At 70.9% G+C, this 57,161-nt stretch carries 50 protein-coding genes, 1 tRNA gene, 1 other RNA gene and 1 pseudogene (2 of these 53 cut by a window edge); 40 read left to right on the forward strand and 13 right to left on the reverse strand.

The genetic code is table 11. From position 1 onward, the window contains the following. The 3 genes from ACZ4O3_RS27665 to ACZ4O3_RS27675 form a co-directional block, all read left to right on the forward strand. Positions 1–561: the 3' end of a serine/threonine-protein kinase gene (locus ACZ4O3_RS27665; RefSeq protein WP_467724782.1), read on the forward strand. The gene continues 666 nt to the left of window position 1, outside the view; 561 of the gene's 1,227 nt are visible here — the last part of the coding sequence; its start codon lies beyond the left edge, outside the window; it ends in the stop codon at positions 559–561. Positions 562–753: 192 nt separating this feature from the next. Further along, entirely contained in the window at positions 754–1,860 is a 1,107-nt protein-coding gene (gene prfB / locus ACZ4O3_RS27670; RefSeq protein WP_467724783.1) for a peptide chain release factor 2, read from the forward strand. Between the two features lie 326 nt (positions 1,861–2,186). Beyond that, positions 2,187–2,810, forward strand: coding sequence for a hypothetical protein (locus ACZ4O3_RS27675; protein WP_467724784.1), 624 nt, complete (start codon positions 2,187–2,189; stop codon positions 2,808–2,810). A 139-nt stretch (positions 2,811–2,949) separates the two neighbouring features. On the opposite strand, the gene ACZ4O3_RS27680 is transcribed toward ACZ4O3_RS27675, so the two are convergent. Then, positions 2,950–3,141 carry a hypothetical protein gene (locus ACZ4O3_RS27680; protein ID WP_362722508.1) on the reverse strand — a complete coding sequence of 64 codons (192 nt, stop codon included), beginning with the start codon at positions 3,139–3,141 and terminating at the stop codon, positions 2,950–2,952. A 247-nt stretch (positions 3,142–3,388) separates the two neighbouring features. On the opposite strand from ACZ4O3_RS27680, the gene ftsE reads away from it, so the two are divergent. From ftsE to ssrA, 5 genes are all read left to right on the forward strand, one after another. Continuing rightward, the gene (gene ftsE / locus ACZ4O3_RS27685; RefSeq protein WP_351322897.1) at positions 3,389–4,078 is read left to right on the forward strand and encodes a cell division ATP-binding protein FtsE; all 690 of its coding nucleotides are present in this window, start codon (positions 3,389–3,391) and stop codon (positions 4,076–4,078) included. Positions 4,079–4,125: 47 nt separating this feature from the next. After that, positions 4,126–5,043: a permease-like cell division protein FtsX gene (gene ftsX / locus ACZ4O3_RS27690; protein ID WP_362722505.1), complete on the forward strand. Its 918-nt coding sequence runs from the start codon at positions 4,126–4,128 to the stop codon at positions 5,041–5,043. A gap of 68 nt (positions 5,044–5,111) precedes the next feature. Further along, positions 5,112–6,281 carry a S41 family peptidase gene (locus ACZ4O3_RS27695; protein WP_467724785.1) on the forward strand — a complete coding sequence of 390 codons (1,170 nt, stop codon included), beginning with the start codon at positions 5,112–5,114 and terminating at the stop codon, positions 6,279–6,281. Between the two features lie 63 nt (positions 6,282–6,344). Continuing rightward, entirely contained in the window at positions 6,345–6,887 is a 543-nt protein-coding gene (gene smpB / locus ACZ4O3_RS27700; RefSeq protein ID WP_362722516.1) for an SsrA-binding protein SmpB, read from the forward strand. A gap of 111 nt (positions 6,888–6,998) precedes the next feature. Then, positions 6,999–7,385, forward strand: a transfer-messenger RNA (tmRNA) gene (gene ssrA / locus ACZ4O3_RS27705). A 78-nt stretch (positions 7,386–7,463) separates the two neighbouring features. On the opposite strand, the gene ACZ4O3_RS27710 is transcribed toward ssrA, so the two are convergent. The 6 genes from ACZ4O3_RS27710 to ACZ4O3_RS27735 all read right to left on the reverse strand — a co-directional run bounded on the left by ACZ4O3_RS27710 (position 7,464) and on the right by ACZ4O3_RS27735 (position 15,182). Next, entirely contained in the window at positions 7,464–8,474 is a 1,011-nt protein-coding gene (locus ACZ4O3_RS27710; protein WP_362722499.1) for a LacI family DNA-binding transcriptional regulator, read from the reverse strand. Then, positions 8,474–10,726 (reverse strand): alpha-xylosidase, encoded by a 2,253-nt coding sequence (gene yicI / locus ACZ4O3_RS27715; RefSeq protein WP_467724787.1) that lies wholly within the window; start codon positions 10,724–10,726, stop codon positions 8,474–8,476. The genes ACZ4O3_RS27710 and yicI overlap by 1 nt, the downstream gene beginning before the upstream one ends. An 11-nt stretch (positions 10,727–10,737) precedes the next feature. Beyond that, a complete protein-coding gene (locus tag ACZ4O3_RS27720; RefSeq protein WP_467724789.1) occupies positions 10,738–11,559 on the reverse strand; it encodes a carbohydrate ABC transporter permease in 822 nt (273 codons plus the stop codon). Beyond that, positions 11,560–12,453 (reverse strand): carbohydrate ABC transporter permease, encoded by an 894-nt coding sequence (locus ACZ4O3_RS27725; protein ID WP_467724791.1) that lies wholly within the window; start codon positions 12,451–12,453, stop codon positions 11,560–11,562. Further along, positions 12,450–13,736: an ABC transporter substrate-binding protein gene (locus ACZ4O3_RS27730; protein ID WP_362719677.1), complete on the reverse strand. Its 1,287-nt coding sequence runs from the start codon at positions 13,734–13,736 to the stop codon at positions 12,450–12,452. The genes ACZ4O3_RS27725 and ACZ4O3_RS27730 overlap by 4 nt, the downstream gene beginning before the upstream one ends. 111 nt (positions 13,737–13,847) lie before the next feature. After that, a complete protein-coding gene (locus tag ACZ4O3_RS27735; protein WP_467724793.1) occupies positions 13,848–15,182 on the reverse strand; it encodes an MFS transporter in 1,335 nt (444 codons plus the stop codon). An 84-nt stretch (positions 15,183–15,266) separates the two neighbouring features. Between ACZ4O3_RS27735 and ACZ4O3_RS27740 the strand changes: the two genes are divergently transcribed. The 10 genes from ACZ4O3_RS27740 (at position 15,267) to ACZ4O3_RS27785 (ending at position 25,766) form a co-directional block, all read left to right on the forward strand. Beyond that, on the forward strand, positions 15,267–16,238 hold the full coding sequence (locus tag ACZ4O3_RS27740) for a LysR family transcriptional regulator (RefSeq protein WP_467724795.1): 972 nt from the start codon (positions 15,267–15,269) through the stop codon (positions 16,236–16,238). A gap of 201 nt (positions 16,239–16,439) precedes the next feature. Further along, positions 16,440–17,360: a hypothetical protein gene (locus tag ACZ4O3_RS27745; RefSeq protein ID WP_467724796.1), complete on the forward strand. Its 921-nt coding sequence runs from the start codon at positions 16,440–16,442 to the stop codon at positions 17,358–17,360. Continuing rightward, positions 17,360–19,609, forward strand: a complete 2,250-nt coding sequence (locus ACZ4O3_RS27750) for a bifunctional polysaccharide deacetylase/glycosyltransferase family 2 protein (protein ID WP_467724797.1) — start codon at positions 17,360–17,362, stop codon at positions 19,607–19,609. The genes ACZ4O3_RS27745 and ACZ4O3_RS27750 overlap by 1 nt, the downstream gene beginning before the upstream one ends. Further along, positions 19,606–20,796, forward strand: coding sequence for an acyltransferase family protein (locus ACZ4O3_RS27755; RefSeq protein ID WP_467724799.1), 1,191 nt, complete (start codon positions 19,606–19,608; stop codon positions 20,794–20,796). Before ACZ4O3_RS27750 ends, ACZ4O3_RS27755 begins: the two co-directional genes overlap by 4 nt. Before the next feature lie 351 nt (positions 20,797–21,147). Then, positions 21,148–21,810: a hypothetical protein gene (locus ACZ4O3_RS27760; RefSeq protein ID WP_467724801.1), complete on the forward strand. Its 663-nt coding sequence runs from the start codon at positions 21,148–21,150 to the stop codon at positions 21,808–21,810. Further along, positions 21,798–22,838: a hypothetical protein gene (locus tag ACZ4O3_RS27765; protein ID WP_467724802.1), complete on the forward strand. Its 1,041-nt coding sequence runs from the start codon at positions 21,798–21,800 to the stop codon at positions 22,836–22,838. Before ACZ4O3_RS27760 ends, ACZ4O3_RS27765 begins: the two co-directional genes overlap by 13 nt. Positions 22,839–22,853: 15 nt before the next feature. Beyond that, positions 22,854–23,486, forward strand: coding sequence for a hypothetical protein (locus ACZ4O3_RS27770; RefSeq protein WP_362718091.1), 633 nt, complete (start codon positions 22,854–22,856; stop codon positions 23,484–23,486). Further along, positions 23,483–23,785 carry a hypothetical protein gene (locus ACZ4O3_RS27775; RefSeq protein ID WP_362718097.1) on the forward strand — a complete coding sequence of 101 codons (303 nt, stop codon included), beginning with the start codon at positions 23,483–23,485 and terminating at the stop codon, positions 23,783–23,785. The genes ACZ4O3_RS27770 and ACZ4O3_RS27775 overlap by 4 nt, the downstream gene beginning before the upstream one ends. Further along, positions 23,782–25,173: a hypothetical protein gene (locus ACZ4O3_RS27780; RefSeq protein WP_467724804.1), complete on the forward strand. Its 1,392-nt coding sequence runs from the start codon at positions 23,782–23,784 to the stop codon at positions 25,171–25,173. Before ACZ4O3_RS27775 ends, ACZ4O3_RS27780 begins: the two co-directional genes overlap by 4 nt. Positions 25,174–25,178: 5 nt before the next feature. Further along, positions 25,179–25,766 (forward strand): hypothetical protein, encoded by a 588-nt coding sequence (locus ACZ4O3_RS27785; protein ID WP_467724806.1) that lies wholly within the window; start codon positions 25,179–25,181, stop codon positions 25,764–25,766. Here the strand turns inward: ACZ4O3_RS27785 and ACZ4O3_RS27790 are convergent. Then, a complete protein-coding gene (locus tag ACZ4O3_RS27790) occupies positions 25,749–26,222 on the reverse strand; it encodes a hypothetical protein (protein WP_362718106.1) in 474 nt (157 codons plus the stop codon). The genes ACZ4O3_RS27785 and ACZ4O3_RS27790 overlap by 18 nt on opposite strands. Before the next feature lie 310 nt (positions 26,223–26,532). Between ACZ4O3_RS27790 and ACZ4O3_RS27795 the strand changes: the two genes are divergently transcribed. From ACZ4O3_RS27795 to ACZ4O3_RS27830, 8 genes are all read left to right on the forward strand, one after another. Beyond that, on the forward strand, positions 26,533–27,900 hold the full coding sequence (locus ACZ4O3_RS27795) for a nitrate/nitrite transporter (RefSeq protein ID WP_362718109.1): 1,368 nt from the start codon (positions 26,533–26,535) through the stop codon (positions 27,898–27,900). Between the two features lie 88 nt (positions 27,901–27,988). Continuing rightward, positions 27,989–29,149, forward strand: a complete 1,161-nt coding sequence (locus tag ACZ4O3_RS27800) for a uroporphyrinogen-III synthase (RefSeq protein ID WP_362718112.1) — start codon at positions 27,989–27,991, stop codon at positions 29,147–29,149. 467 nt (positions 29,150–29,616) lie between these two features. Further along, a complete protein-coding gene (locus ACZ4O3_RS27805; protein ID WP_467724808.1) occupies positions 29,617–30,216 on the forward strand; it encodes a CGNR zinc finger domain-containing protein in 600 nt (199 codons plus the stop codon). 547 nt (positions 30,217–30,763) lie between these two features. Then, positions 30,764–31,285 (forward strand): sigma-70 family RNA polymerase sigma factor, encoded by a 522-nt coding sequence (locus tag ACZ4O3_RS27810; RefSeq protein ID WP_010039908.1) that lies wholly within the window; start codon positions 30,764–30,766, stop codon positions 31,283–31,285. A gap of 59 nt (positions 31,286–31,344) precedes the next feature. Continuing rightward, positions 31,345–32,106 (forward strand): anti-sigma factor family protein, encoded by a 762-nt coding sequence (locus ACZ4O3_RS27815; RefSeq protein WP_362728018.1) that lies wholly within the window; start codon positions 31,345–31,347, stop codon positions 32,104–32,106. A 60-nt stretch (positions 32,107–32,166) separates the two neighbouring features. Continuing rightward, a complete protein-coding gene (locus ACZ4O3_RS27820; RefSeq protein ID WP_467724810.1) occupies positions 32,167–34,506 on the forward strand; it encodes a HelD family protein in 2,340 nt (779 codons plus the stop codon). 325 nt (positions 34,507–34,831) lie between these two features. After that, positions 34,832–36,235, forward strand: a complete 1,404-nt coding sequence (locus ACZ4O3_RS27825; RefSeq protein WP_362721803.1) for an NAD-dependent malic enzyme — start codon at positions 34,832–34,834, stop codon at positions 36,233–36,235. Positions 36,236–36,532: 297 nt separating this feature from the next. Continuing rightward, positions 36,533–36,814: an HU family DNA-binding protein gene (locus ACZ4O3_RS27830; RefSeq protein WP_189268239.1), complete on the forward strand. Its 282-nt coding sequence runs from the start codon at positions 36,533–36,535 to the stop codon at positions 36,812–36,814. Positions 36,815–36,925: 111 nt separating this feature from the next. On the opposite strand, the gene murA is transcribed toward ACZ4O3_RS27830, so the two are convergent. Next, positions 36,926–38,272, reverse strand: a complete 1,347-nt coding sequence (murA, locus tag ACZ4O3_RS27835) for a UDP-N-acetylglucosamine 1-carboxyvinyltransferase (protein WP_362721806.1) — start codon at positions 38,270–38,272, stop codon at positions 36,926–36,928. Positions 38,273–38,522: 250 nt separating this feature from the next. Here murA and ACZ4O3_RS27840 point away from each other — a divergent pair, with 250 nt between their 5' ends. The 11 genes from ACZ4O3_RS27840 to ACZ4O3_RS27890 all read left to right on the forward strand — a co-directional run bounded on the left by ACZ4O3_RS27840 (position 38,523) and on the right by ACZ4O3_RS27890 (position 51,411). After that, complete coding sequence (locus ACZ4O3_RS27840; protein ID WP_351701322.1) at positions 38,523–39,095, forward strand: YqgE/AlgH family protein; 573 nt, start codon at positions 38,523–38,525, stop codon at positions 39,093–39,095. 51 nt (positions 39,096–39,146) lie between these two features. Next, positions 39,147–39,428 (forward strand): DUF3039 domain-containing protein, encoded by a 282-nt coding sequence (locus tag ACZ4O3_RS27845; RefSeq protein ID WP_351701319.1) that lies wholly within the window; start codon positions 39,147–39,149, stop codon positions 39,426–39,428. 247 nt (positions 39,429–39,675) lie between these two features. After that, on the forward strand, positions 39,676–40,965 hold the full coding sequence (locus ACZ4O3_RS27850; RefSeq protein ID WP_362721813.1) for an extracellular solute-binding protein: 1,290 nt from the start codon (positions 39,676–39,678) through the stop codon (positions 40,963–40,965). After that, on the forward strand, positions 40,962–41,912 hold the full coding sequence (locus ACZ4O3_RS27855; protein ID WP_362721816.1) for a carbohydrate ABC transporter permease: 951 nt from the start codon (positions 40,962–40,964) through the stop codon (positions 41,910–41,912). Before ACZ4O3_RS27850 ends, ACZ4O3_RS27855 begins: the two co-directional genes overlap by 4 nt. Positions 41,913–41,917: 5 nt before the next feature. Further along, positions 41,918–42,763, forward strand: coding sequence for a carbohydrate ABC transporter permease (locus tag ACZ4O3_RS27860; protein ID WP_467724813.1), 846 nt, complete (start codon positions 41,918–41,920; stop codon positions 42,761–42,763). Between the two features lies 1 nt (position 42,764). Next, positions 42,765–44,414, forward strand: a complete 1,650-nt coding sequence (locus tag ACZ4O3_RS27865) for a beta-N-acetylhexosaminidase (protein WP_467724815.1) — start codon at positions 42,765–42,767, stop codon at positions 44,412–44,414. A 261-nt stretch (positions 44,415–44,675) separates the two neighbouring features. Then, positions 44,676–45,569 carry an FAD binding domain-containing protein gene (locus tag ACZ4O3_RS27870; RefSeq protein WP_467724816.1) on the forward strand — a complete coding sequence of 298 codons (894 nt, stop codon included), beginning with the start codon at positions 44,676–44,678 and terminating at the stop codon, positions 45,567–45,569. Next, positions 45,566–47,287 carry a (2Fe-2S)-binding protein gene (locus ACZ4O3_RS27875; protein ID WP_467724818.1) on the forward strand — a complete coding sequence of 574 codons (1,722 nt, stop codon included), beginning with the start codon at positions 45,566–45,568 and terminating at the stop codon, positions 47,285–47,287. The genes ACZ4O3_RS27870 and ACZ4O3_RS27875 overlap by 4 nt, the downstream gene beginning before the upstream one ends. Further along, a complete protein-coding gene (locus tag ACZ4O3_RS27880; protein WP_467724820.1) occupies positions 47,284–49,596 on the forward strand; it encodes a xanthine dehydrogenase family protein molybdopterin-binding subunit in 2,313 nt (770 codons plus the stop codon). The genes ACZ4O3_RS27875 and ACZ4O3_RS27880 overlap by 4 nt, the downstream gene beginning before the upstream one ends. Positions 49,597–49,598: 2 nt before the next feature. Further along, positions 49,599–50,060 carry an AAA family ATPase gene (locus ACZ4O3_RS27885; protein WP_467724942.1) on the forward strand — a complete coding sequence of 154 codons (462 nt, stop codon included), beginning with the start codon at positions 49,599–49,601 and terminating at the stop codon, positions 50,058–50,060. 172 nt (positions 50,061–50,232) lie between these two features. Next, on the forward strand, positions 50,233–51,411 hold the full coding sequence (locus ACZ4O3_RS27890) for an SUKH-4 family immunity protein (RefSeq protein WP_467724821.1): 1,179 nt from the start codon (positions 50,233–50,235) through the stop codon (positions 51,409–51,411). A gap of 28 nt (positions 51,412–51,439) precedes the next feature. Here the strand turns inward: ACZ4O3_RS27890 and ACZ4O3_RS27895 are convergent, their stop codons facing one another. Genes ACZ4O3_RS27895 through ACZ4O3_RS27905 form a run of 3 tightly spaced genes read right to left on the reverse strand, consistent with a single transcriptional unit; the run spans position 51,440 to position 54,137 of the window. After that, positions 51,440–52,141 (reverse strand): response regulator, encoded by a 702-nt coding sequence (locus ACZ4O3_RS27895; RefSeq protein WP_384988762.1) that lies wholly within the window; start codon positions 52,139–52,141, stop codon positions 51,440–51,442. Then, positions 52,138–53,304: a sensor histidine kinase gene (locus ACZ4O3_RS27900; protein ID WP_467724823.1), complete on the reverse strand. Its 1,167-nt coding sequence runs from the start codon at positions 53,302–53,304 to the stop codon at positions 52,138–52,140. Before ACZ4O3_RS27900 ends, ACZ4O3_RS27895 begins: the two co-directional genes overlap by 4 nt. Next, the gene (locus ACZ4O3_RS27905) at positions 53,301–54,137 is read right to left on the reverse strand and encodes a lysostaphin resistance A-like protein (protein WP_467724825.1); all 837 of its coding nucleotides are present in this window, start codon (positions 54,135–54,137) and stop codon (positions 53,301–53,303) included. Before ACZ4O3_RS27905 ends, ACZ4O3_RS27900 begins: the two co-directional genes overlap by 4 nt. A 312-nt stretch (positions 54,138–54,449) precedes the next feature. Between ACZ4O3_RS27905 and ACZ4O3_RS27910 the strand changes: the two are divergent. Then, positions 54,450–54,824 (forward strand): annotated as a pseudogene (locus tag ACZ4O3_RS27910) (SDR family NAD(P)-dependent oxidoreductase); the annotation flags it as partial. A 68-nt stretch (positions 54,825–54,892) separates the two neighbouring features. Here the strand turns inward: ACZ4O3_RS27910 and ACZ4O3_RS27915 are convergent. After that, positions 54,893–54,967: transfer RNA gene (locus ACZ4O3_RS27915), tRNA-Cys, on the reverse strand. A 202-nt stretch (positions 54,968–55,169) separates the two neighbouring features. Between ACZ4O3_RS27915 and ACZ4O3_RS27920 the strand changes: the two genes are divergently transcribed. Further along, positions 55,170–56,609: an MFS transporter gene (locus tag ACZ4O3_RS27920; protein ID WP_467724827.1), complete on the forward strand. Its 1,440-nt coding sequence runs from the start codon at positions 55,170–55,172 to the stop codon at positions 56,607–56,609. 119 nt (positions 56,610–56,728) lie between these two features. Further along, positions 56,729–57,161, forward strand: the 5' end (the start) of a protein-coding gene (locus tag ACZ4O3_RS27925) for a DEAD/DEAH box helicase (protein WP_362719708.1). 1,358 nt of this gene lie beyond the right edge of the window; the window shows 433 of its 1,791 coding nt (coding positions 1–433); its start codon is at positions 56,729–56,731; the stop codon falls past the right edge of the window.

Here is a 57,161-nt window from a genome sequence, read left to right on the forward strand (position 1 = left end):
CTGCGCCGGCACGTGACCGAGACCGTCGTGCCCCTCCCCGGCATCCCCGAGGAGCTCTGGCAGCTGCTCGTGCAGTGCCTGGCCAAGGCGCCCGCCTCCCGGCTGCGCGCCTCCGAGCTGGCCGCCCGGCTGCGGGAGCAGCTGCCGACGCTGGCGGGGATGCCGCCGCTGGACGTCGACGAGCCGGACACGGAGGCGTCGGAGGAGGCGGCCGAGGAGACCGCCGCCCCGGCCGCCGAGGAGCAGCGGGTACGGCGCCGGGGAGCCGTCTCCCTGGTGCCGGGCGCCAAGCCGGACTCCAACCGGGACACGCACACGTCGATGCGGGTGCCCGGGCCGGACGAGCTGGCGGGCGGCGCACGGGGCACCGCCAGGGCCCCGAGGGCGTCCGGGGCGCCGAGGCCCGGCTCGGCCCGGCACAAGGCGGCGGCCCGGCGGCGCCGGGTGACGCTGGGCGTGGCCGGGGTCGTACTGGCGGCCGCGGTGGGCGCCGGCACCTGGCTCGCCACCTCCGGCGACGACTCCCCGCCCCAGGACACCCACAGCACGTCGACCCCGTGACCGTCCCGGGACCTCCGGGCGCGCGTGGCAGGGGCGCGGGCCGGAGTACTCCGGGCGCCCGTCGGGGGCGCCCGGTTCCGTGTGGCAGGCATCGTTTTCGTCCGCTCCTCGCCTCGCCGGGGTCGGGCGGGGCGAGGCAGGGCGGCGGTGGGCGGGCGCTGTGTGCCTGGCGGAGCCGTTACGCTGGGAGGCGTGGCAGTCGTCGATGTATCCGAAGAGCTCAAGTCCCTCTCCTCGACCATGGAGTCGATCGAGGCCGTTCTGGACCTCGACAAGCTGAGGGCAGACATCGCCGTGCTCGAGGAGCAGGCGGCCGCGCCGTCCCTGTGGGACAACCCGGACGAGGCGCAGAAGATCACCAGCAAGCTCTCCCACCTCCAGGCCGAGGTCAGGAAGGCGGAGGCGCTGCGCGGGCGGATCGACGATCTCGCGGTGCTCTTCGAGATGGCCGAGGAGGAGGACGACCCGGACACCCGTGCCGAGGCCGACTCCGAGCTCGCCGCCGTCCGGAAGGCGCTCGACGAGATGGAGGTGCGGACGCTGCTCAGCGGGGAGTACGACTCCCGCGAGGCGCTCGTGAACATCCGTGCGGAAGCGGGTGGCGTCGACGCCGCGGACTTCGCCGAGAAGCTGCAGCGGATGTACCTGCGCTGGGCGGAGCAGAAGGGCTACAAGACCGAGGTCTACGAGACGTCGTACGCGGAAGAGGCCGGCATCAAGTCGACCACCTTCGCCGTGCAGGTGCCGTACGCCTACGGGACGCTCTCGGTCGAGCAGGGCACCCACCGCCTGGTGCGGATCTCGCCCTACGACAACCAGGGGCGCCGCCAGACCTCCTTCGCGGGCGTGGAAGTCCTCCCCGTCGTCGAGACGACCGACCACATCGAGATCGACGAGTCCGAGCTGCGGGTGGACGTGTACCGGTCCTCCGGGCCCGGCGGGCAGGGCGTCAACACCACCGACTCCGCGGTACGCCTCACGCACATCCCCACCGGCATCGTCGTCTCCTGCCAGAACGAGCGGTCGCAGATCCAGAACAAGGCGACCGCGATGAACGTCCTCCAGGCCAAGCTTCTGGAGCGGCGCAGGCAGGAGGAACAGGCCAGGATGGACGCCCTCAAGGGCGACGGCGGCAACTCCTGGGGCAACCAGATGCGTTCGTACGTCCTGCACCCGTACCAGATGGTCAAGGACCTGCGTACGGAGTTCGAGGTCGGCAACCCCGAGGCCGTCTTCAACGGCGAGATCGACGGCTTCCTGGAGGCCGGAATTCGCTGGCGCAAGCAGCAGGAGAAGTAACTTTGTCGACTTGCCCATGGTGAGTCGGCCGATTCGGCAACTGCCGCCCCAGGGGCGGCAGTTGCCGTGTATCCGGGCCGTGCCAGGGGTGTCGCCAAGATTTACATCACACTCACAGGCTTCAACTCCCCGCATTCGGCGCGCAACTGGACATCGCGCCCGCAACGGCCTTGACGTTGCTTTGAAAAATGGGAAGGGTGAAGCGTGGCATGCGTATCTCTGGGGCGCATGAGAACCGGGGGGCTTGCGCATCCGCAGCTACCTCCGTAGAGCACACAGCCCCAGCGCGGCCGACCTGACATTCAGCTACTGGGGGTAGCAACCAGATGACCAAGAAGACACGGATCCGGGTCGCGCGGATAGCCGCCTGCGCCGTGATCGCCGCCGGCGCCTCGCTGACCGCGGCCGGCGCGGCCTCCGCCCTCTCCATCGGCGTCGAGGCCAACCAGGACGGCGTTACCGCCACCGTCAACACCGCCGACGACCCGACCGAGATCCCGACCGGCCCGGCCACCAGCGAGCCGCCCACGAGTGAGCCGCCCACGAGCGAGCCGCCCACCAGCGAGCCGCCCGTGAGCGAGCCGCCGTCCGAGTCCTCCGAGCCCTCGGACGAGCCCACCCAGCCCACCGACGAGCCCACCGAGCCGACGGAGGAGCCGAGCGACAACCCGACCGACGGCAGCGGCACGGGCAGCAACGGCGGCGGCAACAACACCGGCACCGACGGCAACTCCGGCACCTCCGCTCAGGAGGAGGGCTCCTCCTCCCTGACCGACACCGGTTCGGACACCACGAACACCCAGGCCCAGGGTGGCGGCGACCAGCTCGCCGAGACCGGTGCCGCGCAGACCGGCTTCCTGATCGCCGGTGCCGCCACGATGATCGCCGGCGGTATCGGCTTCCGCATCCTGCCGCGCCTCATGGGCGGCCGCGGCGGCGCCGCGGCCTGACGGTAGCCGGGCGCTCACGGAGCGCCCGTCACGTAGGGCGAAGGGCCCGGAGCGGTTGCTCCGGGCCCTTCGATCGCTTGTCGTGCGCTTCCGCGGGGCGCTGTGGTGCGCCTTGCCGCGCGCGGCGTCGTGATGTCCGCTACGCGGTCTGGTGCGCGAGCAGTGCCACCGCGGCGATCAGCACCGCCAGCAGTCCGATCAGCGCCATCGGGTTCAGTCCGCCCAGGAAGTTCTCCTGCTGCAGGCGCTGGCGGTTGGCGCGGCACACGGGGCACCGGCCTTCGCTCACGGGCGCCGCGCAGTTCGCGCACACCAACCGGTCGTACGTCATGCGCTCGCCCTCCTTGCACCGGCCATTACCTACACAACGCTCAGCGGAACTAGAACGTTCCCCCTCCACTGTGCCAGGTTCCTCCGGAAAGGGCGCGGCCGTCCGCGGACCTCGCCCCGGCGTTCCGGAAAGATTGCCCCGGAACAAAACCGCACAAGCCTCACCCAACCGTGACCGGAGCCTGCGCTTCCTCACCCGACTCGCGTATGGTCACGCTCATCTACCCCCGGCGACCCGTGGTGCATCCGTGATCCGATTCGACAACGTCTCCAAGGTCTACCCCAAGCAGACCCGCCCCGCACTCAGGGAAGTGTCCCTGGAAGTGGAGAAGGGCGAGTTCGTGTTCCTCGTGGGGTCCTCCGGCTCCGGAAAGTCCACCTTCCTGCGGCTGATCCTCCGCGAGGAGCGATGCAGCCACGGCCAGGTGCACGTGCTGGGCAAGGACCTCGCCCGTCTCTCCAACTGGAAGGTGCCGCAGATGCGCCGCCAGCTCGGGACGGTCTTCCAGGACTTCCGCCTGCTGCCCAACAAGACGGTCGCCGAGAACGTGGCCTTCGCCCAGGAGGTGATCGGCAAGTCCAAGGGCGAGATCCGCAAGTCCGTGCCCCAGGTGCTCGACCTCGTCGGGCTCGGCGGCAAGGAGGACCGGATGCCCGGCGAGCTGTCCGGTGGTGAGCAGCAGCGCGTGGCCATCGCGCGCGCCTTCGTGAACCGTCCCAAGCTGCTGATCGCGGACGAGCCCACGGGTAACCTCGACCCGCAGACCTCGGTCGGCATCATGAAGCTGCTCGACCGCATCAACCGCACCGGCACCACCGTGGTGATGGCCACCCACGACCAGAACATCGTGGACCAGATGCGCAAGCGCGTCATCGAGCTGGAGAAGGGCCTCCTCGTCCGCGACCAGGCCCGCGGCGTCTACGGCTACCAGCACTGACCGCCCCCGACCCCGCAGACGTCCACGGAAAGGCATAACCCGACGCCATGCGCGCCCAGTTCGTACTGTCGGAGATCGGTGTCGGTCTCCGCCGCAATCTGACGATGACCTTCGCGGTCGTCGTCTCGGTCGCCCTGTCCCTGGCGCTCTTCGGTGGCTCGCTCCTGATGAGCGACCAGGTCAACACCATGAAGGGCTACTGGTACGACAAGGTCAACGTCTCGATCTTCCTCTGCAACAAGAGCGACGCCGAGTCCGACCCCAACTGCGCCAAGGGCGCGGTCACCGACGACCAGAGGAAGCAGATCCAGGCGGACCTCGGCAAGATGTCGGTGGTCGAGAAGGTCACCTACGAGTCGCAGGACCAGGCGTACAAGCACTACAAGGAGCAGTTCGGCGACTCTCCGCTGGCGGACTCCCTCACGCCGGACCAGATGCAGGAGTCGTACCGGATCAAGTTGAAGGACCCGCAGAAGTACCAGGTGGTCGCGACGGCGTTCGACGGCCGTGACGGCGTCCAGTCCGTCCAGGACCAGAAGGGCATCCTGGACAACCTCTTCGGCCTGCTCAACGGCATGAACTGGGCGGCCCGCATGGTCATGGCCCTGATGCTGGTGGTCGCCCTGATGCTGATCGTCAACACGGTGCGCGTCTCCGCGTTCAGCCGTAGGCGCGAGACCGGCATCATGCGCCTGGTCGGCGCCTCCGGCTTCTACATCCAGGCCCCGTTCATCGCGGAGGCCGCCGTCGCCGGCCTGATCGGCGGCACGGTCGCCTGCGGATTCCTGGTGGTCGCCCGCTACTTCATCATCGACCACGGCCTGGCCCTCTCCCAGAAGCTGAATCTGATCAACTTCATCGGCTGGGACGCGGTGTTGACCAAGCTCCCGCTCATCCTCGCAACAAGCCTTCTGATGCCCGCGCTTGCGGCGTTCTTCGCGTTGCGCAAGTACCTGAAGGTGTGACGCATGCCAAGAGGGTCGTACGGGCAAGCGTCCGTGCGGCCCTCTCGGCTTGTCCTAGACTCACCGGCATGTCAGGCCGAGAGCTGTTCTGCCAGCCCCGCCGGGTTCGCCGGGTGGCGGCTCTGACGTTGGTGTTCGCAGGGCTGCTGGTGACCGGGGCGGCCACCGGGGCGTTTCCCGATCCGGGCCAGGCCGAGCGGAAGACGCCGGGCGGAACCGCTCGCCCGGCCGCCGGCCACGACGATGTCGCGAAGGCCGCCGCCGAGGCGATGGCCGACGGCAAGTCGCCCATGGAGGCGGCGGAGCGGGCCGTGAGCCGCAGCGGGGACCGGTGGGCCGCGGTCTACTCCGAGGGTGAGTACCAGGAGTTCGAGGAAGCGCTCGACGGGCAGTACACCGGCGTCGGGCTGTGGGCCCGGCGGGAGCGGGACGGCCGGATCGAGGTGACCAAGGTGCAGGCCGGGTCGCCCGCCGCCACCGCCGGCATCAGGAAGGGCGACCGGCTGCGCAGGATCGACGGGTCGGACGTCGACGGGCGGCCCGTCACCGACGTCGTCTCGTTACTGCGCGGCGACGCCACCGACGCCCGCGTCGGTACGGCCGTCACGCTCGGCCTGGAACGCGGCACGCACGCGTGGACCGAGACCCTGCGCCGGGCACTGCTGTCCACCGACTCGGTGACCGTCCGCAAGCTGTCCGCCGGGATCACCGTCATCAGGATCTCCGCCTTCACCAAGGGCTCCGGGGAACTCGTCCGGGAGGCCGTCCGGCAGGCTCCCGCCGGCGCCGGGATCGTCCTCGACCTGCGCGGCAACTCCGGCGGCCTGGTCAGCGAGGCCGTCACCGCCGCCTCCGCCTTCCTCGACGGCGGCCTGGTCGCCACCTACGACGTGGACGGCTCGCAGCGCGCCCTGCACGCCGACGCCGGCGGCGACACCGCGAGACCCCTGGTCGCACTGGTCGACGGCGGCACGATGAGCGCGGCCGAGATGCTCACGGGCGCCCTCCAGGACCGCGGCCGCGCGGTCGTCCTCGGCTCCCGCACCTTCGGCAAGGGCTCCGTCCAGATGCCCACCCGGCTCCCCGACGGCTCGGTCGCCGAACTCACCGTCGGCCACTACCGGACCCCCTGCGGCCACACCGTCGACGGCCGGGGCATCACCCCCGACCTGGAGGTGTCCAGCGGGGCGCTGGAGCGGGCTGAGACGGTCCTCAGCGGCCTCGGCGACCCGTCGTAGCCAAATCCGCTTCCCTCGCACCCCCTCCGTGGTGCGAAAATGGAGAGCACTATGGCCAAGGGAATGTACGTACCGAAAGAGTCCCAGCAGAAGCAGCAGGGGACGGCCGCCAAAGCCAGGGACGGCGAGAAGGGCGGCAAGCGCAAGATCGTCGCGCAGAACAAGAAGGCGCGGCACGACTACGCGATCATCGACACCTACGAGGCCGGCATCGTGCTGTCCGGCACCGAGGTGAAGTCGCTGCGTCAGGGCCGCACCTCACTGACCGACGGCTTCGTGCAGATCGACGGGAACGAGGCGTGGCTGCACAACGCCCACATCCCTGAGTACAGCCAGGGCACCTGGACCAACCACTCGGTGCGCCGCAAGCGCAAGCTGCTGCTGCACCGGGAGGAGATCGACAAGCTGGAGTCCAAGTCCCAGGAGACGGGCCACACGATCGTGCCGCTCGCCATCTACTTCAAGGACGGCCGGGCCAAGGCGGAGATCGCGCTCGCCCGGGGCAAGAAGGAGTACGACAAGCGGCAGACCCTGCGCGCGCAGCAGGACCGGCGGGAGTCGGACCGGGCGATCGCGGCGGCGAAGCGGAAGCAGCGGGGCGCGTAGGGCGGGACACCGCCGGAATACGGTGGCCACGTCGCTCGTTGTTCACGTACGATGGCACTGCACCTCACAGCAGGTGCGCACCCTCCCCGGAGGGGTTTGAAAACACAACATGGGGATGATCGGTTTCGACAGCGGCTGTCGAAGCAGGGGAAGCGTGTCGAGGAAGCGACAATGATCTCGTTAACCATATGTCGCAACCAATAATCGCCAATTCCAAGAGCGATTCCCGCGCCTTCGCCCTCGCTGCCTAATAAGCAGTGAGTGAAGGCCCTAACGGGTGTCAGACCGGGGATGTTCCCGACCCGGACCCTGGCATAATCTAGGGGACTAAACCATTCGGCCCGGTCGCGGGGTCGAATGGGAAATCAAACAGTGACTGGGCCCGTCGGCGACTTGTTCGCGTGATTGCCGGGGCCGAGAAAATCACAGCGAACTGCACACGGAGAAGCCCTGATTCTGCACCGTTGGACGCGGGTTCGATTCCCGCCATCTCCACCAGTGCAGGCTTCGGTCTGCACAGGTCAACCCCTGTTGAACGGCGCCTTCCTTCGGGAAGGCGCCGTTTTTTTCGTGCCCTCAAGCCCGTCGGGGTGCGGTGCTCGTGCGGTTCGTCAGCCGGGGGGCGAGCAGGGTCGCATCCGGTACGTCCGGGTCGCCGTCGAGCTTGCGCATGAGTAACTCCGTCGCCCGTTCGCCCAGTTCGGCGGTGGGCAGGGTGACCGAGGTGACCGGGACACGGAGCCCGGCGGCGAGTTCGTCCGGGCAGATCGCGGTGACCGACAGATCGGCGGGGACCCGCAGGCCCAGCTGCTCGAAGGCGTCGATCAGCGGCTCCAGCACCGCCTCGTTGTGGACGACGACCCCCGTCAGCGCCGGCTCTTCCCGCAGCAGCCGCTCGGCGACCCGCCGGGCCGCCCCCGGCGTGGCCTCGCAGGGGTGGACGCGGGACGCCATCCCGTAGCGGTCGGCGGCGGCCGTGAAGCCCTGGACCACCCGCTGGGCGAACGCCGTCTCCCGGACGTACACCTCCGGCGGCGAGCCGACCAGCGCCACCACCCGGTGGCCGAGCTCCGCCAGCCGTTCCACGCACCGCTCACCGGCCGCCCGGAAGTCCAGGTCGACGCAGGTCAGCCCCTCGGCGGCGGCCGGGAAGCCGATCAGCACCGACGGCCGCTCCAGCTCGCGCAGCAGCGGCAGCCGGGAGTCGTGCAGCTGGACGTCCATCACGATCAGCGCGTCCACCAGGGCCGTGTCGGCGACCCGGCGCAGCCCCTCCTCTCCCTCCTCCTGGGTCAGGAGCAGCACGTCGTGGTCGTAGCGGCGGGCCGTCGTCACCACCGGCACCGCGAACTGCATGACGACCGGGACGTGGATGCCGGTGCGCAGCGGGATCACCAGGGCCAGCACGTTGGAGCGGCTGCTGGCCAGGGCGCGGGCGCCGGCGTGCGGGCGGTATCCCAGCTCGTGGATGGACGCCTCGATCCGGCGCCGGGTCTCCTCCGAGATCGGGCGCTTGCCGCTGAGCGCGTAGGACACCGTGCTGGGGGAGACACCGGCGTGCCGGGCCACGTCGGTGATCTTCACCATCAGCCCAGCTCCAGGGAGAGGAACCCGGTGCCGGCCGCCGCCCGCGCCGTCCGCTCCCCGGCCGCCAGCTGCCACGCCGCCGCCGGATCGCCGCACGAGGCCCGCAGGGTGTCCCCCTCGCGGACGACCGTGAAGACGACGTCCCCGACCGGGACCGTGACCCGGGCGCCGCGCGCCAGGCCGTACGCCCGCAGCGTGACCCCGTCCGCATGGTCGTAGTCCGGACGGTCCGCCACCGCGCCGACCGGGATCACCGCCCCCGGCCGCACCAGCAGCGGCACGCTCAGGAAGCCGTGCCGTTCACGCACCCAGCGCGGACCGGACACCGTCTCCCCGGTCGAAAAGCTCGTCCAGTCCCCCTCGGGAACGTAGTACGCGACCTCCCCCTCGTCGCTGAACACCGGCGCCACCAGCAGATCCGGGCCCAGCATGTACTGCCGTTCCAGATGGGCGCACCCGGGATCGTCCGGGAACTCCAGGACCATCGCCCGCATCATCGGCACACCCTCGGCGGCGGCGGTGCGCGCGGCCCCGTACAGGTAGGGCATCAGGCTCAGCTTCAGCCGGGTGAAGTGCCGCAGCACGTCGACCGACTCCTCGTCGAAGAGCCAGGGGACGCGGTAGGAGGAGCTGCCGTGCAGCCGGCTGTGGGAGGAGAGCAGCCCGAAGGCCAGCCAGCGCTTGAACAGGGCCGGCGAGGGCGTGCCCTCGAAGCCGCCGATGTCATGGCTCCAGTAGCCGAACCCGGACAGGCCGAGCGAGAGCCCGCCGCGCAGCGACTCGGCCATCGACTCGTAGGTGGCTTCGCAGTCGCCGCCCCAGTGCACGGGGAACTGCTGGCTCCCGGCCGTCGCCGACCGCGCGAAGACCACCGCCTCCCCCTCGCCCCGGTGCTTGCGCAGCACCTCGAAGACGGTGCGGTTGTAGAGGTGGGTGTAGTAGTTGTGCATCCGCTCCGGGTCCGAGCCGTCGGACCAGGCCACGTCCACCGGCACCCGCTCCCCGAAGTCGGTCTTGAAGCAGTCGACGCCCTGGTCGAGCACGGCCTCCAGCTTGGCCGCGTACCAGTCGCGGGCCGCCGGCGACGTGAAGTCCACCAGCGCCATCCCCGGCTGCCACAGATCCCACTGCCACACGCTCCCGTCCGGCCGCCGCAGCAGGTGTCCCAGCTCCCTGCCCTCGGCGAACAGCGGCGAGCGCTGCGCGATGTACGGATTGATCCACACGCACACCCGCAGCCCCCGCTCGTGCAGCCGCGTCAGCATCCCCTCCGGGTCCGGGAAGACCCGCGGGTCCCACCGGAAGTCGCACCAGTTGAACTCCCGCATCCAGAAGCAGTCGAAGTGGAACACGGAGAGCGGGAGTTCTCGCTCCCGCATGCCGTCGATGAAGGACGTCACCGTCTTCTCGTCGTACGACGTGGTGAAGGAGGTGGAGAGCCACAGGCCGAAGGACCAGGCGGGCGGGAGCGCCGGGCGGCCGGTGAGGGCGGTGTACCTGCGCAGGATGTCCTTCGGGGTCGGTCCGTGGATGACGTAGTACGTCAGCTGCTGGGACTCCACGCTGAACTGGACCCGGGAGACGGCCTCCGAGCCGACCTCGAAGGACACCTTTCCCGGGTGGTCGACGAAGACGCCGTACCCCGCGTCGGTCAGGTAGAAGGGGGTGTTCTTGTAGGCCTGTTCGGTGGCCGTGCCGCCGTCGGCGTTCCAGACGTCGACGACCTGCCCGTTCTTGACCAGCGGGCCGAAGCGTTCGCCGAGGCCGTACACGGAGGTTCCGACACCGAGGCCGAGCTGCTCGCGCAGGTAGTGGGCACCGGTCGTGGTGTCCCGCATGATCCCCATGCCCTTGGAGCCGCTGGAGGTGAGGGTGCGGCCCCCGGAGAGGAAGTCGAGTCGCCAGGGCGCGGTCCGGCGCACCCGCAGCGTCAGCGACCCGGAGGTCAGGGTCACGTACTCGTCGTCGTACGACACCTGCGAGGCGACGTCCGTCCTGCGCAGCTCGAACTGGGGGCCGCGTGGCCGCTCGCCCTCGAAGTGGGTGAAGGTGACGCCAATGACGTCGGGCATCGGGGTGTGCGCGCTGATCGTCACGACCGGTCCCCTCAGCAGGTCGCCGCGGTGCCGGATGGGCTGGGTCGGCGCGTGGATCTCCAGCGCGGAGTCCGCGGCGCTGACGTCGAGGACCTCGACCGGATGGGCCGCGGTGACGCCCTCCCGCAGCAGCCAGTAGCCGTCGGTGAACTTCACTCACGTACCTCCTACTTGACGGCGCCCACGGCGATGCCGCGGGTGAGCGTGCGCTGGAAGACGAGGAAGAAGACGATGGCCGGGAGGACGCCGAGCAGGGCGGCCGCGTTGGTCATCGTGGCGTCCATCAGGCGCTGGCCCTGGAGGACGCCGAGGGCGACGGACACCGTCTGGTTGTCGTTGGAGATCAGCATGACCAGCGGGAGCAGGAACTCGTTCCAGGTCCAGATGAAGAAGAAGACCAGGAGCACGCCGAGGGTCGGACGGCTGACGGGGACGACGATCCGGACCAGGATCTGCCACTTGTTCGCGCCGTCGATCCGGGCCGCCTCGACGATCTCGCGCGGGAACCGGCCGAGGACGGCGGAGAGCAGATACGTGCCGAACGCCGACTGGAGCACCGTGAACACGATGATCACGCTGAGCCTGGTGTCGTACAGACCCGCCTGCTTGCTCAGGTAGTAGAGCGGATAGACCAGCGCCTCCTGCGGCAGCATGTTGGCGAGGACGAAGAAGGCGAGCACCCAGGTGCGGCCCCGGACCCGGCCGATGCCGATCGCGTACGCGTTGAGGAGGGACAGGGCGGTGGCGAGCACGGCGACCGAGCCGCTGATGAGCACCGAGTTGACCAGCTTCCGGCTGTAGTCGACCCGCTGCCAGAAGTCCTCCAGGCCGTCCAGGTAGAGGCCGTGCGGGAGGCTCAGCGGCCCGTTCTGCGCGTACTCCGCCGGGGACTTGACCGCGTTCATCGTCACGATCAGGAACGGGACGATCATGAAGAGCGCGCCGAGGCAGAGGGCGAGGAGGACGGGGTAACGGCGTAGCGCGGTCATTCAGGGCTCTCCGTCCTCGGTGCGGTCCTGCAGCTTCAGACCGGTCAGGGCCAGGGCCAGGATGATCACCGTGAGGACCGTGGAGATCGCCGAGCCGTAGCCGACCTGGGTCTTCTCGAAGAACGTGGTGAAGGAGAAGTAGGAGGGCACGTCGGTGGCGCCGCCCGGGCCGCCCTTGGTCAGCACGTACACCGCGCCGAAGACCTTGAGCGCGGCGATCGTGCACCAGGTCAGGACGACGTACACCTCGGGCCCGAGCTGTGGCAGCGTGATGTGCCCGAAGCGCCGCCACCAGCCGGCGCCGTCCAGCTCGGCCGCCTCGTACAGCTGCGGGTCGACGCGTCCGAGCCCGGCCATGAAGACGACCAGCGGAAAGCCGATCTGCACCCAGACCAGCACGCCCATCACGGTGTAGAGGGCGAAGTCCGGGTCGCCGAGCCAGTCCCGCTGCCAGGAGCCGAGCCCGATCGCCTTCAGCAGTGCGTTGAGGGTGCCGTCGTCCGGGGCCAGGATCCAGCTCCATACGATGCCGGCCACCGCCACCGGCAGCACCTGGGGGAGGTAGAAGCAGGCGCGCAGGACGGCGGCGGTCCGGGTGCCGAAGTGCTTGCCGACGTAGTCGAACAGGGCGGCGGCCAGGACCAGTCCGAGGGCCGTCGGAAGCAGGGCCATCGCGACGACCATGAAGAGGCTGTGCCGGAAGGACGCCCAGAACTCGGAATCGTGCAGCAGCTCACGGTAGTTGGCGAGCCCCGACCAGTGCGGGCCGCCCACGCCCTGCCAGTCGGTGAAACCCGTGCCCGTGTTCATCAGGAACGGGATGACGACGACCGCGAGGAAGGCGAGGGCGCCGGGGAGGAGGAAGAGGGCGTAGGAGTCCCGGCGCACCCTCACTTGGTGCCCTTGTCGTACGCCGTCTGGAGGTTGCTCAGGTAGGCGTCCGGTTTCTCGCTCCCGGTGATCAGCTTCTGGGTCTCGGAGACGAGGGTGTCGTAGAAGCCGGCGACCGGCCAGTCCGGGTAGAAGGCGAGGCCGTCGCGGCCGGACAGGGTGTTGAAGTCGGCGATGAGCTGCTTGGACCTGGCGTCCGTGATCGCGCTCGGGTCGGCCGCGACCGGGACTCCGCCCTTGTTGCCGAGCAGGTTCTGGATCTTCTTCGACATGGTGATGTCGATGAAGTCGTAGGCGAGATCCTTGTTCTTCGAGTTCTTCGGGACCACCCAGAGGTTTCCGCCGGAGCCGAGGGTGAGGTCCGAGCCGGGCCACAGCAGGCTGCCCCAGTCGAACGAGGCCTCGGACTGGAAGCGGCCGTACCACCAGCTGCCGGAGAACAGGATCGGCGCCTTGCCCTGGATGAAGGAGACCCCGGCCTGCTCGGCGGTGGTACCGCTGGACGTCTTCGCGATGTATCCCTTCTTCACCCAGTCGGCGAAGGTGTCCGCGGCGTACGTCCAGGCGCTGTCATGGAAGTCGACCTTGCCCTGGTACAGCTCGTAGGCGTCGACCCACGAGCGGTCGGCCTTCGACAGGGCCAGCTGGTACAGGTACTGCTGGGCCAGGTACTCGGAGCCCGCGTTGGCGAGCGGGGTGACCTTGTGCGCGGCGAACTCGGCCATCGCCGCCGTCAGGTCGTCGAACGTCTTCGGCTCGGCGATCCCGTACTTCTCGAACAGGTCCTTGTTGTAGTAAACCATCGTGTACTCGGCGTAGTTGGGCACTCCGTACCAGTTGCCCGAGCCCATGACGCCGTCGGCGTCGTACTGGCTGGTGGTGCGCACGCCCGCGCTGAGCTTCTTGTCCCAGCCGCGCTTCGTCGCCTCGGCGGTCAGATCGGTGAGGAGTCCCTGCTTGGAGAGGAGTCCCGCCGTCGCGTTGCCCTTGTTGTACTCCATGATGTCGGGGGCGTCGGAGGAGTTCAGGACCATCTGCGCGGTCTTCTGGATCTGCTCGAAGCTCTTCTCCTCGTACTTCACCTTCACGTCCGGGTGGGACGCCTCGAACTCCTTGATGGCCTCGTTCCAGGCGACGCCCATCGCGCTGGTCGGGCCCTCGTAGTGCCACAGTCGCAGGGTCTTCCCGTCGGACGTGCTGCCGCCCGAGCCGCCGCAGGAGGCCAGCAGCAGTGATCCGGAGAGGATCACCGCCGCGGCCGCCGTCCGTCGTCGTGCCGTCGACATCCAGTACCTCCGGGGGAGTCGGATGGATGGTGCTGATCCCGCGTCGAATCGGTTCGATGCGAGACGTCGAAGCGCTTCGACGATGGAAGGTAGGTGCGGGCCGGGTGGTCGTCAATGGGTGCGGCGGGAATTGAGGGAAGCGGTTCGACTCATCGCGCCGGCCATGCGGCTGGCCGTGTGGACGAGAAGGGCGGTGACGGCCGCCGAGGCCGGGGCGGCGAAGGCGGCCGTCGGAGAGACGTGTTCCGCCGCCCAGCCGCCGGCCGCCGAGCCGGCCGCGACGCCGGTCAGCAGAGCGGTCACCACCAGACTCATCCCCTCGTTGAGACGGCCCTCGGGCGTGCGGTCCTGGACCAGGGTCATCGCGGTCACCATGGTCGGCGCGGTCGCCATGCCGGCCACCAGCAGGGCGGCCGCCAGCGCCCAGAGGCTGCCGGCGGTGCGGGCCGCGAGCAGGGGGAGGAACATCAGGGCAGCCATCGACGACAGGCAGACCGGCAGCCGCCGTCCGGCCGGTCCGGTCGGCCTGAGCGCCCCGTACACCAGCCCCGCCGCGCAGGAGCCGGCCGCCTGGAGGGCGAGGACCGCACCGGCCGCCGAACGGTGGCCCTGGGCGTCGGCGTAGGCGATCGTGACGACCTCCATCGAGCCGAACACCGCGCCGGTGGCGACGAAGCAGGCCAGGAGGGAGGGGATGAACAGGGGTCCCTTCCCGGCGCGGAGGGGCCGGGGCGGTGGTTCGGTGGCCCGCTGGGCGGTGAACAGCAGCATGCCGGACAGCAGCAGGACCGCGCCGGCCAGCGTGCCCGCCTCCGGGAAGAACGTGCCGGTCAGGAAGGCCGCCAGTACCGGCCCGAGCATGAAGCACAGTTCGTCGGCGGCCTGTTCGAAGGAGTTCGCGGTGTGCAGGGCGTCCGGGTCCGACCGCAGCAGGTGGGCCCAGCGGGCGCGGGACATGCCGCCGAGGTTGGGAGTGGTGGCGGTGGCCGCGTAGGCGGCGAACAGGGTCCAGTCCGGGGCGCCGAAGCGGACGCACAGCAGCAGGGCGAGGCTGCCGAGCACCGCGGTGACGGTGGCGGGCAGGGCGATCCGCGCCTGGCCGTACCGGTCGACGAGCCGTGCCACCCACGGCCCGGCCACCCCGGTCGCGGCCAGACCGGTCGCGGTGACGGCGCCGGCGAGGGCGTACGAGCCTCGGGCGCCGGCGATCATCACGACCGCGCTGACGCTGAACATGCCCATGGGCAGCCGGGCCAGCAGATTCCCGGCGGTGAAGGCGCGGGTGCCGGGGAGGGCGAAGAGGCGGCGGTAGGGACCGGGCGGGCGTGAGCGGTTGCGGGTGCCGGTGCGCGGACTGAGGTCGACGGTGACGAGGGTGTCGGCGGTGACGGTGTGGAGGAGGTGCGGGCGGGGCCCCGGGGGAGCCGGTTCGGTCGGATGCGGCATGTCCCTCACCGTCGCGCAGAGCCGATCAAGGGGTCCAACACCTGCTCGGTGCCGATTCACGCACCTGTGTTGTAAGTTCGCGTGATGTCAGCGCCCACCCACATCGATCCCCGGTTGCTGCGGGTCTTCGTCACCGTCGCCGAGGAACTGCACTTCACCCGCGCCGCCACCCGGCTGTACGTCGCCCAGCAGGCCCTGAGCCGTGACGTGCGGCGACTGGAGCGGGAGTTGGGTGCCGAGCTGTTCCTGCGCACCACCCGGCAGGTCGCCCTGACCGCCGACGGCGCCCGGCTGCTGCCCTACGCCCGCCGGGCGCTGGCCGCCCAGGACGCGCTGCTCGCCGCGTTCGGGCAGGCACGGCCGCTGCTGGTGGACCTGAACTCGCCCGGTCTGGAGACCGGTCGCCGGGTGCTGTACCGGGCCCGCGAACTCGCTCCCGACGGCGAACTGATGGCCCGCTACGAGAGCGGGCTGACCGGAGCGGCGGCCGAACTCCTCGCCGGGCGGCTCGACGCGTCCTTCGGGCGGTTCGCGGGACTGGATCCGGCGCTGCGCTCCGGGCTCGAACAACAGCCCGTCAGGTTCGAACGCATGGCCGTAATTCTCCCCTCCGATCACCGGCTCGCGGGCCTGGCGGAGGTGCCGCTGGCCGCGCTGGCGGGCGAGACGGTGTACGCCGGCGCGGGGAACGAGCGCACGCTGGAATGGACTGACCTGGCCTTCTGTCTCTTCGAGGGGCGCGATGTCGCGGTCGCGCCGCCGCTGCCGCTGGCCGTCGGCGAGGAGGAGTTCGAGCGCATCATGGCCAAGAACCGGAATCCGATCCTCGCGGTAGTGGGGTTTCCGGCCATACCTGGAACGGTCGCGCGGCCCCTCGTCGATCCCGTCCCTTTGTCGCCGGTGTCGCTCGTGTGGCGAAAGGGGCTGGTCCATCCAGGAGTGGACGCGCTGCGGCGGGCGGCCGCGGAGATCGCCCGCGCGGAGGGCTGGCTTCAGCGGCCGTCCGACGGATGGATTCCAGCCAGTGATCAAGAGGTGATGGACGACCACAAATGACACATCGGAAACACCGCTTCGCCCCGTGCGCTAGCTTCGTGGCCCCGAGCGCGAAGAGCTAGAAGGGGGCGTTCGGATACGGGTGGGGGCCCGGATCCGATGACGTGTGCTCGGGTTCGTCAGCGCGCCCGGAACAGTCCCATGGGGGGATACGCGCGCGTGAAGAATTGGCGAGAAGAGACCCAACCCGAGTTGCCGCGAGTGGCTCTGGACGCCCGGGACGTGCCGCTGACGGGAGGAGACCCACCGGAGGCGGCACCCCGGCCCGCCGACGGCTCCGGGGCGGCCGGCCTGAGCGAGGCGGCGGGCTTAAGCGGGGCGGCCGGCCTGAGCGAGGCGACCGCGGCGACCGAGGTGCTGCCGGTCGGCGCGCTGCGGGATCCGTGGGGCGTGGTCCCCGCCGACATGGCGCGCGGGGGCCCGGCCGGTGTGCGGGACCCGTTCACCGGCCGGGACCCGTTCACCGGCCGGGGCCCGGACCGGGCGGCGCCCGGCCCGGACGACGTCGGTGTGGTGCGGATGCGTCCGACCGGTGCGGCGGAGGCCTCCGACGTGCCGGTCTTCGTCGACGAGTCGGGACGCCGCAGCCGCCGGTTCCGCAGGATCGGGATGGCCGTCGGCCTCGCCTGCGCGGTCTACGCGGTGGTCATCGTCGTCACCCTGCTGTCGGGCAGTTCCGACGCGCCCTGGCTGCCGGTGCCCGGCCAGCACCACGACCGCCCGGCCGGCACGGTCGACGACTCGCCGCGGCCCGCGCGGTCCGTCCCGGCACCGGGGGACGGCGGGCCGGTGGCCGGCCCCGCCGTGAGCGGTGCCGGTGCCACCCCGTCGGGCCGCGTCTCCTCCCCGTCGCCCGGGGCGGGGAAGAAGGGAGCCGGCCGGCCGAGCGTGTCGGCGTCCGCGCGGCCGACGTCGTCCGCCGGGACGACGGGCTCCCCGCCGAAGCCCGCGTCGTCGTCCGTGGCACCCTCGCCGTCCGCCTCCGTACCCGCGTCGCAGTCCCCGGCCCCGCCCGCGTCGTCGGCGCCGCCCTCGCCCAGCGAGTCGGCCGCCCCGACCGGCGGCCCGGTCGCGCAGGGCGCGGCCCCGCGGACCGGCACCTCTTCCGCCCCTGTCCTGTGATGCCGCCCCGCACCCGCGGCCGTACCGGCAGCCGTACCCGGTCCGGCGCCGGCACCCGGACCCGCTCCGGCGCCCGCTCCCGTCGTCGCGGGGCCGCCTCCGCACCGCCCGCCGACGGGGCCCGGCGCCGCCGCCTGTCCATGCGCCTGACGCTGCCCGTGCTGGTCCTCGTCGCCGTGATGGCGATGCTGATGCTGAGCGGCTACGTGCACAGCGAGATCCTCGCCGACCACCGCGTCCGCCCCGAGGCCGCCTCCGACCGGGTCCCGGAGAAGATCCTGGACGGCGGCCCGGTCATCGACACCCGGGGCGGCCGTACGACGTCCCTGCGCATCCCCGACCACCGCCTGGTCCTCACCTTCGACGACGGCCCCGACCCGACCTGGACCCCGAAGGTCCTGGACGTCCTGAGGAAGTACCACGTGCACGCCGTCTTCTTCGTCACCGGCACCATGACCTCGCGCTGTCCGCGGCTGGTCCGGCGCATGGTGGCCGAGGGCCACGAGGTCGGCGTGCACACCTTCAGCCACCCCGACCTGACATACCAGTCGGACAGGCGCATCGACTGGGAGCTGTCCCAGACCCAGCTGGCGATCACCGGCGCGGCCGGCATCCGGACGTCCCTGTTCCGGCCGCCGTACTCCTCCTTCGCCGACGCGATGGACAACCGTTCCTGGCCGGTGACGCGGTACATCGGCAGCCGCGGCTACATCACGGTCGTCAACAACACGGACAGCGAGGACTGGCGCAAGCCGGGCGTCGGCACCATCGTCCGCAACGCGACCCCGCACGGCGGCAAGGGCGCCATCGTCCTGATGCACGACTCGGGCGGCGACCGCCACCAGACGGTCCAGGCCCTGGACCGCCTCATCCCCCGACTCCAGCGCGGTGGCTACACGTTCGGCAACCTCACCGAGGCCCTGAACGCGCCGAGCGCCCACACCCCGGTCACCGGCCCCGACCTCTGGCAGGGCACGGCCTGGATCTCCCTGGTCCAGGCGGCGGACGGCGTCACCGACGTGCTGGTGGCCGGCCTCGCGGTGGTCGGCGCGGCGGTGCTGGCCCGGTTCGCCCTGATGCTCTGGCTCTCCTTCGCGCACGCCCGCAGGGTCCGCCGCAAGGGCTTCCGGTGGGGCCGGCCGGTGACGGAGCCGGTCTCCGTCCTGGTCCCCGCCTACAACGAGGCCAAGTGCATCGAGAACACGGTCCGTTCACTGACCGCGAGCGAGCACCCGATCGAGATCCTCGTCGTCGACGACGGTTCGACGGACGGCACGGCGGGAATCGTGGAGGACCTGGGCCTGCCCGACGTCCGGGTGATCCGCCAGGTGAACGCGGGCAAGCCCGCCGCCCTCAACCGGGGCCTGGCCAACGCCCGTCACGACATCGTCGTGATGATGGACGGCGACACGGTCTTCGAACCGGCCACGGTACGGGAGCTGGTCCAGCCCTTCGGTGATCCCGCGGTCGGCGCGGTCGCCGGCAACGCCAAGGTCGGCAACCGGGACTCGCTGATCGGCGCCTGGCAGCACATCGAGTACGTGATGGGCTTCAACCTGGACCGCCGGATGTACGACGTGCTGCGCTGCATGCCGACGATCCCCGGCGCGGTCGGCGCGTTCCGCCGGACCGCCCTGGAACGGGTCGGCGGCATGAGCGACGACACCCTCGCGGAGGACACCGACATCACGATGGCCATCCACCGCGACGGCTGGCGCGTGGTGTACGCCGAGCGGGCCCGGGCCTGGACCGAGGCCCCGGAGTCCGTCTCCCAGCTCTGGTCCCAGCGCTACCGCTGGTCCTACGGCACCATGCAGGCGATCTGGAAACACCGCGGGGCGCTCCTCGACCGGGGACCGTCGGGACGTTTCGGCCGGGTCGGCCTCCCCCTCGTGTCCCTCTTCACGGTGGTGGCCCCGCTCCTCGCCCCGCTGATCGACGCGTTCCTCCTCTACGGCATCGTCTTCGGCCCGACGCAGAAGACCATCGGCGCCTGGCTCGGCGTACTGGCCGTGCAGGCGGTCTGCGCCGCCTACGCCTTCCGCCTGGACCGCGAACGCATGACCCACCTGGTCTCGCTCCCCCTGCAGCAGATCCTCTACCGCCAGCTGATGTACGTCGTGCTCCTCCAGTCCTGGATCACGGCCCTCACCGGTGGCCGGCTGCGCTGGCAGAAGCTGCGGCGCACGGGCGTGGTGGAGGCACCGGGCGGCGGCGTCGACCAGGCGAGAGGGAGGCAGTCGGCATGACTCAGGCCGAGACCGCACCCGTCGGAACGCGGACGCCCGGACCCGCCCGGGACCGCTACCTGGACCTGCTCCGCTTTTTCGCCCTGTTCCGCGTGGTGGTCTACCACCTGTTCGGCTGGCCCTGGCTGACCATTCTCTTCCCCTCCATGGGCGTGATGTTCGCGCTGGCGGGCTCGCTGATGGCCCGCAGCCTGAGCCGTCCGGCGGCAAACGTGGTCAAGGGCAGGCTCCGCCGGCTCCTGCCGCCGCTGTGGCTGTTCAGCGTGGTCCTGCTGACGCTGCTGCTCTCGGCCGGCTGGCACCCGCTGCGGGACCCCGACGTCGGCGGCGGCTGGGCCGGCTGGGCCCGGCTGGCCGACTACTTCCTCCCGGTCGGCGCCCCGCCGTACCCCGAACACCTGGGCTCGGCCTCGGGGCTGCTGGACGACACCTGGGGGGAACAGGCAGCGGGACCGCTGTGGTACCTGCGCGCCTACCTCTGGTTCGTGGTCCTGTCCCCGCTCCTCCTGCGGGCGTTCCGCAGGGCCCCGCTGCCGACGGTGCTGGCGCCGCTGGCACTGACGGCGGTGGTGGGCACGGGGCTGGTCACGATCCCCGGCGAGACGGGCGACGCGGTGACGGACTTCGCGGTGTTCGGTGGCTGCTGGATCCTCGGCTTCGCCCACCATGAGGGGGTCCTGGCACGCGTCCCGCGCTACGCGGCGGTCTCGCTGTCCTGCCTGCTGATGGCGGCGGGCCTGTGGTGGGCGTCGGGTCACCCGGGCCCCGAGGGCTGGGACCTGAACGACATTCCCCTGGCGCAGGCCTGCTGGTCGTTCGGGGCCGTGGTGGTGCTGCTCCAGTACTCCCCGTCCTGGCGGGAGCTGCCGGGCCGTCTGCGCCGCTGGGACAGACCGATCACCCTCGCCAACAACCGCGCGGTGACGATCTACCTCTGGCACAACATGCTGATCATGGCGACGTTCCCGCTCCTCGACGCGGCCTACGGCCTGCCGTTCATGCAGTCGGACCGGGCGGCGTCCCTGCTGGACTCGACGTACGGCTTCTGGACGTTCGTGGCGGTCTGGCCCCTGCTGGCGGTGGCGGTCGTGGCCTGCGGATGGGTGGAGGACGTGGCGGCGGGACGGCGGCCGCGGGTGTGGCCGGACGGCGCACGACGCGGACGGTCCCGCCGACGGGCACCGTGACGGTCAGGCCGGCCGTCACGAGGTCCCCCTCGCGTACGCCCCGTCAACAACCCTGTGCACACGTGAAGCTACGGCGCCTGCCCGGTCGAGGCGAGGAGTGCTGTGCGGATCTGTCGTCCCCGCAGGCGGTCCGGGCCGGCAGGCAGGCCTTTGCGGGGGCCAACTCAGGGTCGCGGTGATGTCACGGGACGGCACCAAAGCCGTGAGGGGGGCGTTGAGTTGCCTGACTATCATCCGGCATGCGCGTTTCGTGCGGTCGGGGTGCAGCAAATCGCTCTGGTGCGTTCCGGATGGATCCCGATACCGTATTCGCTGCTTCGCAGACCTCAACCGCCCCACCAGGAGCCCACCGTGACCCGCCGTTCCCGCCTGCTCACGACAGCCGCCGCCGGTGTGGCCGCCGCACTGCTCCTTGCCGGGTGCGGCGGGGGCGACGACGACAACGCCAAGTCGAAGGACAAGATCGCGGGAGCGGACACGGGGGCGTCGGCTTCGGCTTCGCCGAGTGCTTCGGCCTCGGCGGCTGAATCGGGGCGACCGAAGATCACGTTGCCGTCGGACGTGACGGACAACTATGCGGACTGGAAGACGGGCGATGCCACGAAGGACGCGGTTCTTGCAGACACAGCTGCCCGGATCGACGCGACGAACGACGCCATTCTGCGTGGCGACACCGGCGCACCCGGCCTCTCCTTCTACTACCGGGACAAGGCTCTGAGTGATGCCGTTGCGTGGGTGCAGGCGTATCTGGATGCCAACATGTCGTTCACGGGCGCTACCCGTTATTACGCACCCAAGGTGACGATGTCCGGCAAGGCGACCGCATCCGTTGTCTATTGCTCGGACGAGAGCAAGGGATTCAACAAGAACCGTAAGACCGGCAAGGTCGACAGGAGTTCGTCGGACCAGAGCCCTTACGTCCTGTACAACACGCGTCTTGAGAAGAATGACAAAGGTGTGTGGCAGACCAGCAATCTGATTTCCAAGCGGGGGGACAAAACATGCAGCGCGTAAGGAGATGGGGACGGGGTCTCGCGCTCGCCGGGCTGTCCGCCCTGTGCTTCTCGGGCATCCCGGGAACGGCACTGGCCTACGGGCCGGGTGATGGACAGGGGAGTCCTCCCCCGGGGCCCTCTGGGAATTCGGATGGCAAGGGCAACATTTCCGCGACCGCCGGCGCCGTCGTCTACGATCTTTCCAAGAACGGCTCCGGGGCGTCGGTCGGCGCGGTGACATCTACTACGACCTGGACCCCGCCGGCCTGTTACTACGCGCCCAAGTACTCACCTGATGCGCTTGAGGCCTACCTGACACCCATCTGGGGTGCCGACTCGACGGGCTACGAGTGGGATGCGGAGCAGCGCGACCGCTACGTCAACGGGAAGCCCTACAAGGACTTCAACAAGGACAAGGCCGACAAGGGTTATTGGTGGGACTCGTACGTCACGAAGGGCCGCGAGGGAGATCCCGCCGCGCTCGACTGCACGAAGCCGATCTTCTGGGTGGACACAGGTGATGCCCCACCGGCGGACGTACCTCAGGCGATCACCCCGGAGATCCTCGCCCAACTCGCCTACAACGAGATCAGGGTCCCCAGTACGAAGGTGACCCTGGCCCCTGCCGACAAGACGAAGGTCAACCTTCCCACCTGGGCCTGGCTGGACGGTGCCGAGTTCAAGCCGGTCTCCGTCACCGCGTCGGTTCCCGTGCTGGGCATCAGCGCGACGACCACCGCCACCCCGTACTCCCTCAAGATCGACCCCGGTACACCGGACGCGGTGACGTATCCCGCCTCGGGAGTCTGCGAGTTCAGGGGCGGCAGCATCGGTGAGGCCTACGCCAAGGGCAAGGCCGACGAGACGCCACCCTGTGGGGTGAAGTACCTGCGGTCCTCGGGTACGGGTTCGTACCCGCTCAAGGCCACGATCACCTGGAAGATCAGCTGGACGGGTACGGGAACGCCGGGCGGAGACCTGCCCGACGGCGCCTTCGGGGCCACCCAGGATGTCACGGTGCAGGAGATCCAGTCCGTCAACCGATGAGAGACATTGGGTGCCGTGCCTGAACGAACGAACGTCAATGGAGAACAGGCGGTACGCCAGGCACCGGCTTTCGGGCTGGTCACGCCCGCGGACTGGTACCGCGTTCCGCTGCAGCCGCCGGACCGGCGAGCGGCCTCGATCAGTGCCCTGATTCGACGGCAGTTCGCCGGGGTGGACGATCAGCCTGTACTGCGCCGCAAGACGGAAGACCAGCTCAGTGGTGCTGCCGAGGCGGGGGCCGAGCGAGGGGGCCTGGTGCTCTATCTGTCGTTCCTGGAAGCGGCAGGAATCCCTCTCTCTGCGTCACTGCTGGTGTCCTGCCTCGACGAGAAGTTCGACAGTCTCGATGCGGTGGCGGTACTCAGCGGATCCGGTGAGGTCGAACCGGTGATGCTGCCCGCAGCGGGGCGGGCGGCCCGATTGCTGCGTCGTGAGCGCACCAAGGAGTCACGTCGGCTGGGATCTGAGTTCCAGGACACGATCGTGGAGTACTTCGTACCGGTTCCGGGCGGCGACAAGGTGCTGATGTTGGCGTTCAGTACGCCGTTGGAGCCGATCGGGGACGCCATGGTGGAGCTGTTCGATGCGGTCGCGGCAACCTTGCGCTGGCGGCACGGGGATGAGGAGATGACAGGGGTACGGGCGTGAGCGAGAAGCTCAGGGTTTCGACGGACGACCTCCGTACTGCCGGGGCGGGCTTGCGGTCGGTGGCGACGGAATTCGAGGGGCTCGACAGACTCATGGATTTCTACGACCGCCGTACGGTGGGTCACAAAGTCCTGCATGAGCGACTGCAGGACTTCTCCGACGGTTGGGACGACAACCGCAAGAAGATGGTCAAGGAGATCCAGGGACTCGGTCAGCTTGCCCACGAAGCGGGCAAGGCCTACACGGAGTTGGACACGGCGCTGTACAACGCGCTGGTGGGCAAGGGGCAGAACAAGTGAGCCGCCCGGCGGACCACAGATGGGAAGTACTGGGCGAAAGCGGCGATCCCGTGCCGGGCGACGTCCACGAGATGGAAGCACTCTCACGTAGGTTCGAGGCCACGGCGAAGACCATCTCCGAAACCGTCGTGGCTCTCCGTCGTCTAGGAAATCTGGACAGCTGGGACTCCGACGCGGGACGCGCGTTCGCCGACAAGGCGAACGACACTGCGCAAACAGTGAGCAAGGCGCACGACCGCTACGCCGACGCGGGTGCGGCCCTCAAGGAGTACTACACCGATCTGGAGAGCATCCAGGGTGACGCGGACCGACTGCTCACGCAGGCAGAACAGCAGCGTGACGATCTTTCCGCGGCCCGGTCCGAGGCAGACGACCTTCCCAAAGGCGCCGACCAAGGCAGGCAGGACAAGCTCGATAAAAAGGTGAGCGACCTCCAGGACGGACTGGACGACCTCCGGGACAGACTGGCAGCGGTGAAGTCCCGCCATGAGTCCGCGGGGAACAAGGCGGCCCAGCGCATTCACGACACGACTCATGGTGACGGACTCAACGACTCGTGGTTGGACGACCTGCGGGATTCTCTGACCTGGGCCGCCAATGCCGCGGGTGCCATTGCCGCGGTGTGTGGGGTGGTGTCACTGCTCGTTGGCTGGATCCCTGTCATTGGGCAGGCGATCGCCGGTGTCCTCGGGACCGTAGCGCTGGTGATGACCGTGATCTCGCTTGCCTGTCACCTGTTGCTCGCCATCAACGGGGACGGGTCCTGGGCCGATGTGGCCATGGACGTCCTGGGGCTTGCGACCTTCGGCATCGGCCGTGTCTTCTCGGCGGGGTCGAAGCTCGCTGCCACGGTCGGGCGTAGCCGTGTATGGACCGCCGCCACGCAGTACGTCCGTGCTTGGAACCCAACGCTCGGTACGGCGGCGAGACGAGCACTGGTGATCGAGATGGTCGGCCAGCGCGCGGGCGCGGTCCCGGCTGCCGCCCTCCCCGAGGTGTCGTTCGCCGCCGCGTTCAAAGGGCTGAAAGGCTCCTTCGTGGACGACTTGGGTGTCGTCCGGAGCAACTGGCGGGATCTGTTCAAGGTCGGAGACAACGTGGCCGCGGCCCGTAACGCGTACAACTCGGCAGGGATGCGCGGCCTGGCCAGCATGTATGTGGGACCGGGCATGGTGGACGAACTCGGCCGTATGAGGAACGTGTCCTCCTCGGACCTCGACTTCATCGGCGCACCCGATGCCTTCAAGAAAGCCCTGTCCTACAACGCCTGGGCCCTGGGGGCGACCGGCATCGGAGCCACGTCCGACACCAACAGCTTCCTCGGGTTGTGGAGCGATGACCCGCACATTGATGTGACAGGCCCCGATGCCGCGCTGACCGGAAAGTGAGCTCCATGGGGACGGCTGAGAACTGGCGCGAGTGTCGGGTCGTATTGCCTCCGTCGGCGAACTGGCTGGTTCTCGATCTGGCGCGCCGGGACCCGGAAACATGGGCACATGAGGTCTCCGAACAGCACATCGACGGTGCATCCGCCCCGGAGCGGTGTGGCCCTTTCGCTGAGGATCTGCTGTGGTACTGGGGCGCCGCCGTACGCCAACGCGCGGTGTGCGCGGCACTGCTGGCCCCGCCCGCCGGAGAGGTCATGGCCAGCTACACCGTGCGGGAGGTGAAGGCGCCTCCGGAGGCCTTGAGCATGGACGTGCTCAGAGCCGAGATGGCCCGCGCGGAAGGTCCCTTCTTCGGGCAGCCTGTGCTCACCGGAGTCGAACTCCCTCTGGGGCCGGCACTGCGTGTCCATCGCTTCGAACCGACCGGGCCCGATATCGGCGGCAGCGCGATCCTGGAAGGCGTGGCTCATTACGTGCTACCCCGGGACTACCCGACGCTCCTGGAATGCCGGCTCTTGTGGACGACGCTGGGATTGGGTGAGGAACTGGGACGTCTCGCCGACGAATTGGCGCGTTCAGTCCGCCTGCTGTGAATCAGCCCGGTGACGCGACCCGAGGCGGTCTCCCACGACCCCTCGTAGGCCCAGTTTTTCCCACGGAACCATGGCCAGCGGCATCCAACTGAAACCGAGGGCGAACACAGCCACAAGGGTGGTGACACCCTGAGGCAGGAGCCATCCCACTTGAGACGCGATGACCGACACGATCAGGAGATAGACACCGAAGACCAGGAGAGCGAGCACCTTGAGCAGAGCCGAGCCCGGGCCGACCGGCGGGTCCTGGTCACTGCCCCGCACCATCCCGAACAAAATCATCGGGAGTGTCAGTCCGATGACACCACCCGCTCCGATGCCGCCGACCACCAGAGCGGTGTGTCCGTGGTCAGGCACCACGGACGTGAACGGAGACGTGTCCGTCAACCCGTCCATGAACGCGACGCCCGCGAAGGCCCCGAGTGTCATCGTGGCCAGGACGACGACCGCCCCCACCCCGAACAGAATGTTCCCGAGGAGAGAGCGCTGAGGGCGTTGTCCCGCGGAGCCCTGTGTCCTCGACGCGTCGGGCATAAGCTCTCCCATTTCCCTGTGGGGTTCGGTAGAGGATACCGAGTGGCAGCCTCCCGCTGAGAGCGTCGCGCGCCCCCGACCTCTCACCCGACCTCTCACCCGGTCTCCCACCAGGGTGAGAGCAACGTTCCCTTCCGGTCACCCGCAGCCACGGGGCGGAAACGACGCCTCCCTACCTTCGTGGCCTAGTCACTCGTAACAGACCGAGCACGCGGAGCACCGTGGAGGCGTCATGACAGCCCCTGCCCCTACCCCACGCAGTCGCTGGATCCAGGAGTGGGATCCGGAGGACGAGACGTTCTGGAACGCGACCGGCGAGAAGGTGGCCCGCCGGAATCTGGTCTTCTCCGTCCTCTCCGAGCACATCGGGTTCTCGATCTGGACGATGTGGTCCGTGCTGGTGCTGTTCATGGGCCCGGAGTACGGGCTCACGCCCGCCGACAAGTTCCTGCTGACGTCGATGGTCACCCTGGTCGGCGCGGTCGTCCGGGTGCCGTACACCTTCGCCGTCGCCCTCTTCGGCGGCCGGAACTGGACCATCGTCTCCGCGGGTCTCCTCCTCGTCCCCACGGTCGCCGCCTTCGCCGTGATGAAGCCGGGGACGTCCTTCGGCACGTTCCTGCTCGTCGGGCTGCTGGCCGGTATCGGCGGTGGCAACTTCGCGTCGAGCATGACCAACATCAACGCCTTCTTCCCGCTGCGGAAGAAGGGCTGGGCGCTCGGACTCAACGCCGGCGGCGGCAACATCGGCGTGCCCGTCATCCAGCTCGTCGCGCTCGCGATCATCGGGGCCGGCGGCGGGCCGCGGGTGCTGCTCGCGATCTACATTCCGCTCATCCTCGCCGCCGCCGTCCTCGCCGCGCTCTTCATGGACAACCTCGCCACCGTGAGGAACGACACCGGCGCCGCGATCGACGCGGCCAAGGACGCGCACACCTGGATCATGTCCTTCCTCTACGTAGGGACGTTCGGGTCGTTCATCGGGTACGCGTTCGCCTTCGGGCAGGTGCTCCAGGTCCAGTTCGGGCGTACCCCGCTGCAGGCCGCCTACCTCACCTTCATCGGCCCGCTGCTCGGCTCCCTGATCCGGCCCTTCGGCGGCCGGCTCGCCGACACGTACGGCGGGGCGAAGATCACCCTGTGGAACTACGTCGGCATGGCCGCCGCGACCGCGCTCCTCGTCGTCGCCAGCGTCGACAAGTCGCTCCCCTTCTTCGTCACCGTCTTCGTCGTGCTGTTCGCGCTCAGCGGGCTCGGCAACGGGTCGACGTACAAGATGATCCCCGGCATCTTCCAGGCCAAGGCCCTCGCCAAGGGCTTCACCGGGGAGGAGGCGGTGGCCCACGGGCGGCGGCTGTCCGGGGCGTCCATGGGGCTCATCGGGGCCGTCGGCGCGCTCGGCGGCGTCGGGATCAACCTCGCCTTCCGGCAGTCCTTCCTCTCCTACGGCTCCGGCACCGCCGCCTTCGTCGCCTTCCTGGTCTTCTACGGCCTCTGCTTCGCCGTGACCTGGGCCGTATACCTTCACCGGACCGTCCCCGAGGGGCACCCCGCGACCGCCACCGAGGCAAAGGCGCAGCTCAGCTACGCCGAGGTGTGACGTAACACTGGTGACACGGAGCCGAACCGAGCCTGTCACGCGCCGTTGACAGGCTCGTCCGGCATGCGGGCCAGCTAGGAGAGCAGCCATGGACGAGGAACAGCAGCGGCCGGAACCCGGCGCGCCCGGCCCTCTCGCGGGATTCACCGTGGGGGTCACGGCCGCGCGCCGGGCCGACGAGCTCGGGGCGCTGCTCCAGCGGCGGGGCGCCGCCGTGCTGCACGCGCCCGCCCTGCGGATCGTGCCGCTCGCCGACGACGGCGACCTGCTCGCCGCCACGAAGGAGATCATCGACCAGGCCCCGGACGTGGCCGTGGCGACCACCGCCATCGGGTTCCGTGGATGGATCGAGGCCGCCGACGGCTGGGGCTTCGGCGAGCAGCTGCTGGACCGGCTGCGCCGGGTCGAGCTGCTGGCCCGCGGTCCCAAGGTCAAGGGGGCGGTGCGTGCCGCCGGGCTCACCGAGCAGTGGTCGCCGTCCTCCGAGTCCATGGCCGAGGTGCTCGACCGGCTCCTGGAGGAAGGCGTCGAGGGCCGCCGGATCGCCGTACAGCTGCACGGGGAGCCGTTGCCGGGGTTCGTGGAGTCGCTGCGCGCGGCCGGGGCGGAGGTGCTGCCGGTGCCGGTGTACCGGTGGATGCCGCCGGAGGACCTCGGGCCGGTGGACCGGCTCCTGGACGCCGTCGTCTCCCGATCGATCGACGCGATCACCTTCACCAGCGCGCCCGCCGCGGCCTCGCTGCTCTCCCGGGCCGAGACGCGGGGGCTGCGGGGAGAGCTGCTGGCCGCCCTCGGCCACGACGTCGTACCCGCCTGCGTCGGCCCGGTCACCGCGCTCCCGCTCCAGGCTCACGGCGTCGACACCGTCCAGCCGGAACGCTTCCGTCTCGGGCCGCTCGTCCAGCTGCTCTGCCGCGAACTCCCCGGGCGTGCCCGGGCGTTGCCGGTCGCCGGTCACCGGGTGGAGATCCGGGGACACGCGGTCCTCGTCGACGGCGTGCTGAAGCCGGTGCCGCCGGCCGGCATGTCCCTGCTGCGCGCGCTGTCGCGACGGCCGGGCTGGGTGGTGGCCCGCGCCGAACTCCTGCGGGCCCTGCCGGGGGCCGGGCGCGACGAACACGCGGTGGAGACGGCGATGGCCCGCCTCCGTACGGCCCTGGGCACGCCGAAGCTGATCCAGACGGTGGTCAAGCGGGGCTACCGGCTGGCCCTGGACCCGGCGGCGGACGCCAAGTACGCGGACGTGTGAGACGTCGGCCGGGGACTCCGGAAGGTCCAGGAGGGTCCCGGGAGTCCCGGGAGCGGGCCGTTCTCGGGGGAGTGCGTACGGCGGTTCTTCGCCACCGGTGATGAGCGGTGCGGCTGAGCGGCGTACGACGTTCTGGGGACCGCGTCCCGGCAGCCGGCCGTAACCGCGGCTCCCGGGCCGCGGTCCCCATGAACGTGTCCTCTCCGAACCGCCGTCCTCCGTGGGTCCCCCCTGGGGCGGCTCGCCGTGGGTTCGCAGGACGAAGGGTCACGGCCGCGGGCGGCCGGGGCGAGGCCCGCCCGCGTATCCGGGCCCGACGGGGACGGCCCGCGCCGCACGCACCGCCGTCCCCGCCGGGCAGGGGTCGGAAGGGAACCTCGCGGAAACGGGTACGGGGGGTTCCGGCCGCCCGCCGGGCCGGGCACTGTGAGAGGACACGGTTTCCTGTCCTAGGCGGTGGCAGGCACATGGCACTGGGTACGGAGACGGCCCCGTACGAGCTGCGCTTCGACGCCGGGCGGATCTGCCTGGATCTGCTGGCGACCACGCATCCCGGCGAACGGCTCGACGCGCTCGCGCCGTTGCGGGCCTGGATCAGCGGCTCCGGACTCGTCCCGCCGGGCACCCCGCTGGCGCACGCCGACACCGGCTGGCTGGTCGCGTTCCGTGAACTGAGGGAACACGTGGGTCAGTTGGTGCGCGGCAACAGGAACCCAGGGCGGGCCCGGTCGTACGACATCGCGCTCGCCGGCGTCAACGGCCTCGCCCGCGCCGCCGCACCCCCGGCCCCGCGTGCCGTACTCGGCGAGGACGGGTTGCTGGTACGGGAGTTGGCGGGCCCGCCCGAGTGCGCCGCGCTGCTCGCGGCCGTCGCCCGGGACGCGGTGGAACTGCTCACCGACCCCGTCGCGCGGGCGGCCGTGCGCGAGTGCGAGGGCGACAACTGCCCCATCGTCTACCTGGACACCTCCCGCGGACGCAGACGCCGCTGGTGCTCCAGCGAAATCTGCGGCAACCGAGAACGCGTAGCCCGCCACCGCCGCCGAGCAGCCCTCACCCGGGCGTGAGCCCACCGCCCGGCGCGCGGTCCTCACCTGTCCGCGCCGGCCGACCGCCTCCCGGCATGCGGGTTCTCGCCCGCGTGCGGCCGAGTCCGCAGGCCGACCGTCCTCCGGTGCGGGGGTCTTGCCCATGTACGGTGTGCGTCGGCGGCGCGCGGTCCTCGTCCGAGCATCCCGCCGACGGCTCCGAAGGGCGCACCCGGTCGACCCGGGATCTTCAAGCGCCGTCCCTTTCGCGGCATCTGCCGGATCTTCGTCGAAGCTTTCCGGAAGTGATTTCGGCAACATTCTGTTTGCCGGTGGCAACCCCCGGGCAGCGCCAGGGCGTTCGGCGTTGTGTCGGAAATGTAAAGATCAAGCGGTGGGAATGTGTGGTCATGTCCCGCTCGTCATGTCACCCGGCAGAAAAATGTGAGGTCTTGTTGAACACCCCGCAAGCCACTTCCGTACCGGTGGGGGAGCGACCGACTGGGGGAACCCCCGGACACCGGAGGTGGGCGTGCGCAAGGATGCGGCCGTGGCCAATGAACGTGGATCGAGGGCCCGACATCGCATGTCCCAGCCCTCGGAGCCCGATGAGGAGCTGATGCGTGCTCTGTATCGAGAGCATGCCGGACCTCTCCTTGCGTATGTCCTTCGGCTGGTCGCCGGTGATCGGCAACGCGCCGAGGACGTCGTGCAAGAGACACTCATCCGTGCCTGGAAGAACGCCGGCCAGCTCAATCGAGCGACCGGATCGGTACGCCCCTGGCTGGTGACGGTCGCGCGACGCATCGTCATCGACGGTCACCGCAGCCGGCAGGCCCGGCCGCAGGAGGTCGATCCGTCGCCGCTGGAGGTCATCCCCGCGGAGGACGAGATCGACAAGGCGCTGTGGCTGATGACGCTGTCTGACGCGCTCGACGACCTGACCCCGGCCCACCGGGAGGTGCTCGTCGAGACGTACTTCAAGGGGCGTACCGTCAACGAGGCGGCCGAAACGCTGGGTATACCCAGCGGCACCGTGCGCTCACGGGTTTTCTATGCCCTGCGGTCGATGAAGCTGGCACTGGAGGAGCGGGGGGTGACGGCGTGATGAGTGTGTACGGGGGACACGGCGGGTTCGGCACAGGTGGTTCGGGTATGTCTGGTGCTATGCAGGAATCTCCGGTTCCCAATGAGCACGAGACGGTCGGCGCGTATGCGCTGGGGATTCTCGACGACGCCGAGGCGACCGCTTTCGAGGCCCATCTGGCCGGGTGCGAATGGTGCGCCCAGCAGCTCGACGAGCTGGCCGGAATGGAACCCATGCTGGCGGCCCTGGCCGATCTGCCGGGTGCCGGATCGACACCGTCCATCGGCGAGTCGCTGTCCGCCAAACCCAGCCCGCGGATGGTCGAGAAGCTGGTCGTGGAGGTCGCGGACAAGCGCAAGGTCCGTACCCGGCGCAGCCTCTTCGGTCTGGCGGCCTCGATCGTGCTGATCGCGGGCGGCACGGCGGCCGGCGTGGCGCTGAGCGGCTCGGACGGGGACAGCGGCGGAAACCTGGCCGCGGGGCCCGCCCAGGCGGCCTTCCAGACGATGTCCGACAGGAAGACGGCCACGGACCCGACGACCCACGTCACCGCGACCGTCGCCGTCGAGAAGAAGGACTGGGGCACCCACGCGGTCCTCCAGCTCAAGAACGTCACCGGCCCGAAGAAGTGCTCGCTGATCGCCGTCGGCAAGAACGGCGAACGCGAGACGGTGACCTCCTGGTCCGTTCCGACCTGGGGATACGGCATCACGGACGCCAAGTCGCAGAAGGCCAAGGAGCCTCTCTACGTGCACGGCGGTGCCGCCTTCACCCCCACGCAGATCGACCACTTCGAAGTCATGACGTTCGACGGCAAGAAGCTGGTCTCGGTCAGCGCGTAGCTTCAGCGGGCCCCTTTCGCGTACGGTTGACGGCTGCCCAGCACGTCAGAAGGGGGCCCGGTGGCCGCTCAGGCTCAACAATCCGCGGTCGGCCCTCACGGCTCGGAACAGGACTCCGCTCAGGACTCCGTCCGGGACCGTGAGATCAGCGTCGAACAGGAACACCTCGACCGGGTGTACCAGCGCCTCGAGGAGAAGATCCACGAGGCGGAATTCCTCATGAACGACGCGGCCAAGCGCGGCCAGGTGGGCACGCCCGGCGCGCTCGCCGAACGGGATGCCCAGGTGTTCCGCGCCGGTGTCCACCTCAACCGGCTCAACAACGAGTTCGAGGACTTCCTCTTCGGCCGTATCGACCTGCTCCTCGGCAAGGACGGCAAGAAGGGCCCCGACGGCGCCTACACGGCCGTGGAGCCCGCCGAGGGGGCGGTCCGCGCGGACAACACCGCCGACATCGCCGAGACCCTGCACATCGGCCGGATCGGCGTCCTCGACCAGGACTACTCCCCGCTGGTCATCGACTGGCGGGCACCGGCCGCCGCGCCGTTCTACAGGTCCACTCCGGTGGATCCCGGGCGTGTCGTACGACGCCGGGTGATCCGCTCAAAGGGCCGCCGGGTCCTCGGGGTCGAGGACGACCTGATGCGCCCGGAGCTGACCGCCCTCCTGGACGGCGCCGCCCTGCCGGTCATCGGCGACGGCGCCCTGATGGCCGCCCTCGGCCAGGCCCGCACCCACTCCATGCGGGACATCGTCGCCTCCATCCAGGCCGAGCAGGACCTGGTCATCCGCGCCCCCGCCGCCTCCGTCACCTACGTCGAGGGCGGCCCGGGGACCGGCAAGACGGCCGTGGCGCTGCACCGCGCCGCCTACCTGCTCTACCAGGACCGGCGCCGGTACGCGGGCGGCATCCTGATCGTCTCCCCGACCCCGCTGCTGGTCGCGTACACCGAGGGCGTCCTGCCGTCCCTCGGCGAGGAGGGCCAGGTCGCCATCCGCGCCATCGGTTCCCTCGTCGACGGCGCCGAGGCCACCCTGTACGACACGCCGGCCACCGCCCGTGCCAAGGGTTCCTCCCGGATGCTGAGGGTGCTGCGCAAGGCCGCCCGTGGTGCCCTGGAGCCGAACGGCTCACCGACCCGGCTCAGAGTCGTCGCCTTCGGCCGCCGCCTGGAGCTGGAGGCCGAGGAACTCGACCGCGTCCGACACAACGCGCTCAGCGGCACCGCCCCCGTCAACCTGCTGCGGCCCCGGGCCCGCAGGCTCCTCCTGGACGCCCTGTGGGCCCGCTCCGGCGCGGCCGGCCGGCACAGCGACCCGGAACTGGCCGCCGAACTGCGCTCCTCCTTCGACGAGGACATCCTCACGGAGGACTCCTTCATCGAGTTCCTCGACGCGTGGTGGCCCGAGCTGACCCCGCAGGCCGTCCTCACCGCGATGGCCGACGAGCGCCGCCTCGGCCGCTGGGCCCGCCGCATCCTCAACCCCGGCGAGGTCCGCAGGGTCGCCCGCTCGCTGCGCCGGGACGGTCACACCGTGCACGACATCGCCATGCTCGACGAACTCCAGGCCATCCTCGGCGCCCCGGTCCGCCCGCGGAAGAAGCGCGAGCTGGACCCGCTGGACCAGCTCACCGGCCTGGAGGAGCTGATGCCGACACGCGAGGAGTCCCAGCGCGAGCGCGCCGAACGGCTCGCCCAGGAACGCGTCGAGTACGCCCACGTCATCGTCGACGAGGCGCAGGACCTCACCCCCATGCAGTGGCGGATGGTCGGCCGCCGCGGCCGGCACGCCACCTGGACGGTGGTCGGCGACCCGGCCCAGTCCTCCTGGTCCGACCCGGACGAGGCGGCCGAGGCACGGGACGAGGCGCTCGGCTCCCGTCCGCGCCGCCGCTTCGAGCTCACCGTGAACTACCGCAACCCGGCGGAGATCGCCGAGCTCGCGGCCAAGGTGCTGGCCCTGGCCATGCCCGGCGCCAAGTCCCCCTCCGCGGTCCGCTCCACCGGGGTCGAGCCGCGTTTCGTGGCAACGGGCGACGGACACGGCAGCGTCGTCGGCGACTCGCTGGAGAAGACCGTCCGGGCGGCCGCCGAGCACCTTCTCGACCTGGTCGACGGAACCGTCGGCGTGGTCGTCGCCATGGACCGGCGTGCCGAGGCCGCCCGCTGGCTCGCGGGGCTCGGCGACCGGGTGGTGGCGCTCGGCAGCCTGGAGGCCAAGGGCCTGGAGTACGACGCGACGGTCGTCGTGTCGCCCGCGGAGATCGCCGACGAGTCCCCGGCCGGACTGCGCGTGCTGTACGTGGCCCTCACCCGGGCGACCCAGCAGCTGACGGTGGTCTCCGGGGAGCGCGACGAGCCGGACGCGGCCGGGGTTCCGGACCTGCTCAGGGAGTGAGCGAGGGGCCGTTCGGCTGGAGGTTTTCTGTGAAGTCCGCCGACGGGAATGGCCGTAGGGGATCTGTTTGTTAGCCTTGTCGTGACACCGGCCCGATCCAAGCCCCCGGGCCCAACCTTCGTCGCTACGAGCGACCACTTGCCGCGAGGCGAGCATGGCGGGTCGGTGTCATGAACGTCGAAGAGGCCCGCATCACCTTGTGATGCGGGCCTCTTCCGCGTGCGAACACTACGCACGAAACCAGGCCCCGCTAACGCCTACCCGGCGGTAGGTGCGACGATCGGACGGCACAACTCGCTACACGGTGAAACGAAGGAAGTCGGCCATGGCAACGGCGCCCAGCGTCTCCTACTCGATGACCATCCGGCTGGAGGTGCCCGCGAGCGGAACCGCCGTCTCGCAGCTCACCACCGCCGTGGAGTCCTCCGGAGGCTCGGTGACCGGCCTCGACGTCACCGCGTCGGGCCACGAGAAGCTCCGTATCGACGTCACCATCGCGGCCAGCTCGACCGCCCACGCCGACCAGATCGTCCAGCAGCTGCGCGGCATCGAGGGCGTCATCCTCGGCAAGGTCTCCGACCGTACGTTCCTGATGCACCTCGGCGGCAAGATCGAGATGCAGTCCAAGCACCCCATCCGCAACCGTGACGACCTCTCCATGATCTACACCCCGGGCGTGGCCCGCGTGTGCATGGCGATCGCGGAGAACCCCGAGGACGCGCGCCGCCTCACCATCAAGCGCAACTCCGTTGCGGTCGTGACGGACGGCTCCGCGGTCCTGGGCCTCGGCAACATCGGCCCGAAGGCCGCGCTGCCCGTCATGGAGGGCAAGGCGGCCCTCTTCAAGCGGTTCGCGGGCATCGACGCCTGGCCGCTGTGCCTCGACACCCAGGACACCGACGCGATCGTCGAGATCGTCAAGGCGATCGCCCCCGGGTTCGCCGGCATCAACCTGGAGGACATCTCCGCCCCGCGCTGCTTCGAGATCGAGGCCCGCCTGCGCGAGGCCCTCGACATCCCCGTCTTCCACGACGACCAGCACGGCACCGCGATCGTCGTCCTCGCCGCCCTCACCAACGCGCTGCGCTGCACGGGCAAGGCGATCGAGAACATCCGGGTCGTCATGTCCGGCGCCGGCGCGGCCGGTACGGCCATCCTCAAGCTGCTGATCGCGGCCGGCGTGAAGAACGCCGTCGTCGCCGACATCCGCGGCGTCGTGCACTCCGCCCGCGAGGACCTGGTGGCGGCCCCGGCCGACTCGCCGCTGCGCTGGATCGCCGACAACACCAACCCCGAGGAACTCACCGGCACGCTGAAGGAGGCCGTGCGGGGCGCCGACGTCTTCATCGGCGTCTCGGCCCCGAACGTCCTCGACGGCGACGACGTGGCCGCCATGGCCGACGACGCGATCGTGTTCGCGCTCGCGAATCCGGACCCCGAGGTGGACCCGGCGATCGCCCGCCAGACGGCCGCCGTGGTGGCCACCGGCCGCTCGGACTTCCCGAACCAGATCAACAACGTGCTGGTCTTCCCGGGCGTCTTCCGCGGCCTCCTGGACGCCCAGTCCCGGACCGTGAACACGGACATGATGCTCGCGGCCGCGAAGGCCCTCGCCGACGTGGTCACCCAGGACGAGCTGAACCCGAACTACATCATTCCGAGCGTCTTCAACGAGAAGGTCGCCGGCGCGGTGGCGGGCGCGGTGCGAGAGGCCGCGAAGGGCGCCTGAGGCGCCCCCGGAGGGGCGCGGGAACCGCGCGCTCGGCCCCCACGCCCCCCGCGGGTGAAACGCGACGCGCCCGGCCCCGTCGGGGTCCGAGGACGGCGGCTCCCAGTAAACGTCTGTGAAACTTGCCACGCCGTCCAATCGGCGCGTCGTGAAACCCCCCCTTCGGCCCCCCCGTAGGGTATGGGCGGCAACGGATTGGCGTTCCCGCCGCAGGTGGGGGCAGGATGCGTCCCGGCCCAACATGCGGCTCCGCCGCGTGGCACGCCTCAATGGCAAGAAGAACACGGGAGTAACAACATGAACCGCAGTGAGCTGGTGGCCGCGCTGGCCGACCGTGCCGAGGTGACTCGCAAGGACGCCGACGCCGTGCTGGCCGCGTTCGCCGACGTCGTCGGCGACATCGTCTCCAAGGGCGACGAGAAGGTCACCATCCCCGGCTTCCTGACCTTCGAGCGCACCCACCGTGCCGCTCGTACCGCGCGCAACCCGCAGACCGGCGAGCCGATCAACATCCCGGCCGGCTTCAGCGTGAAGGTCTCCGCGGGCTCGAAGCTGAAGGAATCCGCGAAGGGCAAGTGACCTTGCCTTCCGTAGGCCACGGGACGACGGCCTACGGCGTGTAACACGACGATGGGGCGGCCCCTCCACCAGGGGCCGCCCCATCGTCGTACCGTTGCGACTCTCCGGGAACTAGCCGAGGGCCTTGCCCGGCAGCTCCACCTTCGCCCCGAGCTCCATGAGCTTCTCCATGAAGTTCTCGTAGCCGCGGTTGATGAGGTCGATGCCGTGCACCCGGGACGTGCCCTGGGCCGCGAGGGCGGCGATCAGGTACGAGAAGCCGCCGCGCAGGTCGGGGATGACCAGGTCGGCGCCCTGGAGCCGGGTAGGCCCGGAGACGACCGCCGAGTGCAGGAAGTTGCGCTGGCCGAAGCGGCAGGCCGAACCGCCCAGGCACTCGCGGTAGAGCTGGATGTGCGCACCCATCTGGTTCAGCGCGGAGGTGAAGCCGAGCCGCGACTCGTACACCGTCTCGTGCACGATCGACAGGCCCGTCGCCTGGGTCAGGGCCACCACGAGCGGCTGCTGCCAGTCGGTCTGGAAGCCGGGGTGCACGTCGGTCTCCAGCGCGATCGACTTCAGCTGACCGCCCGGGTGCCAGAAGCGGATGCCCTCGTCGTCGATCTCGAAGGCACCGCCCACCTTCCGGTAGGTGTTCAGGAACGTCATCATCGAGCGCTGCTGGGCGCCCCGGACGTAGATGTTGCCCTCGGTCGCCAGCGCCGCCGACGCCCAGGAGGCGGCCTCCAGCCGGTCCGACAGGGCGCGGTGGGTGTAGCCGCCGAGCTTGTCCACACCGGTGATGCTGATGGTCCGGTCGGTGTCCATGGCGATGATCGCGCCCATCTTCTGCAGCACGCAGATGAGGTCCTCGATCTCCGGCTCGACGGCCGCGTTGGACAACTCCGTGACGCCCTCGGCGAGTACGGCCGTCAGCAGCACCTGCTCGGTCGCGCCGACGGACGGGTACGGCAGCCGGATCTTGGTGCCGCGCAGCCCCTTCGGCGCCTCCAGGTACTGGCCGTCCGCGCGCTTCTCGATGGTCGCGCCGAACTGCCGCAGCACGTCGAAGTGGAAGTCGATGGGCCGGCCGCCGATGTCGCAGCCGCCCAGGCCCGGGATGAAGGCGTGCCCGAGCCGGTGCAGCAGCGGGCCGCAGAACAGGATCGGGATACGGCTGGAGCCCGCGTGGGCATCGATGTCAGCGACGTTCGCGCTCTCCACGTAGGTCGGATCCAGCACCAGCTCGCCGGGTTCCTCACCCGGACGGACCGTCACCCCGTGCAGTTGCAGCAGGCCGCGTACGACACGCACGTCACGGATGTCCGGAACGTTGCGCAGCCGGCTCGGCGCACTGCCCAGCAGCGCGGCGACCATGGCCTTGGGTACGAGGTTCTTCGCACCGCGGACACGGATCTCGCCCTCCAGCGGGGTGCCGCCGTGGACAAGCAGTACGTCGTCAGAGCCGTTGACGGTCATGAATCTCGCGTTCCGTGGAGTGGGGCAGGGCCGGAGTGACAGAGTAATCGCCCATCGGCCCCCTGCCGTAAGCCCAAGGACCGTCCAGCTACGTCATAGCTGTGTCACAACACGAACGGTTCACCGCCGGGCACATGGGGTCACCGCCCGTCACCGTGCGCCGGGCCCGCTCCTCTCCGCCCTGAGCTGCATTCACTCGCACACCCCATTGGCTCCCCACGCGAGGGGAAGATGCGGGATCATGTCAGGCATGACCGAGGTGTCCTCGCTCACAGGGCGGCTGCTCGTGGCCACGCCCGCCCTGGCGGACCCGAACTTCGACCGCGCGGTGGTGCTCCTCCTCGACCACGACGAGGAGGGCTCCCTCGGTGTCGTCCTCAACCGCCCCACCCCGGTGGACGTCCGGGACATCCTGGAGGGCTGGGCCGCGCTCGCCGGCGAGCCCGGGGTGGTCTTCCAGGGCGGCCCGGTGTCGCTGGACTCCGCGCTCGGCGTCGCGGTCATCCCGGGCGGCGGCAACGGCGACCGGGCGCCGCTCGGCTGGCGCCGGGTGCACGGCGCGATCGGCCTGGTCGACCTGGAGGCCCCGCCGGAACTGCTCGCCTCGGCCCTCGGCTCCCTGCGGATCTTCGCCGGTTACGCCGGCTGGGGCCCCGGCCAGCTGGAGGACGAACTGGTCGAGGGGGCCTGGTACGTCGTCGAGTCGGAACCCGGCGACGTCTCCTCGCCGTCCCCCGAGAGACTCTGGCGCGAGGTGCTGCGCCGCCAGCGCAACGAACTGGCGATGGTCGCCACCTACCCGGACGACGCCTCGCTCAACTGACTGCGGGCCTTGTCCCCGCCGTTGCCGGGCGCTTCAGTACCCTTGGGCTCTATGAGCACTCTTGAGCCCGAGCGCGGGACTGGTACGGGGACCCTCGTAGAGCCGACGCCACAGGTGTCCCACGGCGACGGCGACCACGAGCGCTTCGCCCACTACGTCCAGAAGGACAAGATCATGGCGAGCGCCCTCGACGGCACCCCCGTCGTGGCGCTGTGCGGCAAGGTGTGGGTGCCGGGCCGCGACCCGAAGAAGTACCCCGTGTGCCCCATGTGCAAGGAGATCTACGACTCCATGGGCAGCGGCGGCGACGGCGAGGGCGGCAAGGACAAGTAGCACCAGCCCGGATCTTCCGAGGCCCCGGGCGCGCTTTGGCGCGCTCCGGGGCCTTTGTCGTGCCCGGCCGTTGCACAGGGTGCGTCCGCCGGTCACAGAGTGGTCGAGACCTCTTGTCGGCATGTTCATGTTGTCCCTACCCTCCGTGGTGTTGTGCAGAGCGAAACCGCGGTTGCACATGTCGCAACGAACGCGGTGTGCAGTGTCGTGAACGCCTACGCTTCAGCGCGCCCCGGAGGGTCACTCCATGAAGCTCCCCGTCCCGGTATGCCTCGTCGCCGCCCTGTTCCTGGCGGCCTGCGCCCCGCAGACCTCCTCCAACTCCGCCTCCGACAAGGACGACAAGAGCGGCACCCTGCGGGTGTGGCTCTTCCAGGAGGTCGGCAACGACCCCAAGCGGAAGGTCGTCGACTCGGTCGTGGCCGACTTCGAGAAGGCGTACCCCGGCGCCGAGGCCGACGTGGAGTACATCCCGGTCGACACCCGCGCACAGCGGGTCAAGGCCGCGTTCAACGACCCGGAGTCGGCCCCGGACGTCATGGAGTACGGCAACACCGACACCGCCGGTTACGTACGGGACGGCGGACTGCTCGACGTCACCGGGGACTTCGGCCGGTGGCCCGAGGCCAAGGACACCGACCCGACGGCCGAGCAGTCGGTCACCGTCGGCGGCAAGGTCTACGGCGCGCCCTTCTACGTCGGCGTCCGTGCCCTCTACTACCGCACCGACGTCTTCGGGGAACTCGGCCTGAAGCCGCCGGCGACCCTGGCCGAACTGGCCTCCACGGCCCGCGCCGTGCGCAGGGCGAAGCCCGACCTGTACGGCCTGGCCGTCGGCGGCGCCTACACCTACGGCGCCATGCCCTTCATCTGGGCCGACGGCGGCGAACTCGCCACCGCGAAGGGCGGCTCGTACGCCTCGGCGATCGACAGCGCGGCCGCTCAGAAGGGCATCAAGGAGTACACGTCCCTCTTCGGCGACGACAACTGCCCGGCCGCCAAGTGCGCCGGCTTCGGCGGCAACGACACGGTCACCGCGTTCGCGGCCGGCAAGGCGGCGATGGCGATCGGGGGCGACTTCAGCCACGCGGCCGTGGAGGCGGGCGCGGTCAAGGGCAAGTACGCGGTGGTGCCGCTGCCGGGGGCCACGGCCGGAACCGTCGCGCCGGCCTTCGCGGGCGGCAACAACATCGGGGTGCTGAAGAGCACGGCGCACCGGACGCTGGCCGTCGCGCTGATGGAGGCGCTCACGTCGAAGAAGACGCAGGCCGCGATGTTCGACGCGATGGGGTTCCTGCCGACGTTCACGGACGTCCGCGACCAGGCGGCCGCCAGGGAGCCGTTCGTGAAGCCGTTCGTGGCGACCCTGGCGGCCGGGACGAAGTTCGTGCCCGCGTCGGCGGGGTGGTCGCAGATCGATTCCTCGCTGGTGCTGCCGACGATGTTCCAGGAGGTCATCAGCGGCAGGAAGAGCGTGGGGGCGGCCTCGGGGGAGGCGGCGGAGAAGATGGACGCGGCGTTCGGCTCCGCCGGATGACGCCGAGTGGGGTGGGTGGCGCGGCTCGCGGGCGGGTGCGTGGGGGCTTGTCGCGCAGTTCCCCGCGCCCCTTGGCGAGTCGGGGTGTGCCTTGGCTGTACCTCGCGCCCGCTCTGGTGGTCCTCGGGGGGTTGCTGCTCTACCCGGTCTATCAACTCGGTCTGATCTCAGTCTTCCGGTACACCCAGGCGCAGGTCAGCGGCGGCGAACCCACCGCCTTCGTGGGACTGGACAACTACGCGGACGTGTTCGGCGACGACCGGTTCTGGTCGGTCCTGCTCGCCACCGTGTTCTTCGCCGCCGCGTGCGTCGTGTCGACACTCGCCGTCGGATGTGCGCTCGCCGTGCTGCTCACGCGGGTGCGTGCGGTGCCGCGGGCGGCGTTGATGCTGGCCGCGCTCGGGGCGTGGGCGACCCCGGCGGTCACCGGGTCGACGGTCTGGCTGTTCCTCTTCGACCCGGACTTCGGACCGGTGAACCGGCTGTTCGGGCTCGGCGGCCACTCCTGGACGTACGGGCGGTACAGCGCCTTCCTGCTGGTGCTGCTCGAAGTGGTCTGGTGCTCCTTCCCGTTCGTCATGGTCACCGTGTACGCCGGGATCCGCGCCGTACCGTCCGAGGTGCTGGAGGCCGCCGCGCTGGACGGCGCCTCGCAGTGGCGGATCTGGCGGTCGGTGCTGGCGCCGATGCTCCGGCCGATCCTCATGGTCGTCACCATCCAGTCGGTGATCTGGGACTTCAAGATCTTCACGCAGATCTACGTGATGACCGGCGGGGGCGGGATCGCGGGACAGAACCTGGTGCTCAACGTGTACGCCTATCAGCAGGCCTTCGCCTCCTCGCAGTACGGGCTCGGCGCCGCCCTCGGCGTCGTCACGCTGCTGATCCTGCTCGCCGTGACCCTCGGCCACCTGCGGCTGCTGCGCCGGCAGGGGGAGGAACTGTGACCGTCGTGAATCCTGTGCGCGGATCGCTCCGGCGGCCGGGGCGGACGGCCGCCGACGCCGTGGCGCTGGTGATCGCCGCAGTGGTCGCCTTTCCGCTGTACTGGATGGTGCTGGGCGCCTTCAGACCGGCCGGCGAGATCGAGTCCGACCGGCCCCGGCCCTGGACCCTGGAGCCCTCTCTGGGCTCCTTCCGGCGGGTCTTCGGGCAGCAGGAATTCGGCCGGTATTTCGTCAACAGCGTTGTCGTCGCGGGCAGTGTGGTCATCGTCTCGGCGCTGATCGCCTTTCTCGCCGCGACCGCCGTGACGAGATTCCGGTTCCGCTTCCGGACCACCCTGCTGATCATGTTTCTGGTGGCCCAGATGGTGCCCGTCGAGGCCCTCGCCATCCCCTTGTTCTTCCAGCTGCGGGACCTCGGTCTGCTGAACACGCTGGGCTCGCTGATCCTGCCCCACATCGCCTTCTCGCTGCCCTTCGCGATCTGGATGCTGCGGGGGTTCGTGAAAGGGGTGCCCCAGGCGCTGGAGGAGGCCGCCTGCATCGACGGGGCGAGCCGGTCGCGCTTTCTCTGGCAGATCCTTTTCCCGCTCGTGCTGCCGGGTCTGGTCGCCACGAGCGTGTTTTCCTTCATCTCCGCCTGGAACGACTTCCTGTTCGCCAAGTCCTTCATCATCAGCGACACTTCGCAGTCCACGCTGCCGATGGCGCTGCTGGTGTTCTACAAGCCGGACGACCCGGACTGGGGCGGGGTCACGGCGGCCTCCACGGTGATGACGATTCCGGTGCTGGTGTTCTTCGTACTCGTACAGCGACGGCTGGTCTCCGGGCTGGGCGGAGCGGTCAAGGACTGACATGACTTCCGAAGTGGATCTGATTCCGGCGCCGCGCTCGATCGAGGGGCCGATGCGGTGCGGTGTCCCGTTCGACGAGGGCACCACCCTGTGGGCCGCCCCCGGCACCGAGGGGACCGAACGCTGGCTGCGCTCGGCTCTCGGCGAGGCCCTCGGGCTGCCGCTGCGGCCCGGCCCCGAGGGCGCCCGCGACTCGGTACGGCTGTGCCTGGACGGCTCGCTGGAGCCCGAGGCGTACCGGCTGAGCGTGATCGCCGGCCTGGGCGTCGAGATCCGCGGCGGCGGCCCGGCAGGCGTCTTCTGGGGCGCCCAGACCCTGCGCCAGCTGCTGGGTCCCGATGCCTTCCGCCGCGCGCCCGTGCGCCCCGGGATCCGGTACGGAATCCCGCACCAGATCGTCGAGGACGCGCCCCGATTCCGCTGGCGCGGCCTCATGCTCGACGTCGCCCGGCACTTCATGCCCAAGGAAGGCGTCCTGCGCTACCTGGATCTCATGGCCGCGCACAAACTCAACGTCTTCCACTTCCACCTGACGGACGACCAGGGCTGGCGCATCCCGATCGAGCGCCACCCCCGGCTCACCGAGGTCGGTTCCTGGCGGGCCCGCACGAAATTCGGCCACCGGGCCTCACCGCTGTGGGAGGAGAAGCCGCACGGCGGCCACTACACCCGGGACGACATCGGGGAGATCGTCGCCTACGCGGCCGAGCGGCATATCACGGTGGTCCCCGAAATCGACGTGCCCGGCCACTCGCAGGCCGCCATCGCCGCGTATCCGGAACTCGGCAACACCGACGTCATCGACACCGCCTCCCTGACCGTCTGGGACACCTGGGGGATCTCTCCGAACGTACTCGCCCCCACCGACAACACCCTGCGCTTCTACGAGGGGGTGTTCGAGGAAGTGCTGGAGCTGTTCCCGGCGGACGCCGCCGGGTTCTCGGCGTTCGTTCACATTGGCGGCGACGAATGCCTCAAGGACCAGTGGCGGGCGTCACCGTCGGCACAAGCCCGGATGAAGGAACTCGGGCTCGCGGACGAGGACGCGTTGCAGTCGTGGTTCATCGGCCACTTCGCCAAGTGGCTTTCCGCGCGCGGTCGCAGGGCGATCGGCTGGGACGAGATCCTGGAGGGCGGCATCGCCGAGGGCGTGGCCGTCTCGTCCTGGCGCGGTTACGGCGGCGGGATCGCGGCCGCGCGCGCCGGTCACGACGTCGTCATGTGCCCCGAACAGCACGTGTACCTGGACCACCGGCAGGCGGCCGGCGCGGACGAGCCGGTACCGATCGGATATGTGCGCACCCTGGAGGACGTGTATCGGTTCGAACCGGTTCCACCGGACCTCGACGCGTCGGAGGCAGGTCATGTGCTGGGCGCCCAGGCCAATGTCTGGACCGAGGTGATGGAGGATCACGCGCGCGTGGACTACCAGGTCTTCCCCCGGCTGGCGGCCTTCGCCGAGGTCGCCTGGAGCGCACTCCCCGTCCCGGCGGAACGGGACTTCGCCGGCTTCGAACGCCGGATGGCCGCCCACCGCCGGCGGCTGGACGCCCTGGGCGTGGCCTACCGTCCGCCGGCCGGCCCCCTGCCGTGGCAGCGGCGCCCCGGGGTGCCGGGCCGCCCGGTCGACGGGCCGCCCCCGAGCCGGTAGCCCTCTCCCGTCACCTGCCCGCCCCGAACACGTAGGGGAAAAAGACCCCGAGAGTCACCGAAGAGTGTCAATCGGAACCCACCGGTAATGGCATACGAAAACGGAACATGTCGCTTGTGAGGTGGGCGAATGCCTCCTAGCGGACCCGTGCGTTCGAGGCTTGCGAAGATGTGCCAGAGTTGCCACGTCCGCCCTGTGAGCACGTACCGTACGGCCACACAGGTGGGACCAGGTGGGGGCAGCGGGAAGGGGCAGCCGGTTTTGACCACGCACGCACCGCAGGCGGCGCAGTCCGTCACGCTGCCCACGACACTGAACGAAGCCGTGGCGGCCCTCACCGCCATGCCCGCCGCGGTCCCCGTGGCGGGCGGTACCGACCTGATGGCCGCCGTCAACTCGGGCCAGCTCCGGCCCGCCGCCCTGGTCGGCCTCGGCCGGATCAGCGAGATCCGCGGCTGGCAGTACCAGGACGGCAACGCGCTGCTCGGCGCGGGACTCACCCATGCGCGCATGGGCCGCCCCGACTTCGCGGCCCTGATCCCGGCGCTCGCCGCCGCCGCGCGGTCCGCCGGCCCGCCGCACATCCGCAACGCGGGCACCCTGGGCGGCAACATCGCCACGGCCGCGCCCACCGGCGACGCGCTGCCGGTGCTCGCCGCCCTCGAGGCGACGCTGGTCATCGCGGGGCCGGGCGGCTCCCGCCGGGAGATCCCGGTCTCGCACCTGCTGGCCGGGGTGGAGATGCTCCGCGGGGGCGAGCTGATCGCCTTCGTCCGGGTGCCGCTGCTGCACGCCCCGCAGGTCTTCCTGAAGGCCACCGGCCGCACCGGACCCGGCCGCTCGGTGGCCTCCGTGGCGCTCGTCCTCGACCCCGCGCGGCGCGGGGTCAGATGCGCCGTCGGAGCCATAGCGCCGATGCCGCTGCGGCCGCTGGAGGCCGAGCAGTGGGTGGCCCGGCTCATCGACTGGGACAACGACCGCGCGCTCGTCCCGGAGGCGCTGCACGCCTTCGGCGAGTACGTCGCCGCCGCCTGCATCCCCGACGCGGCACCCGAGCCGGGCGGCTCGGTGCCCCCGCTTCCGCCTGCCGTACTGCACCTGCGGCGCACCGTCGCCGCGCTGGCCCGACGAGCACTGGGGAGGGCGCTGTCATGACCGACGAACAGCACGGAGAGGGCGCGCCCTCGGGTGGCGGCCGCTGGGACCCGCTGCCGCAGGGCGACTACGACGACGGCGCGACCGCCTTCGTGAAGCTCCCCGAGGGCGGCATCGAGGCCCTGCTGTCCCGCGACAGCCCCCTGGCCGCGCCCGGACACGGCTACGTGCCGCCGCAGATAGCGGCCGCCCCCGGCACCGAGACCTGGGGCGTGCAGACCGGGAGCGGCCAGTGGCCCGACCCGAACGCGGTTCCCCAGGAGCGGCCGGCCGACGACCGGTTCACGTACCAGCCCGCCGCGACCCAGCAGTGGACGTACGAGGAGCCGCCGCCCGCGCCCGGTCACGACGTGACCGGGCAGTGGTCGATCCCTGTCGCGAACGGCGATGTTCCGGACGAATCGGGCGAGTTCACCACATCCGCGCTCATGGAGCAGTGGGGCGGCACGCCACCGGCGACCCTGCCGGGCGGCGCACCGGCACCCTGGGCGTCGGAGGTCCAGGCCTGGGAGCACCCCGTACAGGCCCCTGAGGGCCCCTCAGGGGCCCCGGCGGACCACGGTGGCCCTCCGGCCCCAGGTGCCCCGTCCGAGGCCGCCGGTGCGGCGCCCGCACCCGACGTGGTCCCGGTCGGCGAACCGGGCGACCCCGGCGACACGGGCGAACTCCGCGCCGTCGGCGAGTCCGGTGCCGCGGCCACCCGGCACACGACCGGCGAGTCGCCCGGCACCGGTGAACCGGACACGTCCGAAGCCCTCGGAGCCGACGAGCCCCACGACGCGTCGGCCCCGCACCCCGCCCGGGGCTTCGACCCGCGGCCCGCCGACGGCGACGCGCTCCCGACGGCGCCCCCCGCACCCGACGACGAGGACAGCGCGCCGGGCGCGGACGGGACGGAACCCGCCGAAGGCGAAGCCGAGGCGATCGACGATCACCCCCTCGCCTCCTACGTCCTGCGCGTCAACAGCACCGACCGCCCCGTCACCGACGCCTGGATCGGCGAGTCGCTCCTCTACGTCCTCCGCGAACGCCTCGGCCTGGCCGGCGCCAAGGACGGCTGCTCCCAGGGCGAATGCGGCGCCTGCAACGTCCAGGTCGACGGCCGCCTGGTCGCCTCCTGCCTGGTTCCCGCGGTGACCGCGGCCGGCAGCGAGGTGCGCACGGTCGAGGGACTCGCCCAGGACGGCCGGCCCTCGGACGTCCAGCGCGCGCTGGCCCTGCGCGGAGCCGTCCAGTGCGGCTTCTGCGTCCCGGGCATGGCCATGACCGTCCACGACCTGCTGGAAGGCAACCCGGCACCCACCGAGATGGAGACCCGTCAGGCCCTGTGCGGCAACCTCTGCCGCTGCTCGGGCTACCGGGGCGTGCTGGACGCCGTCCAGGAGGTCGTCGCCGAACGCGAGGCACACGCCGCCGCCGACGCCGAGACGGGCGGCGACGAGGCCCGCATTCCGCATCAGGCGGGACCGGGTGCCGGCGGCGTCAACGCCTCGGCGTTCGACTCCCCGGGCACCTTCGCGTCGCCCGCCCAGCGCGAGCAGTCGTCCTACGACGCCCTGCGCGAGCAGTCGTACGACCAGTCCTTCGGCGGCGACCAGTCCTTCGGCGGCGATCAGTCGTTCGGCGGCGACCGGAGCTTCGGCGGGAACCAGACGTTCGGCGACCAGAGCCAGAGCTACGGCGACCAGCCCTACGGATCGGACGGAGGCCAGGCATGACCAACGAGACCGTCGCCACGACCACCGCCGCGGACAGCGCCGACCCCGCGCCCGAGCAGCCGCCGCACGGCCTCGGCGTGTCGCTGCCGGCCGCCGACGCGCGCGCGAAGACCGAGGGCACCTTCCCCTACGCGGCCGACCTGTGGGCCGAGGGCCTGCTCTGGGCGGCCGTACTGCGCTCCCCGCACCCGCACGCGCGCATCGTGTCGATCGACACCACCCACGCGCGTGAGATGCCCGGCGTGCGGGCGGTCGTCACCCACGAGGACGTGCCCGGCACCCCCCTGCACGGCCGGGGCACGCCGGACCGCCCGGTGTTCGCCGCCGAGGTCGTACGGCACCACGGCGAGCCCATCGCCGCCGTCGCCGCCGACCATCCCGACACGGCCCGGATGGCCGCCGCCGCCGTCATCGTCGAGTACGAGGTGCTCGACCCGGTCATCGACCCCGAACAGGCCTTCGAGGCCGAGCCGCTGCACCCCGACGGCAACCTGATCCGGCACATCCCGCTGCACCACGGCGACCCGGACGCGGCCGGCGAGATCGTCGTCGAGGGCCAGTACCGCATCGGCCGCGCCGACCCGGCCCCCATCGGCGCCGAGGCCGGACTCGCCGTGCCCCGCCCCGACGGCGGGGTCGAGCTCTACCTGGCCTCCACCGACCCGCACACCGACCGCAACACGGCCGCCGCCTGCTTCGGGCTGTCGCTGGAGCAGGTGAAGATCGTCGTCACCGGCGTGCCCGGCGCCACCGCCGACCGCGAGGACCAGGGCTTCCAGCTGCCGCTCGGCCTGCTCGCCCTGAAGACCGGCTGCCCGGTCAAACTCACCGCCACGCGCGAGGAGTCCTTCCTCGGCCACGCCCACCGCCACCCGACCCTGCTGCGCTACCGGCACCACGCCGACGCCGACGGCAAGCTGATCAAGGTCGAGGCGCAGATCCTGCTCGACGCGGGCGCCTACGCCGACACCTCCGCCGAGTCCCTGGCCGCCGCGGTCTCCTTCGCCTGCGGCCCCTACGTCGTCCCGAACGCCTTCATCGAGGGCTGGGCCGTGCGTACCAACAACCCGCCCTCCGGCCACGTCCGCGGCGAGGGCGCCATGCAGGTGTGCGCCGCCTACGAGGCGCAGATGGACAAGCTGGCGAAGAAGCTCGGCATCGACCCGGCCGAGATCCGCCTGCGCAACGTCCTCGCGACCGGCGACGTGCTGCCCATCGGCCAGACGGTGACGTGTCCGGCCCCCGTCGCCGAGCTGCTCCAGGCGGTACGGGACTTCCCGCTGCCGGCACTGCCCAAGGACACCCCCGAGGACGAGTGGCTGCTGCCCGGCGGCCCCGAGGGCGCGGGCGAGCCGGGCGCGGTGCGCCGCGGCGTCGGCTACGGCCTCGGCATGGTCCACATGCTCGGCATCGAGGGCGCCGACGAGGTCTCGACGGCCACCGTCAAGGTCCACGACGGCATCGCCACCGTGCTCTGCGCCGCCGTGGAGACCGGCCAGGGCTTCACCACCCTGGCCCGCCAGATCGTCCAGGAGACCCTCGGCATCGACGAGGTCCACGTGGCCCCCGTCGACACCGACCAGCCGCCGGCCGGCGCCGGCTGCCGCGGCCGGCACACCTGGGTCTCCGGCGGCGCCGTCGAACGCGCCGCCAAGATGGTCCGCACCCAGCTCCTCCAGCCGCTCGCCCACAAGTTCGGCATGTCCACCGAGCTGCTCCAGATCACCGACGGCAAGATCACGTCCTACGACGGCGTCCTGTCGACCACCGTCACCGAGGCGATGGACGGCAAGGAACTGTGGGCCACGGCCCAGTGCCGTCCGCACCCGACCGAGCCGCTGGACGCGCAGGGCCAGGGTGACGCCTTCGTCGGCCTCGCCTTCTGCGCGATCCGCGCGGTCGTCGACGTGGACATCGAGCTCGGTTCGGTACGGGTCGTGGAGCTGGCCGTCGCCCAGGACGTGGGCCGGGTCCTCAACCCGGCACAGCTCGGCGCGCGGATCGAGGCCGGTGTCACCCAGGGCGTCGGCATCGCGCTCACCGAGAACCTGCGCACCCCGCGCGGGCTGATCCGCCACCCCGACCTCACCGGCTACGCCCTCCCGACCGCCCTGGACGCGCCGGACATCCGGATCGTCAAGCTGGTCGAGGAACGGGACGTGGTCGCGCCCTTCGGCGCCAAGTCGGTCAGCGCGGTACCGGTCGTGACGTCCCCGGCGGCCATCGCCTCCGCCGTCCGCGCCGCCACCGGCCGCCCGGTCAACCGCCTCCCGATCCGCCCGCAGGCGGCGGTCGTCACCGGTCAGTGAGCCTGTCCGGGGTCGTCGTGATCACCGGGACCACGGCGTCGGGCAAGTCGACGGTCGCGCAGGCGCTCGCCAAGAGGCTCCCGCGGGCGGCGCACGTCCGTGGTGACGCCTTCCGCCGGATGATCGTCTCCGGCCGGGCGGAGTACACGCCCGGGGCCGCGGCGGTCGTCCAGGACGTGCTGCTGGGCCCCGAGCCGGCGTCCTACGTCGAACGGATCCGCACCCGTCCGCTGCACGTCGTCGTCCTCGCCCCCAGCCCCGAGGCGGTGGCCAAGCGGGGGGCGGGGCGGGAGGCGGGGCGGCCGAAGACCGGGTACGGACCCGCGTGGACGATCGCCGGCCCGGACGCGGAACCACGGTTGCGCACCGAGGCGTTGGGTCCGTTGCTGGACACCTCGGCGTTGACCGTGGAACAGACGGTGGCGGCGATTGTCACCGGGACGGAACGGGCGAGGGCCGTCTGACGTCTCTTGTCCACGGGGCGTTGTCAGTGGTGCGGCGTAGTGTTCTGGGCAGTGGGGACGGCCGTTTCGGAGGGGAAGCCCGAACGGCACACCGTGCCCTGCTCAGGACGGCCGACGGCACACCACTCCGAACCACTTGCGTTTCCTGGACTCTTTGATCGCGGGGGCAGCGATGAGCACGACCAGCACGACCGGCAGCGGGGCGGCGGCGATCACGCTGACCGAGGCAGAACTGGACCGTTACATCACGCACGAACCGACCCGCATGTGGCTCTCCGGCCCCGGACTCCCCGACACCGGCGGCCTGTTGACGTTCGAACCGCTCCGCACGGCCGGCCTGCGCACGCTCGCCGACGTCGCGGACCTCACGGCCGGCCCGTCCCGGCTCGCGGAGGACCTCCGGGACCGGCTGGTGATAGGCGAACTGCTGGCTCCGGCCGGCCTCGACACGGAGTCGATCCTCCTCGACGGCGGCACCGGCGAGATCAGCACGGCCTACCTGGTCGACCCGGCCGACCCGCGCCCGCTTGCGCCCTCGCTGGAGACGCTGCTGCGGTTCGCCGCGGTCACCGAGGAACTGACGGGCCTGCGCGGCCGTTTCGCCGCTCTCGCCGGCACCTACGGCACCAAGACGGCCACCGAGGCGTCCCGCAGGCTGCTGGAGCTCTTCGAGGAGGGCACGGCAGGCCGGGTCCCACCGTACTGGAAGGCGACGGCGCTGATCCGCCCTCTCAGCCTGGTCGCGGGCCCGGGCACGGACTCCGGGCTCGCCGTCGACCTGCCGGCCCGGCTCCTGGACCAGGAGTTCGGGCAGGGCCGGGTGGCCCGCTTCGAGGAGGTCGACTTCCCGCCCACGCTCACCCACGAGCCGACCCGCCGCTTCCTGCGCGAGACCGGCCTCCCGGAGGACGCGGTCCTCTTCCACCTCGACCCGGACGCCCCGCTCCCCACCCTCCGGGAGTACTTCACCGACGTCCACACCGGCGACTTCCCGCTGGAGGCCCTGCCGCCCCACGCCGGGCGGCTCATACGCCTCGGCCACCTGGTCGAGGAGAACAGCCTGGTCGTGGACGGGACCACGGGCGCGATCCTCAACTTCTCCGAGCCCGAGGCGACCCTCCACCCCCTCAACACCGACATCTCCACGCTCGCCTTCACCCTGTGGCTCCTCCACCACGAGCGCACCATCGACGAACACCTGAACCACGAACTCACCACGGAGGCCTACGACCAGCTCGCCGCGACGATGCTCCACACCCTGGCGACGATCGACCCCACCCCCACCACGACCGACGCCCAGTGGCACTACTGGACGGAACTCTTCCAGGACGAGGCGGGCGGGGTGCTCTGAGCGGCGGGGCGCTCCGGCCGGGCCCAGGTCAGACCACCAACCCCCGGCGGTAGGCGTAGACGACCGCCTGGACCCGGTCGCGCAGGTCGAGTTTGGTGAGGATGCGGGAGACGAAGGTCTTCACGGTCTCCGGGCTGATCAGCAGGGTCGCGGCGATCTCGCCGTTGGAGAGGCCGTCCGCGATCAGCCGCAGGACCTCCAGCTCCCGCGGGGTCAGCGGGATGTCCTCGGGGGTGCCGCCGTCGGCGGGCCGGATCCGGGCGGCGTACCGGCCCACCAGCCGGCGGGTCACCTCGGGGTCCAGCAGGGCCACGCCGGTTGCCACGGTCCGGATGCCGTGCAGCAGCCGGTCCGGCGGCGCGTCCTTGAGCAGGAACCCGCTCGCGCCCGCGCGCAGCGCCTCGTACACGTACTCGTCCAGGTTGAACGTGGTCACCACGAGCACCTTCACGGGATGCGGCACCCCGGCCCCGGCCAGCAGCCGGGTGGCCTCGATGCCGTCGAGCACCGGCATGCGGACGTCCATGACGACGACGTCCGGGCGCAGCCGGCCGGCGAGGTCGACCGCGGCCCGCCCGTCCCCGCACTCACCGGCCACCGCCAGATCGGGCTGGGCGTCGATGATCGTCGCCAGCCCGGTGCGGATCAGCACCTGGTCGTCGCAGACCAGGACCCGGATCGGCGCCTCGCCCGGGCCGGCGACGGCGGGTTCCCGGCGGGCCGCGGTCACGACGGGTTCCCGGCGGGTATACGGGCCCGTACGACGAAGCCGCCGTCTCCCGCGTGCCCCGCGCTGAACTCGCCGCCCAGCACGGCCACGCGCTCCCGCAGGCCGGCCAGGCCCCGCCCGCTCCCGCCCGGGGACGCGGCGGCCGAGCCGGACCCGTCCGTGCCTACCTCCACGGTGATCTCCTTCCCGCCATGGCGTACGCGTACCGAAGTACGGCTGCCATGGGCGTACTTGAGGGCGTTCGTCAGGGCCTCCTGCACCACCCGGTAGGCCACCAGGTCGGCGCTGCCGGCCGACTGCGCCGGCGTGCCCTCCTCGGTGAACTCCACCGGCTGCCCGGCCCGGCGCGTCTGCTCCACCAGCGAGACCAGCCTCCCGGCGGGCGGCGTCCTGGTGCCGGCGGTGCCGGTGCCGTGGTCGGGGTTGAGCAGGTCGAGCAACTGGCGCAGGTCCGCGATGGCGAGGCGCCCGGTGTCGGTGACGGCGGTCAGGGTCTGGTCGAGCCGGTCGGGCGCCGCGGTGAGGTACCGCGCCGCCTCGGCCTGCACGACCATCGCCGTCACATGGTGGGTCACCACGTCGTGCAACTCCCTGGCGATCGTGGTGCGTTCGGCGGCGCGGGTGTCCTCGGCGACCCGCAGCCGGTGTTCGGCCTCCGCGGCCCGGGTGGCCCGCAGCCACGCCCCGGCACCCCACGCCAGGACCAGCGCGAGATAGAACGTCACGAACTCGCTTACCGTCTCGCCCCCCGACCCCAGCCGGTGCAGCGCGACCGCCAACGGCACGTAGGCCGCGGAGAACAGCAGCGCGGCGGTGCGCCGGTGCCGGTCCAGATGGGCGCCGGCGCTCAGCAGGGCGAGGGGGAGCGCGACACCGGCGACCGAGTGGTAGGCGCGGACCTGGTCGACGGCGAAGCCGAGCGACACCAGGGCGAGCGAGACGGCCGGCCACCGCCTGCGCACGGCGAGCGGCAGGCACTCCAGGCCCAGTGCCAGGCCGGCCGCCGCGTCGAAGGGACGGGTGGGCAGATCACCGACCTGGGTCCCGTTGCCGTGCAGCACCGGCAGGAAGGAACCGGCCAGGATCAGCAGCCCGAGGGGCAGATCCCGGACCGTCACGTCGAGCCGGTGCCACCACCCGGACACCTGCCGAGGACTGATCACCGGGGCAGTGTAGCGACGGAGCCGGCCGGGGTGTCCCGGCGCCGGCGCGGCACCAGGTGCCCGCGCCGCTTGGCCAGCCGCAGGAAGGCGATCGTCACCAGCACCCCGAGCAGCACCGCGTACACGCTCGCCTCCGGCCCGAACTCGCCGCCGGTGATCAGCTGCGCCCCCGAGGTGGAGGCGTCCAGCAGGCCCTGCTGCGCTCCGCTGCCGGAGACCTCGGTACCGAAGATCGCCGACTCGGCGAAGTTCCAGCCGAAGTGCAGGCCGATCGGCAGCCACAGGGTGCGGGTGGCGGCGTACGCGGCGCCGAGCATGCCGCCGGCCTCGATCGCGATGGCGAGGGCGCCCCACAGGGTCGCGTCCTTGTTGAGCAGATGCATCATCCCGAACAGCACACCGGTCGACGTCAAGGCGATCCAGGTGCCGGTGCGCTCCTCGAGGATCCGGAACAGCACGCCCCGGAACAGCAGTTCCTCGGTCACCGCGGCGCCGGCCATGGATCCGATCAGCCCCACCGCGACCGTCACCGACCCCAGGCCGTGCACGGAGTAGTCCCCGAGGAAGGCGATGTTCGCCATCACACACGCGAACGTCACCACGCCGATCAGCGCACCGCGTCCGAACGCCGCCCGGGCGCCGTCCCGCGCCACCTCGGTGCTCGGCCGGTGCTCGGTCCGCCGTACCACCCAGCCGTAGACGGCCACCGCGGCCGCGGCCGTCAGCACGCCGAGGACCAGGGTGAGGAACCAGTTCCCCGCCACCGCGGCGACCGCCTGCCCACCGGCGAAGGCGACCGCCGCCACCGCCAACAACTGCCAGACCAGCCTCATGTCGACTCCTCCTCGTAACCCGCGGACCGACCGCCGCGGAACTGGCCCGAACGCTACGGAGCGGGCGCCCCGGAGTCGTCACCGCACGGTGGACACCTGCGCGTAGCTCGCACGGGGGACAGCGCCGGCACACCGCTGTGCCGCAGCCGGTCCTCGTCCAGGAACAGGACGGGCGAACCGTGCGTTGCGAAGATCAGTGCAGCAAAGGAGCAAACTCATGACCGGCAGCCGGGTGCTCATCCCGGGCGCGTCCCGAGGCATCGGCCGCGCGCTCGCCGACCACCTGGCGGCGGAGGCCGCGCACCCGTGGGCGTGGCCCGCAGCGCGCCCCGCTCCTTTCCCGGCGAGTTCCACGAAGCCGGCCTCGCCGACCGCGCGGCCACCGGCCGGCTCCTCGCGGACGTGCCGGCGGCGGGACCTGTCGACGCCGTGGTCGACAACGTGGGAGCGGTGCGCCCCGCGCCCCTCGGGGAGGTCGCTCTCTCCGACCTGGACGCCGTCTTCGACATGAACGTGCGCACCGCGGTCCAGCTGGTCCAGGCCGTCCTGCCGGGCATGCCCGAACGGTCCTGGGGCCGCGTGGTGAACGTCGGCAGTCTGGTCATCCTGGGGTTGCCCGACCGCACGTCCTACGGCGCGGCCGAGGCCGCCGACGAGTTCCTGGCACGAGGCTGGGCCGGGGAGCTCGCCCCCACGGGATCACCGTCAACGCCGTCGCCCCGGGCGCCACCGGCACCGACACCGAGGTACTGCACTGGAGGCCATGGCGGGATTCGAACCCACGTAACTCGCTTTGCAGGCGAGCCCCTGAACCACTCGGGCACACGGCCGTCGCCGACCGTGTCCTTGGCGGCCGGGTCGGTGATCTGAAGGTAGGCGGGGGTGGGGGAGGGGCTCAAGGGGATCGGCGGGGCTGCAATGGGACTGCCATGTGGCGTTCATGAAGGGGCGGGGGGTCTACGACCAAGGTCCGAGGCGGGGTGGGGCTCGGGACAGGGGCCAAGGCGGGGAATGGGGCTTACCTTGGTCGATATGACCGCCCTGGAGCCCAGCGACGCCGTTGTCGCGGATGAGAACGCCGAGAAGGCCGGCAGAGCCGATGGCGAAGGGGTGCTCGGGCGGTCGTACCGGGCGCTGAGTGTCGGGATCGTGTCCGTGGTGCTGCTGATCGCCTTCGAGGCGACCGCGGTCGGGACGGCGATGCCCGTGGCCGCCCGGGAGCTGGACGGGGTGTCGCTGTACGCGTTCGCCTTCTCCGGGTACTTCACGACGAGCCTGTTCGGGATGGTGCTCGCCGGGCAGTGGTCGGACCGCAGAGGGCCGCTCGGGGCGCTGACGGCGGGGATCGGGGCTTTCGCCGCGGGGCTCGTCGTCGCCGGGACCGCGCAGGTCATGTGGGTGTTCATCGCGGGGCGGGCCGTGCAGGGGTTCGGGGGCGGGCTGGTCATCGTCGCGCTCTACGTGGTGGTGGGGCGGGCCTACCCGGAGCGGCTGCGGCCCGCGATCATGGCCGCCTTCGCCGCCGGCTGGGTGGTGCCGTCCGTCGTCGGGCCGCTGGCCGCCGGCGCGGTGACCGAGCACCTCGGGTGGCGGTGGGTGTTCGTCGGTATCCCGGTGCTCGTGGTGTTCCCGGTCGCGCTCGCCCTTCCCCAGATACGGCGGCGGGCCGGCGGCCCGGTCGCGGAGCGGACGCCGGAGCCCTTCGGGCGGCGGCGGATCCGGCTCGCGCTGGGTATCTCCGTCGGCGCGGGGCTGCTGCAGTACGCGGCTCAGGACCTGCGGTGGGTCTCCCTGCTGCCGGGGGCCGCCGGGTGCGCGCTGCTGGTTCCCGCCGTACTCGGGCTGCTGCCGCGCGGAACCTGCCGCGCGGCCCGCGGGCTGCCGTCGGTGGTCCTGCTGCGCGGGGTCGCGGCCGGTGCGTTCGTCTCCGCCGAGTCCTTCGTGCCGCTGATGCTGGTGACCCAGCGGGGGCTCTCGCCCACCCTCGCCGGGTTCTCCCTGGCCGCGGGCGGGGTCACCTGGGCGCTGGGCTCCTGGGTCCAGGCGCGGCCTCGGGTGGCGCCGTACCGGGGGCGGCTGATGACCCTCGGGATGGTGCTGGTCGCCGCGGCGATCGCCGCCGCGCCCAGCGTGCTCGTGCACGGCGTGCCGGTGTGGACCGTCGCCGTCGCCTGGGCCTTCGGCTGTTTCGGGATGGGCCTGGTGATCGCCTCGTCGAGCGTGCTGATGCTCCGGCTCTCCGCCCCGCACGAGGCCGGCGCCAACTCGGCCGCCCTGCAGATCTCCGACGGACTGTCGAACGCCGTCCTGCTCGCCGCGGCCGGCGCGGCCTTCGCCTCCCTGGGCGGCGGCAGCATGACGGGGACGGCCGGTGCCGGTTCGCACCCGGTCGCCTTCACGGTCGTCTTCCTGCCGATGGCCGCCGTGGCGCTCGTCGGGGTCTGGGTGACGACCCGGCTCCGTGATCTGTGACGTGAGTCCCACCCGGGGGTGAGGCGGCCTTGTCTGCGCGTTGACCGCCGCGGGCCGCCGGTAGGGTGGCCCGGTTGTCATACGCATGCGTAGCCGCCCGACCCCCTACTACGGAGACCGTGACTACCACCGCCGCTTCCTCCCACCACCTTTCGCCGGCCTTCCCTGGCCGGGCACCCTGGGGTACCGCCAGCAAGCTGCGGGCCTGGCAGCAGGGCGCCATGGAGAAGTACGTCCAGGAGCAGCCACGTGACTTCCTCGCCGTCGCCACGCCCGGCGCCGGCAAGACGACGTTCGCGCTGACCCTCGCGTCCTGGCTGCTGCACCACCACGTCGTGCAGCAGATCACGGTCGTCGCCCCCACGGAGCATCTGAAGAAGCAGTGGGCGGAGGCGGCGGCGCGGATAGGGATCAAGCTCGACCCCGAGTACAGCGCGGGACCGCTGAGCCGGGAGTACGACGGGGTCGCCGTCACGTACGCGGGTGTCGGGGTGCGGCCGATGCTGCACCGCAACCGGTCCGAGCAGCGCAAGACGCTCGTCATCCTCGACG

The sequence above is a fragment of the Streptomyces sp. NPDC026515 genome, assembly GCF_055567595.1.

Bases quoted from the DNA above. Each gene is read 5' to 3' on its own strand.
- ACZ4O3_RS27675 (WP_467724784.1), top strand. From the start codon at position 2,187: ATGACCAAGAAGACACGGATCCGGGTCGCGCGGATAGCCGCCTGCGCC.
- ACZ4O3_RS27680 (WP_362722508.1), bottom strand. From the start codon at position 3,141: ATGACGTACGACCGGTTGGTGTGCGCGAACTGCGCGGCGCCCGTGAGC.
- ftsX (WP_362722505.1), top strand. From the start codon at position 4,126: ATGCGCGCCCAGTTCGTACTGTCGGAGATCGGTGTCGGTCTCCGCCGC.
- ACZ4O3_RS27695 (WP_467724785.1), top strand. From the start codon at position 5,112: ATGTCAGGCCGAGAGCTGTTCTGCCAGCCCCGCCGGGTTCGCCGGGTG.
- smpB (WP_362722516.1), top strand. From the start codon at position 6,345: ATGTACGTACCGAAAGAGTCCCAGCAGAAGCAGCAGGGGACGGCCGCC.
- ACZ4O3_RS27710 (WP_362722499.1), bottom strand. From the start codon at position 8,474: ATGGTGAAGATCACCGACGTGGCCCGGCACGCCGGTGTCTCCCCCAGC.
- ACZ4O3_RS27720 (WP_467724789.1), bottom strand. From the start codon at position 11,559: ATGACCGCGCTACGCCGTTACCCCGTCCTCCTCGCCCTCTGCCTCGGC.
- ACZ4O3_RS27730 (WP_362719677.1), bottom strand. From the start codon at position 13,736: ATGTCGACGGCACGACGACGGACGGCGGCCGCGGCGGTGATCCTCTCC.
- ACZ4O3_RS27735 (WP_467724793.1), bottom strand. From the start codon at position 15,182: ATGCCGCATCCGACCGAACCGGCTCCCCCGGGGCCCCGCCCGCACCTC.
- ACZ4O3_RS27740 (WP_467724795.1), top strand. From the start codon at position 15,267: ATGTCAGCGCCCACCCACATCGATCCCCGGTTGCTGCGGGTCTTCGTC.
- ACZ4O3_RS27750 (WP_467724797.1), top strand. From the start codon at position 17,360: ATGCCGCCCCGCACCCGCGGCCGTACCGGCAGCCGTACCCGGTCCGGC.
- ACZ4O3_RS27755 (WP_467724799.1), top strand. From the start codon at position 19,606: ATGACTCAGGCCGAGACCGCACCCGTCGGAACGCGGACGCCCGGACCC.
- ACZ4O3_RS27765 (WP_467724802.1), top strand. From the start codon at position 21,798: ATGCAGCGCGTAAGGAGATGGGGACGGGGTCTCGCGCTCGCCGGGCTG.
- ACZ4O3_RS27785 (WP_467724806.1), top strand. From the start codon at position 25,179: ATGGGGACGGCTGAGAACTGGCGCGAGTGTCGGGTCGTATTGCCTCCG.
- ACZ4O3_RS27795 (WP_362718109.1), top strand. From the start codon at position 26,533: ATGACAGCCCCTGCCCCTACCCCACGCAGTCGCTGGATCCAGGAGTGG.
- ACZ4O3_RS27800 (WP_362718112.1), top strand. From the start codon at position 27,989: ATGGACGAGGAACAGCAGCGGCCGGAACCCGGCGCGCCCGGCCCTCTC.
- ACZ4O3_RS27805 (WP_467724808.1), top strand. From the start codon at position 29,617: ATGGCACTGGGTACGGAGACGGCCCCGTACGAGCTGCGCTTCGACGCC.
- ACZ4O3_RS27810 (WP_010039908.1), top strand. From the start codon at position 30,764: ATGTCCCAGCCCTCGGAGCCCGATGAGGAGCTGATGCGTGCTCTGTAT.
- ACZ4O3_RS27815 (WP_362728018.1), top strand. From the start codon at position 31,345: ATGCAGGAATCTCCGGTTCCCAATGAGCACGAGACGGTCGGCGCGTAT.
- ACZ4O3_RS27825 (WP_362721803.1), top strand. From the start codon at position 34,832: ATGGCAACGGCGCCCAGCGTCTCCTACTCGATGACCATCCGGCTGGAG.
- ACZ4O3_RS27830 (WP_189268239.1), top strand. From the start codon at position 36,533: ATGAACCGCAGTGAGCTGGTGGCCGCGCTGGCCGACCGTGCCGAGGTG.
- murA (WP_362721806.1), bottom strand. From the start codon at position 38,272: ATGACCGTCAACGGCTCTGACGACGTACTGCTTGTCCACGGCGGCACC.
- ACZ4O3_RS27840 (WP_351701322.1), top strand. From the start codon at position 38,523: ATGACCGAGGTGTCCTCGCTCACAGGGCGGCTGCTCGTGGCCACGCCC.
- ACZ4O3_RS27845 (WP_351701319.1), top strand. From the start codon at position 39,147: ATGAGCACTCTTGAGCCCGAGCGCGGGACTGGTACGGGGACCCTCGTA.
- ACZ4O3_RS27850 (WP_362721813.1), top strand. From the start codon at position 39,676: ATGAAGCTCCCCGTCCCGGTATGCCTCGTCGCCGCCCTGTTCCTGGCG.
- ACZ4O3_RS27855 (WP_362721816.1), top strand. From the start codon at position 40,962: ATGACGCCGAGTGGGGTGGGTGGCGCGGCTCGCGGGCGGGTGCGTGGG.
- ACZ4O3_RS27865 (WP_467724815.1), top strand. From the start codon at position 42,765: ATGACTTCCGAAGTGGATCTGATTCCGGCGCCGCGCTCGATCGAGGGG.
- ACZ4O3_RS27875 (WP_467724818.1), top strand. From the start codon at position 45,566: ATGACCGACGAACAGCACGGAGAGGGCGCGCCCTCGGGTGGCGGCCGC.
- ACZ4O3_RS27880 (WP_467724820.1), top strand. From the start codon at position 47,284: ATGACCAACGAGACCGTCGCCACGACCACCGCCGCGGACAGCGCCGAC.
- ACZ4O3_RS27890 (WP_467724821.1), top strand. From the start codon at position 50,233: ATGAGCACGACCAGCACGACCGGCAGCGGGGCGGCGGCGATCACGCTG.
- ACZ4O3_RS27905 (WP_467724825.1), bottom strand. From the start codon at position 54,137: ATGAGGCTGGTCTGGCAGTTGTTGGCGGTGGCGGCGGTCGCCTTCGCC.
- ACZ4O3_RS27920 (WP_467724827.1), top strand. From the start codon at position 55,170: ATGACCGCCCTGGAGCCCAGCGACGCCGTTGTCGCGGATGAGAACGCC.